Here is a 55,207-nt window from a genome sequence, read left to right on the forward strand (position 1 = left end):
ACCAGGAGGCCGGTTCGGATTTATAAAGCCAGTGCGCCATTCCTCATGCCTCCGGATTGTTGAAGACCCAGTTGAACGGCTTGATTTCGACGCTCTCGAACAGGCCGGCCTTGGTGTAGGGATCGGCATCGGCGATCGCGACCGCGGCTTCGACGCTTTCGGCCTTCACGACCACCAGGCTGCCGTTCGGCTTTCCTTCGGCGTCCAGGAAAGGACCGGCCATCTTCAGTGTGCCCTCGGCATTGAGCTTGTTCAGATATTCCACATGCGCCGGGCGCGTCTCCATGCGGACGTTCAGGTAACCGGGCTTGTCCTTGCAGACAAAGGCGAACAGCATGTTTGGGCTCCTTCAGATATCCAAAACTATTCCGTGGTGATCGGCCGCGTCATCAATTGCCCGATGGCTGTGGAAATGTCGAGCTTGCCGTCGATGATGGCCGAAACCGCGTCGGTGATCGGCATGTCGACGCCGAGTTCGCCGGCGAGTCGCGCAGCAATGGAAGCAGCATAGGCGCCTTCGACCAGCGTGCCGTGCGCGGGATCGACGGTGTCCCCCTCGCCAAGCGCGATACCGAATCTGAGATTGCGGGATTGATGGCTGGTCGCCGTCAGCACGAGATCGCCGAGACCGGACAGACCGCGTACAGTTTCCGCCTTGCCACCCTTGGCCGCGACGAAGCGCGACATCTCGGCAAGACCTCGGCTGATGAGCGCTGCACGCGCCGAATCGCCAATGCCGCGGCCCTCGACGATGCCGCAGGCAATGGCGAGGACATTCTTCAGCGCGCCGCCGAGCTGTACGCCGATACGGTCATCCGATGCGTAAAGGCGGAAGGTCGGACCGGAGATCGCCTGGGCGAGCCTTTCGGCGACGGTCATGTCGGCAGCGGCGATCGCCATGGCCGTCGGCAGGCCCTTGGCGATGTCGGCGGCAAAGCCCGGACCGGAAAGCACGGCGATGGCATGCTGCGGCAATTCCCGCTCGAGCATATCTGTCAGCAGATCGCCGGAAACCTTGTCGATGCCCTTGGCACATGTGACGACAATGGCATCCTTGGCAAGATAGGGTCCATAATGCCTGGCAGCATCGGCCTGCGCCTGCGAGGGCATGGCGAACAGAACGATGCCGGCGCTGGAAATAGAGTCCGCTTCGGCCGAGAACCGGAGCAAATCCGGAAGTTCGATGCCGGGAAGAACCGCATCGTGCATGCGATCTGCGGCGAGATCGCTCATCAGTCCGGCATTGCGTCCGACGAGCGTCACGTCGCTGCGGCCTGTGAGCGCGATGACGGCGGCAAGCGCCGTGCCGAAGGCCCCGGCGCCAATGACTGCGATCCGTTCGTTGCCGCTCATGCCTTCGCTCCTCGTTTACCGTGGCCCAGGAGGGTTTCCGCCTTCTGATCCAGCGGCCAGCGCGAACGCGGTTGCACATCGAGATCGTCCGGCGCTGCACCCGTTGCCATGCGCTCGAGCCCCGCCCAGGCGATCATGACGGCATTGTCAGTACACAATCTCAATGGCGGTGCGATGAAACGGAAACCGTTGGCATCACAAAGCTCCTGCAGCGTACGGCGCAGCTCCAGATTGGCGGCAACGCCGCCGGCGACGACAAGCGACGGCTTTTCCTCAGTCTTCGGAAACTCCGTCTTGAAGCGTTGCAGACCGCGGCCGATCCGGTCTTTCAAAGTCCGCGAAATGGCTTTCTGGAAGGAAGCGCAGATGTCGGCGATATCCTGCTCGGTGACGGGAGCAATCGCCGTCGCCGCCTGACGCACGGCTGTCTTCAGGCCGGAGAAGGAAAAATCGAGGCGTGCTTCGCCCACCAGCGGACGCGGGAGATCGAAGCGGTCCGGATTGCCATTTTTCGCAGCAGCCTCCACGGCCGGCCCGCCAGGATAGGGCAGTCCCAGCAGCTTGGCCGTCTTGTCGAAGGCTTCGCCCAGCGCATCGTCGATGGTCGTGCCCCAGCGTTCATAGTCTCCGACGCCGCGCACGAGGATAAGCTGCGTGTGGCCGCCGGAAACGAGCAGCATGAGATAGGGAAAGGCAAGTCCATCGGTCAGCCGCGCCGTAAGAGCATGGCCTTCCAGATGGTTGATGGCGTATAATGGTTTCCCTGTAGCGCGCGAAATCGCCTTGCCGGTCATCAACCCCACGAGCAAGCCGCCGATGAGGCCCGGGCCGGAGGTGGCGGCAATGGCATCGACGTCTGAGAGCGACACATTGGCGCGTTTCAATGCTTCGTCGATCAGCGTATCGAGCGCCTCGACGTGTGCCCGCGCGGCAATTTCCGGCACAACGCCGCCATAGGCGCTATGCTCGTCCAGCTGGCTGAGGACGACATCGGAACAAACCGTAGGTGTACCGTCATCCCGGCGCTCGACAATGGCTGCAGCGGTTTCGTCGCAGCTTGTTTCGATGCCGAGAATACGAAGAATGGACGCCATGGAGAAAGTTCGTTGCCTACAGGTCGATTGCGGTAAAGCGGAAATATGGTTACGGGAACTGTCGGTAACAACGGATCAAAGCGGATGCAAACAAAACCTTTCCGGATCGGCACGCGGGGCAGCCCGCTGGCGCTTGCCCAAGCGTACGAGGCGCGCGACCGTCTGATGGCGGCGCATGGCCTTCCGGAGGAGATGTTCGAAATCGTCGTTCTGACCACCAAGGGCGACCGCATCACCGATCGCGCGCTGGCGGCGATCGGCGGCAAGGGCCTGTTCACGGAAGAGCTGGAAGAGAGGCTGACGTCTGGCGAACTCGACTTCGCCGTCCACTCGGCCAAGGACATGGCGACGAAACTGCCCGAGGGCCTGGCGCTGAACGCCTACATGCCCCGCGAGGACATCCGTGATTCCGTCATTGGCCGCACAGCACCGAAATTGACGGAACTGCCGCATGGCGCCACCGTCGGCTCTGCCTCGCTGCGCCGTCAGGCACTGATCCGCCGCCTGCGTCCGGATATTAATGTCATCACTTTTCGCGGTTCGGTTCAGACCCGCCTCCGCAAGCTGGAAGAAGGACAGGCCGATGCGACGCTGCTCGCCGTTGCCGGCTTGAAGCGGCTCGGCAATGTCGAGGTCATCACCGACATCCTCGATCCCGACGAATTTCCGCCGGCTCCGGCGCAAGGCGCGATCGCCATCGAAAGCCGCATCGAAGACAAGAGGATGAACGACCTGCTCGCCGCCATCAATGACGGGCCGACCTTCGACGCCGTCTCCTGCGAGCGCGCCTTTCTGGCCGCACTCGACGGATCCTGTCGCACGCCGATCGCCGGCTACGCGATCTGCGAGGGCGATCACCTGCGTTTCTTCGGCATGATCCTTTCCCCGGACGGACAGAAGGTTCACACGACCACCATCGAAGGCCACCGCCGCGATGCCGAGGCGCTCGGCACCAATGCCGGTCAGGCTGTGCGTGCCGAGGCGGGCAGCACCTTCTTCGAAGACTGGGTCTGATATCCGATGCGCGTCGTCGTCACCCGCCCCAGGCATTCGGGTGAACGCACCATCAGCCGACTGACGCAGATGGGCCATGAGGCATGGTTGCTGCCGCTGGCCGAGCCGGTTCATCATGTCGACGAAGCAAGGCGCGCGCTTTTTGAAACCCACGGCGCCATCGCCGTTACCAGCGCCGAAGCGATTCGGGTTCTGGCTGCATTGGAGCGCGATCTCGCCCCACACCTCGCCCGCCCGATCTTTGCCGTCGGCAAGGCAACGGCCAAGGAGGCGGCCGGCCTTGGCTTCGCCGATATTATCGCATCGGAAGGCGGCGGGACGGAACTCGCCGCCTTGATCTCAAGCCGCGCAGCCAACAATCGCGACGCGCCTCTTCTCTATCTCGCAGGCTATCCTCGGGCCGCCGGTTTCGAAGCGGGATTGGCCGGCCTGCAACTGCCCTTTCGCACGGTCGAATGCTACCGGATGCAGGATATCATTCCCGATGACGCTACGCTTCGCCGGCTTTTCGCTGACCGGCCGGCAGAGGCGGTGCTGCTCTACTCCCAGCAAACGGCGCAGCGCTTTTTCGGACTTTCCTTCGTGCAAGAAAATCAAACCCTATTCGACGGGATACGCTTCCTCTGCCTGAGTGAAGCCATCGCTGAAGCGATTCCCGTGGCTCTTCACCCACATGTCGCCATCGCCGGCACGCCGGATGAAGACAGACTTCTGGCGCTGCTTGTCGCTGAGTAAGGCCGCAATTTTGATCTAAGGTCTTTCCATAATCGCCGTGTCTGTCTAACTTCGTTGCAGCGCATGAAAAGAGGACCTCATGGTACCGGGAAAACCGCCTAACCATTCGAAGCCCAAAAACGAGCCGGTCACGATCGACCTGGAAGCCGAAAAAACTGCGCAGGACGCAGCATCCGAGAGTTTAACGGAGCGCGGCCACAGCGAATCCGGTTCCTCCTCCGCCAATGAAGTGGAAATGCCACTGGAAGCAGACAAGGAACCGTTACGCGAGGACGACCGGGAACACATGTCCGGTCCGCCCCCTGAGGAGCCGAGAGCCGCTGCGGACCGGATACCTGATCCAATATCTCCCCATCCCGAGCAACCAAGACGGGAAGGCGCGACCTCCGGACTGATCGCCGCCGGCATCGTCGGCGGCTTGATTGCGCTCGTTTGCGCAGGCGCGGTCCAATATGCCGGCCTGCTGCCGGGCCGAGGTTCGGGCAAAGACAATTCCGCCGAGATCACCGCACTCAACGCAGAAATCGATGGGCTGAAGCAGAGCGTCGCCAATCTTGCCGCAGCCCCGGCGCCGGCTGCAAAACCGGACAGCGCACTTACGGCCCGTGTCGCAGCGCTCGAAACCACAGTAGCCAACGGTGCGTCATCAGGCGGCTCGACGGGTGCTGCAGGCGCCGATGCCGATCAGAAGATCGCCACCCTGACTGCCCAACTCAATCAGCTGAAAGCAGATCTCGGCAAGGCGACCCAGAGCCAGGCGACCTCGGACGCCGAGGTCAGCAAGCGCCTCGATGACGCCGAGAAGAAGCTGAGCGGCCCCAGCCAGGAAAGTGCGGTTGCCCGCGCCATTGCGGCCGCGGCGCTGAAGGCCGCGATCGATCGCGGCGGCCCCTTCCGCCCCGAACTTGAAACTTTCGCCAATGTCGCACCTGATGATCCGGCTGTCGCCGACCTCAAGAGCTTCGCCCAGACAGGCGTCCCCTCGCGCGCCGACCTGATCCGTCAGGTTACCGACGTCGCGACCGCCATCGTCGCCACGACGCAAAGCAGCGATCCGAACCAGAGCTGGACCGATCGATTGATGTCGGGTGCAAAATCCCTGGTGCAGGTGCGCCCTGTCGGTAACGTTCCGGGCGACAGCGTCGATGCGATCGCCGCGCGCTTCGAGGACAAGGTGAAGAATGGCGACCTGCCGGCCGCCGTCAACGAGTGGAACAGTCTGCCCGAGACGGCCAAATCCGCCTCCGCCGCCTTCAAGCAATCGCTGGAAGCCCGCATCCGCGTCGAGGATCTGGTGAGCGATGCGCTGTCGAAGGCAATCGCCAATACCGGGAAACAGAACTAAGGACGGAGCGCAGCAATGATCAGACTGCTTATCTTCGCCATTCTCGTCCTGGCTCTCGGCTATGGCTTCTCGTGGCTCGCGGATCGGCCCGGCGACCTCTCGCTGGTCTGGGAAGGCCAGCTCTATCAGACCAGATTGATCGTGGCCGCAGCGATCCTGATCGCCTTGATTGCTGCCGTGATGATCGTGTGGTGGTTCATCCGGCTGATCTGGACCTCGCCGCATTCCGTGACCCGCTACTTCCGCGCCCGCAAGCGCGACCGCGGTTACCAGGCGCTATCGACCGGATTGATTGCCGCCGGCGCCGGCAATGCCCTGCTCGCTCGCAAGATGGCGGCACGCACGCGCGGGCTCATCCGCGCCGACCAGGAGCCGCTCATCAATCTGCTGGAAGCACAGGCTGCCCTGATCGAGGGCAAGAACGACGAGGCGCGTCAGAAATTCGAGCTGATGGCCAACGATCCCGAAACGCGCGAGCTCGGCCTGCGCGGGCTCTATCTCGAAGCCAAGCGTCTTGGAGCGCACGAAGCCGCGCGGCAATATGCCGAGAAGGCTGCAGATCAGGCGCCATATCTGCCCTGGGCAGCGCAGGCGACGCTGGAATATCGCAGCCAGGCCGGCCGTTGGGATGATGCCATCAAGCTTCTCGACCAGCAGAAGGTCGCGCATGTCGTCGACAAGACCACGGCCAACCGTCAGCGCGCCGTGCTTTTGACGGCCCGCGCTAACGACCGGCTGGAAAGCGATCCGAACGGCGCCCGCGACGACGCGCTGGCTGCACTGAAGCTCGTGGCCGATTTCGTGCCTGCAGCCTTGATTGCCGCCAAGGCCCTGTTTCGCGAAGACAAGGTGCGCAAGGCGGCATCCATGCTCGAGCAGGTCTGGAAGACACATCCGCACCCCGAGATCGGCAAGGCTTATGTGCGTGCACGCAGCGGCGATTCCGTCACCGACCGCCTGAAGCGTGCCGAACGGCTGGAGGCCATTCGCCCCAACAATGTCGAAGCCCTGCTTTTGACGGCAAAGGCGGCGCTGGATGCCGGCGATTTCAGCAAGGCCCGGAACAAGGCCGAAGCAGCCGCAAGGATCGATGCCCGCGAAGGCGCTTTCCTGCTACTGGCCGACATCGAGGAAGCCGAAACCGGCGATCAGGGCCGTGTGCGGCACTGGATGGCGCAGGCGCTGCGTGCTCCGCGCGACCCTGCCTGGGTCGCTGATGGTTTCGTCTCCGAAAAATGGCTGCCGCTTTCGCCCGTGACCGGCCGCCTCGACGCCTTCGAATGGAAGGCGCCTTTCGGTCAGATCGAAGGACCTGTGGAAGAGGGAACAACCGTGTCCGTCGATGCCGCGCTGAAATCGCTGCCGCCCGTACGCGGGACCGTCTCCGCAACCGCGCCGGAGGCATCCGCTTCACCGAAAGTTGCATCGCCGCCATCCGATACCTATGTCATGGAATTGGAGCCGCCTGCGGCAAAGCCCTCGCCGAGCACGACCGCCGCGGCGCCGGGACCAACAAAGGAAGAGCCGGAACCGCGGCCCTTCTTTGGTGGCGCTCCGGATGATCCGGGCGTGAAAAAACCTAAACTTGAACCGGAACCCAAGACGCGGCTCAAGTTGTTCTAGAGCACGTCCAGCAAGAGCGCGCAGCGGTTTTGCTGGACGTGCGTGAAACGAAAAGATCGAGCATGGCGCCCCAAGAACCTTGCTCCGCTTGTATTGAGAACGGATACGGATGTTTGAACGCTTTCAGGAATTTCTTCACAACCTGACCCAGGACCACCCGAAATCCGGCTTTGCACCCGACGATCCGCGCGTCGCGGTCGCGGCGCTCTGTATCCAGGTCATGGAGGCGGACGGCAAGATCGAGAACAGCGAGAAGAAGAGGCTGCGCAAGCTTCTGAAGGAGCAATATGGTCTTGAAGGCCGCAAGCTCGATGCGCTGATCGCCGCCGGCGAGGAGGCCGAAAGCGAGGCAGTCGACTACTATAGGTTCACTTCGGATCTGAAGCGTCATCTCGACAGCGCCCAGCGGCTCGAGCTGCTCGGCATTCTCTGGGATATCGTCTATGCCGATGGCGAGCGCAGCGAGATGGAAGATCACGCGATCTGGCGCATCGCCGACCTGATGGGCATATCCGACCGCGAACGCATCATGAAACGCCAGGAGGCAGCTGCTCGCGCACCCGGCTTCAGGGTGGAGACAGGCAATGATGATTGAAGCGCCGAAGCGCGCCGGGCGACCCATACTGATCGTGCTTCATCAGGAGCGTTCGAGCCCCGGCCGCGTCGGCCAGATGTTGCTGGAAAAGGGCTACGACCTCGATATCCGCCGCCCTGTTCTCGGTGACCGGCTGCCCTCGACGCTTGCCGGGCATGCCGGCGCTGTCATCTTCGGCGGCCCGATGAGCGCCAACGATCCCGACGATTTCGTCAAGGCCGAGATCGACTGGCTGAAGGTGCCGCTCAAGGAAAACCGTCCTTACCTCGGGATCTGTCTTGGCGCACAGATGCTTGCCCGCCATCTCGGCGCCAAGGTGAAAGCGCGCGACGACGGCAAGACCGAGATCGGCTGGTATGCGCTGAACCCCACGGAAAAGGGCCGGCTGCTGATGCGCTGGCCGCAGATGGTCTACCATTTTCACCGGGAAGGCTTCGAGCTGCCCCATGGCGCCGACCTGCTGGCGACTGCGGAAACCTACCCCAATCAGGCCTATCGTTACGGCGCCAATGCCTGGGGCCTGCAGTTCCATGCCGAACTCACGCGCGCCATGATGCAGCGCTGGGTCGTGCATGGCGAACACCGCTTCTGCATGCCGAACGCACAGCAGGGCCGCGAGCATCTTGAGGGACGCATGATCTTCGACGGTGCGCTCAAGGCGTGGCTGTCGGAGTTCCTCGATCTGGTCTTCGAGGGCAAGCAGGCGATGGCGGCTTAAACATCCAGCCTGTCAATCTGCGCGAAGGGCTTCGTCGTAGCGCTCGATCGCGCTGCGCACCGATCGGGCATATCGTCCAAGCTTGCCTGCATCCGACATCAGCGTGTCCCTCATCCATCTTGGGATCTCGAGCTGAACCCCGGCCTTCCGCCGGCCGCGGTTGCATATGTTGGCGGCCGATGCCCCGGCCAAAGCCTCGCCCTTCTTCCTCGGTGCTGCCGCAAACCCACCCTGCCGCAACGCCTGAACGATCAGGTCACGAAGCGGCCCATCAAGGCCGCCGGCCCAGCTCGTTTCGGGATCATCTCTGTCCGTTCGGCCATGAATGGCGAGAACGATCCGCGATCTGGACACCAGACCGAGTGCTATCGGCTCGTCGAAATGCTCGGAGGTGATATGAAGCTCATGATGCAGCCTGTCGGCATCAAGCCCCTCGAAACTGTAGAGGGAAAAACTCTCCGCGGCGACCTGCTCCGCAATCTGCGACGTTGCAGGCTCGATGAAGCCGCCATGCGGCGCCAGAATAGCCACATGCGAGGATCGATCTTCAAAGCGGATGCTATAGTCGGCACCCGCAATCTCACATTCTCGCAAGGCTGAGAACGAACGGTACCGATCCGGTCGCCTCGCCATCTCTTGCACTCAAGCCGGCTGCGGGTCGCCGTCGCGATCCGGTGCGTTCAAACTGTCGATCCGGCGAAGCTGTGGGAAGCCGGTCGCCCAGAGAAAGGCAACAGCAAGCGTGCCGAGACCGCCGACGACCACGGCGGGGATAGCACCGAAATAATGCGCCATGATGCCGGCACGGAATTCGCCGAGTTCGTTCGATGCTCCAACGAAGACCATGTTGACCGCATTGACCCGTCCGCGGACATGATCCGGCGTCCAGAGCGTGATCAGCGTCTCGCGGACATAGACCGAAATCAGATCCGATGCGCCCATGATGGCAAGGGCGACGATCGATAGCCACGGCGAATGTGAGATGCCGAAGATCAGCGTTCCCACGCCAAACATGGCAACACCGATGAACATGCAGATGCCGGCGCGATTGCGAATGGGGTAGGTCGCCAGGAACACGCCCATGGCGATCGCGCCAAAGCTTGGCGCGGCGCGCAGCATACCAAGACCCCAGGGACCGAGCGTCAGGATATCCCGCGCATAGACGGGCATCAGCGCGACCGCGCCGCCGAGCAGCACCGCGAAAAGATCGAGAGAGACCGCGCCGAGCACCACCTTTTCCGACCAGATGAAGCGGAAGCCGGCGAGCATTTCGCTCAGGCTGCGCTTCTCATGCGCCACGCGTTGCTGCGGCTTCGGAATGAGGAAGGTCAACACCGAGCCGGACGCAAAGAAAAGCACGGCCACGGTGTAAGCAACGCTGGGGCCGACGCCGTAAAGCAAGCCGCCCGCCACCGGACCGAGAATGGCGGCGGCATCCCAAGACATCGAGTTCCAGGTAATGGCGTTCGTCAGGTCCGCAGGCGGGATAAGATTGGGCGCCAGCGATTGCATCGCCGGCGTCATGAAGGCGCGCTCGATGCCGAAGACCACGAGGATCATGAAGACCGGAAGCGGCGCAAACCCGCCCGAGACGGTGAGAAACAGCAGCGCCGCCGCGCAGAGAGTGCCGACGAAAATGCAGATCGCCGCAATCAGGCGCCTGTTGTAGCGATCGGCGACTGTGCCCGTCACCAGAATCAGCAGCAGCGATGGCAGGAACTGCACCAGACCGATCAGGCCGAGATAGAGTGGCTGGCCCGTGTGCTCGTACATCTGCCAACCGACGGAGACGCTGACGACCTGCGTTGCAAAGGCGGTGAGAAAGCGCGCGAAAAAGAAATAGGCATAGGCGATATGCCTGAAGGCAGCAAACCGGTCTCCGCTGGCAGCGAACGACATGGGGCAGAACTTTCCGGGCCGCGGCCAGCGCAAACACGCTCGCCATTAAAACATGATCCAGCACGCTCTTGAGCGCGGGACGTCCGTTAGTCGCCAATGCCCCCCATCCTGTCAACATGAAACTGGGGCTTGCGTGTTTATGCGGGAGCATTCCCAGGAAAACTGCGTAGCGATTTTCCGTTCGAAATGCGTAAAGAAACAAAAGGATAGAGCGTTTTTGCGCCTCAAGGAGAAGCGGAAACATTTGATGCGCTAACGGATTGCCAAGTTCGCGTCTCGCTGCCACCAACCACACGGCGCCACGGTCCGCAAACCGCTATGCTATATCTTGGTATAGGATAGTTGCTCTACTGTATAAAGAATAACCGACAATATAGCCTTTGTTTTACTATGAGATATTGCTATGTGCTGGATGTCGGCCTGCAAAAACCGACTCCCAAAGGAACTTGTTTATGTCGCCCGACAGTAGTCGAACAGTCGCGCCGAAGAGGCTGCATCATCAGGGCTAACTCCCCGTCTCGATGATGCGACCTTACGAGGCGCAATCGAGGTACGAGATGATCGATAAACTGCTTTCTTCACGCCCATCGCGCTCCGGACCAAGGTCTTCCTTATACGCCTCGACGCGACATCGAACGTAGCTTCACCCGCCTCAAATCGTCAGATCATGCGGTACGGAGCCAACCGGCTTCAAGCTTCCTTGGCATAGGGCTTTTCCCGATGCCCATCGGATCTTGATGGGTAGAACGCAAAGGCGATCCGAAGCCCAAAGCCCAAAGCCCAAAGCCCCGAATACCTCTGGATTGACGAGAGACAGTATCGTTAGCCGGCGCAACATCAATCGACTCCCGACCGGGTCGAACGGCCGGCAATTTATTCACCTGCGTGCCTCAGGCTGAACACAGCACAGAACGGCACAGGCCAGACTTGGAGTAATCCTCATGCGTCTTCTCATCAGCGGTGGCAGACACTTTGCCGACACGGCCATCATTCGCAAGGAACTCGACCACATACAGAACGCATCGCCGATATCCGTCCTGATCCACGGCGGCCTGCCCGCGCTCGGTGTGGAGGCCGAGCATTGGGCGCGCGAACACAACATACACGTGATCAGATATCCCGCGAATTGGTCCCTGCTCGGCAAGCATGCCGAGGCCAGGAGAAACGCATTCATGCTGGAGGATAGCCGCCCCGATATCATCCTGATGTTTCCGGGCGGGCGCCAAACCGCTTTCTTCGAGCGCACCGTTAGGGAATTGCGCATTCCGATGACGATTGTCGGTCAATCGAATGCAACAGCGATATCGGAAGAGGATGCCGAGCATCCCTGGGCGCCGTCGTCTCAGCCTCGGCAATCCATGCATATTTGAGGCGAAGCAATCTTCGAAGCGCGCCGCAGTCCTTCAGATTGAGCGGTGGTGCTTTGGGCCTCTGATCTCGCGCTCGATGCCGAAAAATGTGAGCGGCTTTCGGCATCAAGCTCTGTGTCTCTGACTTGTGAGCCGGACGATTTTTACCTCGACTCACACGCGCGCCACTTGAATTACTACGGCGTAATGCGATTCGATCCCACTATGTGCGAACGGGAACGCCGCATTCGCCGATGGTCCGCCGTGCCCGCGCTTTTCAAGCCGTGAAGTGACGACGGCTGGCACATTCGGTCCTCCTGCAGCTCCACATCCGCTCGATCGCGTTGTTTTCCCAGCCCGGCAATCGCCCTGTAGCCCGCGAGACGCCCCTGACGATTGAGCCTCACGACGATAACGGGGATGGCAAGCTGATCGGCAGCGCGGTGAAGAGCAATCTCCGACCCATCGCAGGGCAATTGAAGAATAATATCGGGTCTGGAATCGCGCAGCATCAGCGATATCCATCTTGTCTCGCTATCCGGTCCCTGCATTGACCAGTTTGCGGGATAGCGGAGCGCATCGACCGCGTTTTCTCGCGCCCATCTATCGACCGCAGCCCGCACTGTCGGCGCTTCGCCGTGAATGATGAGGGAAATGCCTCGGCGAGCATGGATACGGCCGAGTGCGGTTTGGATCGGGCTGAGGCGCGCAACGCCATTGCCGCCATGTATCAACAGACGCATGTTTGGTCTCCAGGTCGGATTGATTTCCAGATTTGTCGGAGCGATTTCGCGCTGCGGCGTCCGCAGCGCGGGGCAAAGCTATTCGGGCGAAACAGGAACGAGCCGGACTTCCGTGAAGGATCGAACGAGAATGCTCGCCCGCCGGGCACCGGCGGCAATACCGCCGGTGCCCGTTCGGTGCTCAATACCACTGCTTGAATGCTCGCATGTAGAGCATCTTCGCCGTCTGGGCGACGATGCAGTAGCTCAGCAAGGTGCCGGCGAGCCATGGGAAGTAGGACCACGGGAGCGGCTGCAGGCCGATGATCGTCCCAAAGGGAGAGAACGGGACATAGATACCGACTGCCATGACCAATGTGGTCATGAGCATGACCGGTAGCGCCGCAGTGCTCTGGATGAAGGGAATCTTCTGCGTCCGCAACATATGGACGACCAGTGTCTGCGACAGCAGGCCCTCGATAAACCATCCCGACTGGAAGAGCGTCTGATGCTCCACAGAGTTTGCACCGAAGACGAACCACATCAGCGCAAACGTGGTTATGTCGAAGATGGACGAGGTCGGCCCGATCCAGATCATGAAGCGGCTGATGTTCTTGGCATCCCATTTGCGTGGCTTGCGCAGGAATTCCTCATCCATCCGATCCCATGGCAGGGAAAGCTGGGAGATATCGTACATCAGGTTCTGCACGAGCAGCTGGATGGCGAGCATCGGCAGGAAGGGAATGAAGGCACTTGCAACCAGAACCGAGAACACGTTCCCGAAATTGGAGCTTGCCGTCATATTGAGGTATTTCATGATGTTGCCGAAGGTCTCGCGGCCCTGGATCACCCCCTCTTCGAGCACCATCAGGCTTTTCTCGAGCAGGATGATATCGGCGGACTCCTTGGCGATATCCGCACCGCTGTCGACGGAGATGCCAACGTCGGCATCTCTCAATGCCGGCGCGTCGTTGATGCCATCGCCGAGGAAGCCGACGGTATGGCCATTCTGCTGAAGCGCCTTCAGCACGCGGGATTTCTGCAGCGGCGTCAGCTTGGCAAACACCGTGCGTGATTCCACCAGCGTCGCCAGCTCCTCTTCGCCGATCTTTTCCAGATCACGGCCCAGGACCGGCACCCCCGGCTCGAGCCCAACCTCCCGGCATATCTTGGCCGTCACGACGGCATTGTCGCCGGTCAAGACCTTGACGGTAACGCCATGTTCCTTGAGGGCGTGGATGGCGGAAACGGCTGATTCCTTGGGCGGGTCGAGGAAGGTCAGGAAGCCGCGGATGGTCAGGTTCTTCTCCACGCTGCTATTGTAGCGCTTGGCCTCCTCTTCCAGCCCGATCTCCCTTGTCGCGACGATCAGCACGCGGAAACCGTCCTCATTATAGGTGCGCGAAAGATCCATCAGCTGCCGACGGCACTCGTCGTCGAGGGGCCTGATATCCAGCCCGTCGCGATAATGCGTCGAGATCGCAAGCATCTCTTCGACCGCGCCCTTGCAGACGAGAAGATGCTTCTGGTCTCGCCCCTCGACGATGATCGACAGACGACGACGCACAAAGTCGAACGGCAGTTCGTCGACTTTCGTGTAGTCAACCATCTTGGCGATGTCGGATTTCTCCGTTGCAAAGCGGACGACGGCCTGGTCCATCAGGTTGCGCATGCCGCTCTGATGATGGCTGTTCAGCCAGGCCAGCGAAAGAACCTCTTCATCTACGCGCCCGTTCACATCGACATGATGCTCGAGGATGATGCGATCCTGCGTCAGCGTGCCGGTCTTGTCGGTGCACAAGATGTCCATCGCTCCGAAATTCTGCACTGCGTTGAGACGCTTCACCACGACCTTGCGCCGGGCCATCGAAACGGCACCTTTGGCGAGGTTCGACGAGACGATCATCGGCAACATTTCCGGCGTCAGCCCCACCGCGACGGCCACGGCAAACAGGAAGGCATCCATCCAGTTGCCCTTTGTGAAACCGTTGATCAGGAAGACGATGGGAACCATGACCAGCATGAAGCGGATCAGAAGCAGGCTGACGCTATTCACGCCACGGTCGAACGAGGTCTGAGCCCTCGTGCCGACGATAGACTTGGCAAGAGACCCGAAATAGGTGCGAGGGCCGGTGGCAACTACAAGCGCCGTGGCAGTGCCGCTCACCACATTCGTGCCCATGAAGCAGATATTGGGAAGATCCAGCAGATCGACACGGTCTGAAACGACCGCGATCGCCGATTTCTCCGCAACGGCGCCGAGCGTATCGTATTTCTCGACCGGAAGCGCCTCGCCCGTCAGCACGGCCTGGCTGACGAAGAGATCGCGGGATTCGATCAGCCGCACGTCGGCCGGGATCATGTCGCCCGCCGAGAGCTGGACGACATCTCCCGCGACGAGTTCGCGCATGGGGATTTCAATGCGTTCCGGCTTGGTGTCATAGCGATGACGGCGCAGGACGGTGGCCGTGGTACGCACCATCGCCTTCAAGGCTTCCGCCGCCCTCGCGGACCTGTATTCCTGCCAGAAACGCAGCAGCGCGCTGATCGTCACCATTGTCACGATGATGGTAACGCCGGTAATATCCGGATCGTCACCCGATTGAAGCGGTAGCCAGTAATCGGTGAAGAATGAAATGCCGGCAAGCAACAGCAATACGCCGATGAACGGGTTCTTGAAGGCCAGAAGCAATTGGATGATCGCATGCGGCGGCTTGTCATGCGCCACCTCATTGGCGCCATCCCTGACGAGACGCTCCCCCGCTTCCTTATATGTGATGCCGTCGACCCGGCTTGCGACGTTTGCCAGCGTCGCATCGAGGCTGTTCTGCGCCTCGATGATCGCCCGCATCGACAGCCTTCTGCTGTCTTTCAACTCGGTCTTCTTGTCGATTATTTTCATGATTGTGCCTCCTGCCGCTTCAAGGCGGGGCACAATGCGTCACGCTCGATTGGAGGCGCGCGACAACGTGCCCAACCAGCGTGTCGCGGTCGGGTTCGATATTGGTATTTTCGCTGGGAAAGCTCGCCGCAGTCGGTTGAGATCAGCGATTGCGACGAGCCAGACTATGTCCGTGTCCAAGAGAGCCTCTTGAGGTTCGCTGCAGATAGGCCTGCAGCAAAAGGAATTGATGAGGGTGGCCGGCCGTTCAGATGGCGTCGACGGTCCGCAAACGCCGTGGCATCAGCATCCCCATCAGCCTGTCAAATGAGGCGACCACCCATCGCAATCCTATCTCGTCGTCCGTCAGGTGCCATCGCATCTCGAGGCGGCCTGTTCCGGAGTTGACGTGCCAGTGCGCGCAAAGATGCGGCCGGGGAGCCGGCAAGTTGCCGGCGGCCTCCCGCAGCTTGGTCGACGATGAGCCCGCACGCGGGCTTTCAGCCGATGCCGGCGCAAACCTGACGATATTCGAACGAGGGAATTTCTGAAATTCATATGTCACGGTTGATCTCCCGTTCGGCCACGGCCTGAAGGAGCTGTTTGATCACCGCATTTCAGCGATCAAGCATACCGGCAGACCGAGACCAACACTTCTCATTCGCATCCCTCCCGGCAAGCTCCTGTGCTTGATCCGCGAGAAGACGACGTTCGATGAATCGCATATTACGATTTTGAGAAAATGGCCTAGTCCAACCTAGACAGGTACGCGATACAGAGACCGCCTGCGGCTGTCAAGGCTCTTTTGCCTCAATCTACGCATGCCCTGGCAACCCTATCGGAACCAAGATTTTCGGGCAGATTAAGGATCGCGAGCGCTCCGCCTCGCGACTACAGGACCCGGCGCCTCGGCGCCCGCCTCAATTCCGCTGAGCTTTTGCAGGACGTAATTCTTGGTGCTGTGGTCAACACCACTTATCTATTGTCGCGTGGAATGATACTGCGGACAACAAGCGCCCGTTTTCTCACCCATGGATGGATGATGCCCGGCAATCGATGACCGAACCAGCCGGCAAAATTCATCAATGAAATCAAATAGAAAACGATATTGACAACGCGTAGCGCAAACAATAATTTGCGGAACCGCGAAATGGAGACGGACATGCTCGCCTTATTTCAAACCATTGATCTGGCTTTGAATCTTTATACTTGGGTGCTGATCGCCAGCGCCATCTTTTCCTGGCTCTATGCTTTCAACGTCATCAATTCGAGCAATCAGTTCGTCAACTCCGTCGGCAGCTTCCTCTATGCGGTCACCGAACCGGCATTGCGCCCGATCCGCCGCATCCTGCCCGATCTCGGCGGTATCGACATTTCGCCCGTCATCCTGCTTCTGCTGATTTTCTTCATCCGCTCGCTGATGTGGAATTCGCTGGTTCCGCTGTTCCTGCGGTGAGCAGGCCCTGGCAGGCCTCTTCGGATCACCTGCGGCTGTCCGTGCGTCTCACGCCCAATGGCGGGCGTGACGCGATCGACGGCGTGGAGATGGGCAGCGATGGCGAAAGCTATCTGAAGGCGCGCGTCTCCGTCGCGCCGGAAAAGGGCAAGGCCAACAAGGCGCTGATCGCGCTGCTTGCCAAGAGCCTCGGCATCCCAAAATCCTCGCTTGCATTCCTCAGCGGTGAAACTGCGCGTAAAAAAATCCTCCGGATCGAGGGCGAACCGGAGGATCTGATGGTGAAATTAACCGCTATCGCGAAGAGCTGATATCAGGCCTTCGCCTTCTTGGCACGCTCGATAGCTTCGACGATCAACTCGCCTGCTTCCTTGGAGCCACCCCAGCCATAGATCTTAACCCACTTGCCGGGCTCCAGATCCTTGTAGTGCTCGAAGAAGTGCTCGATCTGCTTCAGCGTGATTTCCGGCAGGTCGGTATGTTCCTTGACCTTCTCGTAGCGCAGCGTCAGCTTCGGCGAGGGAACGGCGATGATCTTCTCGTCCTTGCCGGAATTGTCTTCCATCTTCAGCACGCCGATCGGGCGAACATTGATGACGCAGCCGGGAACGAGCGGACGGGTGCTGGCGATCAGCACGTCAATCGGGTCGCCGTCTTCGGAGAGTGTGTGAGGAACGAAGCCGTAATTGCCCGGGTAGGTCATCGGCGTATAGAGGAAACGGTCGACGACCAGCGTACCGGCGTCCTTGTCCATTTCATACTTGATCGGATGACCGCCGACCGGCACTTCAACGATGACGTTGACGTCTTCGGGCGGGTTCTTGCCAATGGAAATCGCGTCGATGCGCATGCGTGTCCCCTAATAAGGATGGTTGCCGCCAGCCAAATAATAGGATTCATGCCGCAACGCAACAACACATCGGAAAACCGGCGGATTTAGTTGCCGCTCACGGCCAGACGAAACCAATCTTTTTCAGCTGTCTGTGATCGAAGGTCTCGATGCCTTCGCAGAAATCGGCGCCGCCCTGGCCGCGATAGAAGCGGTAGGCGTTCTCATTTTCCTCGAGGCACCAGACCACCAGCCCCTTGCAGCCGAGCGACTTAAGCAGCCGGCGAGCTTCGCCGAACAGCATGCGGCCCAAGCCCAGTCCCTGATATTGCGGGCGCAGGTAAAGCTCGTAGATCTCGCCCTCCTGCGGGAGAGCACGCGCACGGTTGAGGCCGAGCGTCGCATAGCCGGCGATCTCGCCAGCAACATCCAGAACGAGCAGCGTGGCAGGCCCGCTGGTCGCCTTGCGCCACCAGGCCTCGCCGCGACGTTCGATCATCTGGCCAAGCGCGCGATGCGGAATGATGCCGGCATAGGTGTACTGCCACGCCTGGCGGTGCACCTCCGAAATGGCCCGGGCATCATGGGGTTCTGCCCGCCGAACATCGATCGACAACGTCTTCATAACGTCTACTTTGGTCTCGCGAGCCCGAATTAACCATCCTCATTCATAAAGATGGCAAACTTGCCCACAGGCTTTATCCGTGGATCATTACCAAAAATTAACGACTTTTTAACCTCTAGGACAAGGGCTCAAAAACCGAACACACAAATAAAAACCCCGGCGCGATGGCCGGGGCTGGATGATTCTAGGCGATACAGTCTTTGCCGTTACGCGCTACGCGACTTTTCGAAGCGCTTGCGCTCGTTCGGGTCGAGATACATCTTGCGCAGGCGAATCGACTTCGGCGTGACTTCCATCAGCTCGTCGTCCTGGATCCAGGAAAGCGCGCGGTCGAGCGTCATGCGGATCGGCGGGGTCAGCTTCACGGCTTCATCCTTGCCGGCGGCGCGGATGTTGGTCAGCTGCTTACCCTTGAGCACGTTGACTTCAAGGTCGTTGTCGCGGGAGTGAATGCCGATGATCATGCCGGCATAGACCTTTTCGCCCGGTTCGATGATCATCGGACCGCGGTCTTCCAGGTTGAACATCGCGTAGGCGACGGCTTCGCCCGAAGCGTTGGAGAGCAGGACACCGTTGGTGCGGCCGCCGATCGCGCCCTTGAAGGGCTGATAGTCATGGAACAAGCGGTTCATGATGGCCGTGCCGCGGGTATCCGTCAGCAGTTCCGACTGATAGCCGATGAGACCGCGGGTCGGCGCGAAGAACTTCAGGCGTAGGCGATTGCCGCCGGACGGGCGAAGCTCGACCATTTCGGCCTTGCGCTCCGACATCTTCTGGACAACGACACCGGAATGCTCTTCGTCGACGTCGATGACGACTTCTTCGATCGGCTCCAGCATCAGGCCGGTGGCTTCATCCTTGTGCATGACGACGCGCGGACGCGATACGGCAAGCTCGAAGCCTTCGCGGCGCATGGTTTCGATCAGAACGGCGAGCTGCAATTCGCCGCGGCCGGAGACCAGAACGAATCCTTGCCTTCGGCTTCTTCGATCTTCAGCGCAACGTTGCCTTCGGCTTCCTTGAACAGGCGGTCGCGAATGACGCGCGAGGTAACCTTGTCGCCTTCGGTGCCGGCCAGCGGGCTGTCGTTAACGATGAACGACATGGTGACGGTCGGCGGATCGATCGGCTGGGCGTGCAGCGCCTCGGTGACGGACGGATCGCAGAATGTATCGGCGACGGTGCCCTTGGACAGGCCGGCGATGGCAACGATGTCGCCTGCATGGGCTTCTTCGATCGGCGTGCGCTCGATACCGCGGAAGGCGAGAATCTTGGAAATACGGCCGGATTCGATCAGCTTGCCATCCTGGCCCAGAACCTTGACGGCCTGGTTCGGCTTGATCGAGCCGGAATGAATGCGGCCAGTGATGACGCGACCAAGGAAGGGATTGGATTCGAGCAGCGTGCCGATCATGCGGAACGCGCCGTCTTCTTCGCCGACACTCGGCTCCGGCACATGCTTCAGCACGAGGTCGAGAAGCGGGCCAAGGCCATCCTCAACCGGGCCATCCGGCGAATAGTTCATCCAGCCGGCGCGGCCAGAGCCGTAGAGGATCGGGAAATCGAGCTGCTCGTCGGTGGCGTCGAGCGCTGCAAAGAGATCGAAGACTTCGTTGATGACTTCTTCGTGGCGAGCATCCGGACGGTCGATCTTGTTGATCGCGACGATCGGACGAAGGCCAACCTTCAGCGCCTTGCCGACCACGAACTTGGTCTGCGGCATCGGGCCTTCCGAGGAGTCGACCAGCACGATGGCGCCATCGACCATCGACAGGATGCGCTCGACTTCGCCGCCGAAGTCGGCGTGGCCGGGCGTGTCGACGATGTTGACGCGAACGCCCTTCCAGACGACCGAAGTCGCCTTGGCCAGAATGGTGATGCCACGCTCTTTTTCCAGATCGTTGGAATCCATCATGCGCTCAACGGTGCGCTGGTTCTCGCGGAAGGAGCCGGACTGCTTCAGGAGCTCGTCGACGAGGGTGGTTTTCCCATGGTCAACGTGCGCGATGATCGCGATGTTGCGAAGTGCCATATGTCTTTATCTCTGAGGCTGGGGCGCAGTGTGTAGTGAACACGCCAATTGCATTTGGCGCGCTCATACCCTTTTTTTCGCGAATGCGAAAGGGGGGAGGCAAGAAAGCAGCGGAAAGCCTGCATTTCCCGCCTCAAGAACGCATCAGCCTCACGCGCCCAGACAGCCAAACTCTCCCCGGTCGCATCGTCAATTCAGATGCATGCCATCGCCTCGATCGGGATTTGCGCTAATCCGTCAGGCGGCATGTTTCAGCAGGAACGCATCATGTTTCAGCAGAAAGGCTTTGAGGCGCTCGGGATAGTCGTACGTCACCGCGTCTCGCACGCTTTGCCGCGATGCCAACTCCGAGCGCCATGCTTTGACACGCGGCAGCCCATCGAAAACGCCGGTCGGCGTGATGGTGTCGAACACGTCGAAGTAACGGAAGATCGGCGCAAAGACCGCATCGACCAGGCTGAACGCCTCGCCCGCGAAAAACGGACCATGTTTCAATTCCGCCTCGACACGAGCAAACTTCTCGATCAGCGCCTTGCGCTTGGTTTCGTAGATTTCTTCGTCCTTGGCTGTTTCGAATCCCCACAGGTCCGAAAGAATGGAAGAGCCGAACTCGATCCAGCCGCGATGGCGAGCGCGTGCGAGCGGATCGGCCGGATGGAGCTTAGCGCCGGATTGGGTTTCCTCAAGATACTCGCAGATGACGGCGCTCTCGAACAAGACCGCTTCCACCCCATCATCCTGTCGCACGATCAGAAGAGGCACCTTGCCGAGCGGGGAAATGGCCAGAAACCAATCGGGCTTGGCCGACAGATCGACATAGCGGATCTCGAACGGCGTACCCTTTTCGACAAGCGTGATGGCTGCCCGCTGAACGTAGGGGCAGAGATGATGGCTGATAAGGATCAGTTTTGCGTCAGACATAATCGGATCTCCTGAAGCCTTCGCTCGATATAGATGTAATTGCATCTATATCGACACTTGCCATCTCGGTCAATATAAATGTAATTGCATCTATGTCCGATCATTCAGATGCCGAAACCCCGCAGCCTTCGCCCGCGATCACGCGAGCGTGGATACGCCTCATGCGCACTCAACAGATCGTCCTCGCGGCGATCGAGCAGGACCTGAAGACGGCGGGCCTGCCGCCACTGGGATGGTATGATGTGCTGCTGGAGCTGGAGCGGGCCGCAGGCGGCAAACTTCGCCCCTACGAGATCGAAGAACGCACGCTTCTCGCGCAACATAACCTCTCCCGCCTGCTTGACCGGATGGAGAAAGCCGCTTTTGTCCGCCGCGAGATGTTTTCGGAGGATGGCCGCGGCCGCTGGGTCGTCATCACGGAGGCAGGGGTTGGTATGCGAAAGCGCGCATGGACCGTCTATGCCTCGGCACTTCAGCGTCACCTCGGCAACAAGCTGGATGACGCACAGGCCGATCAACTAGCCGAGCTTTTAGCCGCGCTTTCGCGCAATTCCTGATCGTCACGGTCACACCGATTTAGGCAGAACGCGGCCACATCAAGCGGCGGCAAGCTGGCCTTCGGGCGACAGGTATGCCAACTTCACTCCGCTCGAAAGCAACCGCCACCTCTCAGAGGCGCACATGTCCAAGATCCTGTACCAGGGCGATCTCTTTGCCGATTACTTCCAAATATATCTGCGCGACGAAGCCCATCCGGACCTGCCTGACGACTATACGGAAGACGCGATAGCACGCCGCCTCGCTGTCGGCCCCAATGCGATCATTCTTCATACGGCGCGCAATACCACCGTGCCGGTACACGTTGAATGGCACGATCAACGCCCGACAACTGGCCTCGACGCCTACCAGCATGTGACTGAAGCCACGTTCGACTGCCCTTCCGGCCAGCTTGTTTTGGCTGGATTGACGGATTACGAACCGGACGCCCCGCGCCTTACTGTGAGGGCCGGACGGCTGGGTGTGCGCTTGTGCATATCCGGTATCGATACCCTCAGTGAAGACGGGCTCGATGGAGACGACCGCTACCTCGTGCAGCTTTGGCCAGAAGCCGAAACGAACGGCGGTCGCTAAAGCGCGTCGCGATCTCTAAGATTCGCTTCACGCGCTTTAGCTCTTTGATTTCACGCATGTCGTAGTCGCAAAACCGCTGCGCACTTTTGCGCGACAGCTCTAGTTAAAGCGTCCGCCATCCGGATTTCGTGTCTGGCAGCCCGATCAGGCCGCCAGCCCTTTCTTCTTCAGCATCGCATCCGGGCTCGGCAGTTTGCCGCGGAAGGCCTTGTAGGTCTCTTCCGGATCGATCGAACCACCGACGGAGTAGATGTTGCCTTTCAGTCTTGCTGCCATGTCGGGATTGAAAGCATCGCCGGTTTCCTCGAAAGCGGCGAATGCGTCGGCATCGAGCACTTCCGACCACATGTAGGAATAATAACCGGCCGAATAGCCGTCGCCGGAGAACACATGCTGGAAGTGCGGCGTCGCATGACGCATGACGATCGCCTTCGGCATGCCGATCTCATTAAGCACTTCCGCCTGCACCGCCATCGGATCCTCCACCGCGTCGCGGGTATGGAACGCCATATCGACCAGCGCCGAGGACGTAAACTCGACCGTGTTGAAGCCGGCATTGAAGGTTCGGGCCGCCAGCACCTTGTCCAGCAGCGCCTGCGGGATCGGCGCGCCGGTCTCGTAATGAACGGCATACTCCTTGAGAATGGCCGGCACCGTCAGCCAGTGCTCATAGAGCTGCGACGGCAGTTCGACGAAATCGCGGGAAACGCCGGTGCCGGATACCGAGGGATAGGTGACATTGGAAAGCATGCCGTGCAGGGCATGGCCGAACTCGTGGAACAGCGTGCGCGCATCGTCGAGCGACAGCAGCGCCGGCTTGCCCTCCGCCGGCTTGGCGAAATTGCAGACATTATAGATGATCGGCAGTTCGCCGACCTGATCGTTCTTGAGCGGCAGCTTGTGCTGCGACTGGAACGAGCTCATCCAGGCGCCGGAGCGCTTCGAGCTGCGGGCGAAGTAGTCACCGAGGAACAGCGCAACGAGCTTGTCGGAGCCGTCGCGGATTTCGAAGACGCGCACATCGGGATGATAGGCGGGGACGCCCTTCTGCTCGACAGCCTTGATGCCGAACAGGCGGGCGGCAACATCGAAGCAGGCAGCGATGATCTTTTCGAGCTGCAGATAGGGCTTCAGCTCCGTTTCGGAGAAATCGAACTTCCGCGTCCGGATTTTCTCGGCGTAGTGCCGCCAGTCCCAAGGCATGACCTCGTGATTGCGGCCCTCCTCTGTGATCAGTGCGGCAATATCCTTTTCCTCTTCGCCGGCGCGAGCCGCCGCCCTCGACCACACGGCCCTAAGCAGCTCGTTCACGGCCGTCGGCGTCTTCGCCATGGTGTTGTCGAGCTTCAGCTCCGCGAAGTTGCCGTAGCCGAGCAGCTTGGCTTTCTCGGCTCTCAAGGCCAGCGTCTCACGGATGATCTCGCGATTGTCCGTCTTGCCGCCATTGGCACCGCGCGCCACCCAGGCGTTGAAAGCCTGTTCGCGCAGATCGCGGCGCTCCGATGAGGTCAGAAACGGCTCGATGATCGAACGTGACAAGGTAACGGCATATTTGCCCTCTTCGCCGCGCTCGCGCGCTGCGGCGGCCATCGCGTCACGCAGATAGTCCGGAAGCCCGGCGAGATCAGCTTCTTCAGACAGCAGAAGCGCCCAGCTCTTTTCATCGGCAAGCACGTTCTGGCCGAACTGCGCACCGAGACCGGCGAGCTTCTCGTTGATTCCAGAAAGACGCTCCTGCTCCGCCTTCGGGAGCTTGGCACCGGCTTTCACGAAACCCTTCCAATGCCGCTCGAGCACACGGGTCTCTTCCAGCGTCAGGCCAAGCTTGTCACGACCTTCCCAAAGCGTATCGATGCGCGCAAACAGCGCGGCATTTGTGCCGATCTTCGAATAATGCCGCGCCATCTTCGGCGCGATCTCGCGCTCCAGCGCCTGGATGGTATCGTTGGTGTGGGCACCGGCCTTGTTCCAGAACAGCGCCGAAATGCGCGAGAGTTCATCGCCGGCAAGTTCGAGCGCGGTCACGGTATTGGCGAAGGTCGGAACCTCGCTCTGACCGGCAATCACATCGATTTCCGCCTCATGCGCCGCAAGCGCCGCGTCGAAAGCGACGGCAAAATCCGAATCTTTCACCGCGTCGAAGCGCGGCAAGCCCTGATGTCCGGTCCATTCGATAAGCGCGGGATTGACGGCGGTAAGGGAAGACATGCGAGGCATCCTTTCGACAGACATCTGATCGAAGCACGATATAAGGCCACCCCCGCCGAATTGGTATGGCGGGACGAAACAAATTCATTCGAGCGTCGTGCTTCCTTTCGGAAACGCAAAGACGCTCTATCTCTTTGAAACTACGCGTCGGTCCGAAAATCGATTCCGATTTTCGGACCGACGCTGTGGGAAGATCAGGCCTTGCGCCAGCCGAGCAGGCCGGGCGTCGCGTGCCAGAGCGCCTGCACCGCAAAGCCCATGAAGAGCACACCCGAACAGCGCACGATCAGCCGCTCATGCGCGCGATAGAAACGCCGCACGGCGCTCGCTCCGATGATGCTGACGAGAATGACATCGGCCGTTATGAAGCCGGCGAAGGAAACCGTCAGCAACAGCGGCAGCGCGCTGAACGTCAATGCGCCGGCAGAGCCTGCGACGAGCGCAGTGAACGTGGCCAGCGCAACGGGATATCCTTTCGGATTGGTGACGCCAAAGATGAGACCGCGGCGGAACGGACGATCAACATTGATGAGCGCTTGGCCGTCGCCCTTCGGCTTGGCGGTCACGGCATTCCAGCCGATCCAGGCGAGATAGAAACCGCATAGCAATCCGAGCAGGTCGAAGACGAATGTGCCGATGGTTTTGGCGCCGACGATGGCGACCAAGGCGAGCGTCGACCAGACGAGATCGCCCAACAGATGGCCGCTGACGAAGAAGGCGCCAGCCTTGCGTCCCTGCCCCGCTCCGATGCCGAGCAGCGCCAGAAAAGCAGGTCCGGGAATCAGCACATAGAACAGCGCCGCCAGAAAAGCGCCGACAACAAGCGATTGCGTCATGACCGGGGGAATCCCTACTGCTGATCGTAGAAGACTAGCGATATCCTGAACCGGGTCAAGTTGCCGTTCGCTTTATGACTGAAGAAGACGTTGTGTTCATGGGTGTAAACCAATATGAACGTCGTGGGGCCCCAGAAATGAAAAGCGTAGGTAGGGAAACGCTTATGAACAGCAGGATTAATACGGATTCGCTCGCTTTTCTTGTGAGCGATTGCGCCCGTTTGATCAGGACGGCCTTCGAGCGACGCATCCTCGTCGCTGGCCTCGGCCTGACGGCGGGCGAAGCAAGAACCTTGATGCAGGTCGCCGCCATCAACGGCAGTCGCCAACTCGACATCGCTTCCAGAATGGGGCTGGAGCCAATGACGGTCAGCGCCTTTCTGGACAAGTTGCAGGCACGAGGCCTGATCGAACGCCAGCCCGATCCGCTCGACCGTCGCGCCAAGAGGATTGTGCTTTCAGACTCGGCCGAAGCCAAGCTGAAGCAGATCGACAGAGAGGTCTGCGAGGTCGAGCGCAATGCGACGCAGGGGTTCGATCAAGGACTGCAAATGCAGTTGCATGATGCGCTCTGTGCATTCCGCAGCAACCTGCAGAAGGTCGAGTTGCCAGCGGAGATCGAACGCGAACTGAGGCCGGTGGATTAAACGCCAACAGCCTCCCTGGAGCATTTCCAGGAAAAGTGCACAGCGGTTTTCCGTCCGGAATGCGTAAACACAACAAGATTGAGCGTTTTCGCGATTCAATGAAAAGCAGAAACGCTCCAGCTTCGGCAAAGAAAAACCCGCCTCCGGTCGCCGGAGGCGGGTTTCTTCTTTTCAATGATGCTTACTTCGACAGGTTGCGCTTGCCGAGCGTGCGCAGACGCAGTGCATTCAGCTTGATGAAGCCGGCCGCATCCTTCTGATCGTAGGCGCCCTGGTCGTCTTCGAACGTCACCAGTTTGTCGGAATAGAGCGACTTCGGGCTTTCGCGGCCGATGGTCATGACATTGCCCTTGTAGAGCTTCAGCGTCACTTCGCCTTCGACATGCTCCTGGCTCTTGTCGATCAGCGCCTGCAGCATTTCGCGCTCCGGCGAGAACCAGAAGCCGTAATAGATGAGCTCTGCGTAACGCGGCATCAGCTCGTCCTTGAGGTGCGCGGCACCGCGATCGAGCGTGATGGATTCGATGGCGCGGTGTGCCGCGAGCAAGATCGTGCCGCCGGGGGTCTCGTAGACGCCGCGCGACTTCATGCCAACGAAGCGGTTCTCGACGAGGTCGAGACGGCCGATGCCATTGTCGCGTCCATATTCGTTCAGCTTCGCAAGCAGCGTTGCCGGGCTCAGGCGCTGACCGTTGATCGAAACGGCGTCGCCCTTTTCAAAGCCGACCTTGATGATCGTGGCCTTGTCGGGCGCAGCTTCCGGGGAAATGGTGCGCATATGCACATATTCCGGTGCTTCCTGGGCCGGATCTTCCAGAACCTTACCTTCGGAGGAGGAGTGCAGCAGATTGGCGTCGACGGAGAACGGCGCTTCGCCCTTCTTGTCCTTGGCAACCGGGATCTGATGTTTCTCGGCGAATTCGAGCAGATCGGTACGGCTCTTGAACGACCAGTCGCGCCACGGAGCGATGATCTTGATATCCGGGTTCAAGGCATAGGCCGAAAGCTCGAAGCGAACCTGGTCGTTGCCCTTGCCGGTCGCGCCGTGCGCGATGGCGTCGGCGCCGGTCTTCTTGGCGATCTCGATCAGGTGCTTGGAGATCAGCGGGCGAGCGATCGAGGTGCCGAGCAGATAGACGCCTTCGTAGACGGCGTTGGCACGGAACATCGGGAAGACGAAATCGCGCACGAATTCCTCGCGCACGTCCTCGATGTAGATTTCCTTGATGCCGAGCAATTCGGCCTTCTTGCGCGCCGGCTCCAGCTCTTCACCCTGGCCGAGATCGGCGGTGAAGGTCACGACTTCGGCGCCAAGCTCGGTCTGCAGCCACTTCAGGATAATCGAGGTGTCGAGACCGCCGGAATAGGCGAGAACGACTTTCTTCACGTCTTTATGTGATGCCATGATGAGTTCCGTTTCAAGGCGAGCCAGGGGAGAGGCCCGCAAACCTGTATCGCGGAACTTTTAGCGAGATTATCGTGAGGCGCAAGGGGAAGCAGGGTGGAGCGCTGCATGGGGATGCGGCATGTGTTTGACTCGCCTTCGGAAAGCCCCATATTCGACGGCGAGCAAGCTATGCCTCGGAGGGCACGTCTTTGACCGATATTCAAGCCATTTTCAGGAAATCCAATGTTGCCGTCATCACCGGCGCCGCGTCCGGCATCGGCTTTGCCGCCGCCAAATACTTCGCCTCGCTCGGCATGAGCGTCGCCATTGCCGACCTCGGAGGCGATCGGCTGGCGCAGGCCGCCGCCGAACTTAAGACGATCACAGGCGAAGAGCATGTGCTGGCCGTCGAGACCGATGTCGCCAGCAGGCAAGCGCTGGAAGCATTGGAGCGCACGGTTCTGCAGCGCTTCGGCCGCGTGCACGTGCTGATGAACAATGCCGGCATCGGCCCGGAAACCTCGATCTTCAGCGATCAGTCCGGCTGGGACGCCATTCTCGGCGTCAATCTGCTCGGCGTCATCAACGGTACGCGCGTCTTCGGGCCTGGCATGATTGCCCATGGCGAAGCAGGCGTCATCATCAACACCGGTTCGAAGCAGGGCATCACCACGCCTCCCGGCAACCCCGCCTACAATGTCTCCAAGGCCGGCGTGAAGGTCTTCACCGAAGCGCTAGAGCACGAGTTGCGCAACACTGAAGGTGCCAAGATTTCGGCCCACCTTCTCATTCCCGGCTTCGTCTTCACGGGCCTCACCAAGGGCGAGCGCACGGAAAAGCCCGCCGGCGCCTGGACGCCGGAACAGACGGTCGACTTCATGGTAGAAAGCCTGAAGCGCGGCGATTTCTATATCCTCTGCCCGGATAATGACGTCGCCCGCCCTGTCGACGAACGCCGTATGCTCTGGGCAGCCGGCGATATCGTCGAGAACCGGCCGCCGCTATCGCGCTGGCATCCGGATTATGCCGATCAATTCAAGGCATTCCTCGAAAAGAAGGATTGATTTGCAATCCACCGAAAGCCGGATAGAAAAAGCCACCCCCTTCCGGCTTTCGGAGCATTCTCGTGGACTTCATACCCAGCCTGCCGGCCCTTCTTGCCTTTTCCGCAGCGAGCCTGCTGTTGGCGATGACGCCTGGCCCCGACATGACGCTGTCGATCAGCCGCGCGCTGGTGCAAGGCAAAAAAGCAGCGCTTTTCGTCGTGCTCGGCACCACGCTCGGCGTTGTCGTCCACACCTGCCTGGTGGCTTTCGGTATCTCGGCGCTGATTACGGCCTCGCCCATTGCCTTCACGATCCTGAAGACCGGTGGCGCCGCCTATTTGCTGTGGCTGGCGATCCAGGCGATCCGCTTCGGCTCAAGCCTTTCGGTCAAGAAGGTCGATGCCGTCGCCGGAACGCCGCTCGCCAACATCTCCAACGGCTTCTGGGTCAATCTGCTGAACCCCAAGGTCATCATCTTCTTCATGACCTTCCTGCCGCAGTTCGTTACATCAGGCGATCCCGCCGTCACGCACAAGCTGCTGTTCCTCGGCTTCTTCTTCATCGTTATAGGCATGCCGGTGAACGCGCTCGTTGTTCTTGCCGCTGACGGCCTGTCGTCCTGGCTGCAGCGCAACCGTGGCGTGATGCGCGGCCTCGACTATGCCTTTGCCGGCGTGTTCTCGATCTTCGCGGTCAAAATCTTCTTCACTCAGTCTCGCTGAGAACGGCGCCACGTCCGGCGAACCGACCCGCGATCCACCAATAGACGGTGGCGCTTGCGGCTCCCAGGAAGGCGAAGCAGATCGCGATGGTGATGAGATTGAGAGGCTGCGGCCGCTCGATGCCGCCTGAAATCAGGACGGACGCCACAGCCGATAGGACGGCCCCATAGATCGCGTAGCCGTACCAGCGGCGCATTCCCAGCCATTCCAGAATCGGGATAACGACGATCGATGGAAGGACACTGACGATCATGGCAAGCTTGGTCAGCGCGATCGTCAGGGCGAAAACCTCAGGTGCGGCCGTCTCCGGCATCGTCCATGCGGCAACGCAGGCGAGCACGAAGCCCATCAGGACGCAAGCGGCGAGATAGCCCCAGAGGAGCCTGATCGGCCTGCGCAGTCTGACGAGCATCGATCTCAGTCCTCGCCGTGATTGGCGATCATCATCGCTTCGAACGCCAGGCGTTCGGTCTTGCGCATGCGCTCGGATTCGGACTTCAGCTGGCCGCAGGCGGCAAGAATGTCGCGGCCGCGCGGCGTGCGGATCGGCGAGGCGTAACCTGCCGAATTGATGAAATCGGCGAACTTTTCGATCTGCTCCCAGTCGGAACACTGGTAATTCGTGCCGGGCCAGGGATTGAAGGGGATGAGGTTGATCTTGGCCGGAACGCCCTTCAGGAGCTGGATCAGCCCCTTGGCATCCTCGAGGCTGTCGTTGACGCCCTTCAGCATCACATATTCGAAGGTAATGCGCCGCGCGTTCGAAAGGCCGGGATAGGCGCGGCAGGCGTCCATCAGCTCTTTCAGAGGATACTTCTTGTTGATCGGCACCAGCATGTCGCGCAGGTCGTCCCTGACGGCATGCAGCGAGATCGCCAGCATGACGCCGATCTCATCGCCGGTGCGATAGATTTCCGGCACGACGCCCGAGGTCGAAAGGGTGATGCGGCGCTTCGAAAGCGACAGGCCGTCACCATCGGATGCGATCAAGAGCGCCGTCTTGACGCTGTCGAAATTATAGAGCGGCTCGCCCATGCCCATCATGACGATATTGCTGACCTTGCGTCCCTCAGCCGGCATGATCGTGCCCTGCGGCGCTTCACGATCCGGAAAATCGCCGAGGCGGTCGCGCGCCAGAAGCAGCTGCGACAGGATCTCTTCGGCCGTCAGGTTGCGCACGAGCCGCTGCGTGCCGGTGTGACAGAAGGAACAGGTGAGTGAACAGCCGACCTGACTGGAAATGCAGAGCGTACCGCGGCCCTCTTCCGGAATGTAGACGGTCTCGACCTCGACGGGACGGCCGGCGCCGCGCGGCGGATAGCGCAGAAGCCATTTGCGGGTGCCGTCGTTGGAGACCTGTTCCTCGACGATCTCGGGACGCGCAATGGTGAAATGCGTCTTCAGCATCTCGCGCATGTCCTTCGAGACATTTGCCATGGCGTCGAAATCCGAGACGCCGCGCACATAGATCCAGTTCCAGAGCTGGCTGACGCGCATCTTGATCTGCTTGTCGGCAACGCCCTTTTCCTTGAGCGCAGCCGCCATTTCCTCACGCGTCAGGCCGATCAGCGACGGTTTTGGCGCAAGCTCGACCGGCTGCGACACGGGCATCGGCTTGAGCTTTGAGGGGGTTATGACATCAGTGGCGGACATAGGATCGTTCCAACGGTTCATATCGGCGATGCCGCAAAAGCTGACGAAAGCTGCGGATGCGGGCAAGGCACGGAAATCTGAAGATTCATGCGGCGGCCGGGCAAGCTATCTTCAAGCTGTCTGCCGGACACCTGCTGTTGGCGCGGCCTTTAGCATTATTTTCCGCTCGCGTCATCCCTTTCCCTCAAAAGCAAAGGTTGGCCTCAAAAGCGAAAGGCCGGTCGACATGACCGGCCTTATTCATTGCGGTCGCGGCCACAGGAAGATCACATTATCGTGATCCGCCGATACCCGATCTTACTTGCAGCCTTCGATCTTCTTGAGAGCAGCGCTCACACCCTTCAGCGAATAGGTGTAGGACGTCGCCGTACCCTTCTTCGAAGTCGCCGTTACCTTCAGGGAATGGCCCGATTTCAGCGCCGCTACCAGCGCTGGCTCCTGTGCCGCATTTTCGACCCAGGCGCCCTTGTCCTTGGTGAACATCACAAAGGTCTTGTTGTCGATGACGACGTTGACCTTGGAGTTCTCCTTCAGCGGATATCCCATCATCGCCTGTGGCTCATAGGAAATGTTCTGGCCCGGACGCTGCGAGACGATGAAGAAGTTATCGCCATGGTCGATGCCCGAAGGCGGCGACTTTACCGTCGGCACGGAGAGAACATAGCAGACCTTGCCGCCGGCAGACTGGTAGGAGTAGGCGCCCCAGGCGTCGAACTGCTGGATAGGCGTGGGAGCCGTGGGGGCTGCTGCAGCTGCCTGCGTCTGCTTCGGCTTCTTGGTCTGCGCGGACGCGATGCCGGTGCCGGCCAGAACGAGCGAGAGGGCGATTGCGAAGCTTTTTACAAACATGTTTTCCTGCCGATTTTGTGCGGTCCAGAGCTCATGGCGATTCGATTGACGCACGCCTATGCTCGTGAGCTGCCCTATTTTGACTTTATTCAGGTTACCAAACCGTCAACGGAGCGCTGACCTCTCTCGGCTCCGTTCCATTTCAATCCAGGTATTGAACGGAGTTTGAAACGCATCAGAAGGAGTTGGAAAACCCGGATGATGAAGTACCACCCTACAGGTCAGATTTAAGACAGAAAGATTCGGGCAAGAATTTGACCTCGCTAAAATCAGGGAGGCCTCATAAAGGTCTGGAAACCCGAGAGGAATCAGAACGCCCCCATAAAGCGGCCATCAAGCCGTCTTCATTGCCTCCGGCTCGCTCTCCAAAGCCCGGTCGGCGGCATCGTAATGCTCCTGGCGGATATGGCCCCTGATCATGCTGAAGGCGAGCGTCAGCACGGCCACATCGTCCGTGTAGCCGATGACGGCGAAAAAATCGGGGATGATGTCGACCGGCATGACGAAGTAGCCGAGCGCCGCCAGCAATATGCCGCGCACGCGGGTCGGCGTCTGCGGGTCGAGCGCGCAATAGAAAGCGGCCACGACATCGCGCGAAAAAGGGATGTGACGAGCCGCCTTTCGCAAGGTCGGCCAGAATTTGCTGCGCACCGATTTTTCCTGCTTCTTCTGGGTCTCTTCATCACCAGGCATCAGGATTTCACCGTACTTGATGTCATCCATTCCATTTACCTCTACTCGTGCCGGTCGCCCGGACCGTGTAAACATATGGTGATCGTAGATCCCGATTCAATCGAGCCGGCGCAGAGCCGCCCTCTCCATCGCCTTCGCCATCTTGATGTCGTGGTCGGTCAAGCCACCGACGTCATGCGTCGTCAGCTTCACTTCGACGCGGGAATAGACGTTGAACCATTCGGGGTGATGATTGAACTTCTCCGCCACGAGTGCAGCCTCGGTCATGAAACCGAAGGCCTCGACGAAGCTGCGGAACTTGAAGGTCTTCGAAATGGAAAGGCCATCGGCCGCAAGCGCCCAGCCTGAAAGCTCGGCAAGATTTTCTTCGATTGCTGCCGGGTTCAGCTTCTCGTATTTCATGATAGATCACTCCTCTCTGGAGCGGTTCACTCCTCTTGGAATATCCGAACCGCTCGGCTTTATCGTTTCACGCAATTCCGGACGAAAAATAGCATGGATCGCCATAGGGTACTTTTCGTCTGCGCCGGCAATATCTGCCGCTCGCCCCTTGCCGAAGGCATCTTCCGGCATCTGGTGGAGCAGGCCGGCCGCTCATCGGAATTTGAGATCGATTCTGCCGGCACCGGCGGCTGGCATCAGGGCGAGCCCCCCGACCGCCGCTCGATCGCCGTTGCGGCCGGACACGGCGTGGATATTTCCAACCAACGCGCCCGCCGCATCGCATCAGACGATTTCGGCAGATTCGATCTGATCCTGGCAATGGATCAAGACAATTTGAAGAACTTGCGCAAGGTAGCGCCCGCCGACGCACTCGGCAGGCTATACCTCTTCAATGCCTTAGCGCTCGGCAGCAACAGGGATATTCCCGATCCCTATTACGGCAGCCGCGAGGATTTCGAGGCCGTCTACACCATGCTCTTGGCTGGCTGCAGCGCACTGTTGCCCAAGGCCGGGAAAGCGCTGCGGGACTCGTGAAGCGGGAATATCTCTTCTGTGAGATACGGGCCGCCGCCAACCGATTCGCGAGAGGACAGAAGCACGAACCGTCCGACCGTGAATGGCTGGGTATAGAAATTGCCGCGGCCGGAGAGATAGTGCACGACATCGTCAACCCGCGAGGATTTCAGCCTGGCGAGCGTGACGTGCGGCGTGAACTTGCGAGGATCGGGCTGCAGGCCGATACGCTGGCAGATGCGCTCGATCTCGCCTTGCAGCGCGAACATATCCGGTGACTGCGAGACCCCGGCCCAAACCGAATGCGGCTTTTTGGAACCGAAGGAACCGATGCCCTCCAGCCGCAGCTGGAACTCAGGGCGATCTATCCGGTCCAGCCGGTCGACGATCTCATCCGCCGTGCGGCCATCGACATCGCCGATGAAGCGCAAAGTGATGTGATAATTTTCAACGTCGATCCACCTGGCTCCCGGGAGACCACCGCGCAACAATGACAAGCTCATGGCCGCGTTGCGCGGAATTTCGAGGGCGGTAAAAAGTCTCGGCATGACGAGCACTCCCCGAATCTCTTGCAGGTATAAGCAGGGAATCACGCATTTGCAGTCGGTGCAAGCATCTATTTCGCACCTGCGTCAATCATCCCTACAAACTTGATAACGGCCGGTAAGATACGCTCGACCATGACATCGACACCCCTGGGGTTCGGATGCATGCCGTCGGCGAGCTGTAGATCCGCCTGGGCGGCGACGCCGTCAAGGAAGAACGGATAGAGCGCAAGCTGGTATTTTTCAGCCAGACGCTTGTAGATCGGATTGAATTTCTCGGCATAGTCCGGCCCCATGTTCGGCGGCGCCAGCATGCCGGCGAGGAAGATCGGGATCTTCCGCTCCTTCAACCGCTCGATCATCGTTTCCAGGTTCTTCTCCGTCTGCTCAGGCGGAATGCCGCGAAGCGCGTCATTGGCGCCAAGCTCCAGGATCACGCCGTCCGTGCCGTCAGGCACCGACCAATCGATGCGCGAAAGCCCGCCGGATGTCGTATCTCCCGACACGCCGGCATCGGCCACGGTCATGTCCAACCCCTTCGCCTTCAGCGCAGCCTCCAGTTTGGCGGGAAAGCCATCGCCTGGCGGCAACTGATAGCCGGCCATCAGACTGTCGCCGAAGCCGACGAGCTGAATGGTTCGGGCCTCGGCGGCGCCCGCCGCGCCAAACAAAAGACTGAAAGTGATGACAGCGAAGTGAAACGCAGCAACTTTAAAACTCATGATCCATTCCCTAAATTCGCTGCTCGGGCCAAATCGCGCCCGCCATTATCTCTGATGCTCACTGATATATAGGGCGTTCGCATTGGCAAAAACCATCATCGAGCTGAAGAAGGCGGATTTGACGCTCGGCAATGCTGCCGCGTCAGTCCATGTGCTGAAGGATATCGACCTCACCATCATGGAGGGTGAGGCGGTCGGAATCGTCGGTCCCTCCGGCTCCGGCAAGTCGACGCTGCTGATGGTGCTGGCCGGCCTCGAGAAGCTCGATAGCGGCGAACTTCTGATCAGCGATACGCCGCTGCACAGCCTGAGCGAAGATCGCATCGCCGATTTCCGCGGCCGTAACATCGGCATTGTCTTCCAGTCTTTCCACCTCATCGCCAATATGACGGCGCTGGAAAACGTCGCGGTTCCACTGGAGCTTGCCAATACCAGGGACGCCTTCGATATCGCCCGGCGCGAGCTCGAAGCCGTGGGGCTGGGCGAGCGGCTCAATCACTATCCCGGCCAGTTGTCCGGCGGCGAGCAGCAGCGCGTGGCGATCGCCCGCGCCCTTGCGCCTTCGCCCGCCGTTCTCATCGCCGACGAACCGACAGGCAATCTCGACACCGATACCGGGCGCCAGATCGCCGACCTGCTGTTCGCCCAGCAGGCCGAGCGCGGCACGACCATGCTCCTTGTCACACACGATCCGGCACTTGCCGCACGCTGCTCGCGCCAGATTCGCGTCCGCTCCGGTGAAATCGAGAATGACAGCGCTCAGCCACGCGTCAATCAGGCGGCCATCGCATGACGAGTGCGGCACGAATGCGACTGTCACTCGCCTTCCGTCTTGCCTTGCGCGAACTGCGCGGTGGCCTTGGCGGCTTTTACATTTTCCTTGCCTGCATCGCGCTCGGCACCGGCGCCATTGCCGCCGTCAACTCCGTGTCGCGCTCGATCACCGATGCGATCTCGACGCAGGGACAATCGCTGCTGGCGGGTGACGTTCGTTTCGAATTGCGCAATCGCGAGGCAACGCCTGAGGAACTGGCCTTTCTGCAAGGCCTCGGCAAGCTCTCACGCTCAACCAATCTGCGCTCGATGTCCCGCCTGCCCGATGGCTCCGACCAGGCATTGGTCGAGGTCAAGGCGGTTGATGACGCCTATCCACTCTACGGCAGCTTTGAAGCCGACCCCAACCAGCCGATCTCGGCTCTGCTCGCCACCAAGGATGGCGGCTATGGCGCCGTCGTCGCCCCGTTGCTGCTCGAACGCCTGAACCTCAAGGTCGGCGACGACCTGCTGCTCGGCAATGCGAAGCTGCACATATCAGGCACCATCAAGAATGAACCGGACGCTGTCTCCGAAGGTTTCGGCTTCGCTCCGCGCCTGCTCACCAGCCGCGAGGCGCTGACGGCTTCCGGCCTGATTACAACGGGCAGCCTCGTCGAGCAGGCCTACAGGATCCGCATGGACGATCCTGCGAGCGGCCTGAACAACATCGGCGATCGCGCCAAAGCCGCCTTCCCGCAGGCCGGCTGGTCGATCCGCACCAGCGCCCGCGCCGCGCCCGAACTTGCCGACAACGTGACGCGCTTCTCGCAGTTCCTGACGTTGGTCGGGCTGGCTGCGCTCATCGTCGGCGGCGTGGGCGTCGCAAACGCCGTGCGCGCCTTCCTTGATTCGAAGCGCACCACCATCGCCACCTTCAAATGCCTCGGCGCTCCGGCCTTCGTCGTCGTGCTGATCTATCTCATCCAGATCGCCGTCATCGCGCTTGCCGGCGTCGTCATCGGCTTGGTTATCGGCGCTATCGCGCCCATCATCGCTTCCCAGTTCATGGCGGAATTCCTGCCGATATCGACGGCGCCGCGGCTCTATCCCGGCCCATTGGCGCTGGCAGCCGTGTTCGGGCTGCTGACGACGCTTGCCTTTGCCATTCCGCCGCTCGGCCATGCCCGAGAAGTACCGGCAACCGCGCTCTTCCGCGAACAGGGCTTCGAGACGCGCCGCCTGCCCGGCTGGCCCTATCTGCTTGCCGCTGGCCTGCTGATGGCAGCGCTTGCGGCTTTGGCGATCGTCACCGCCTATGACCGCTTCATCGCCATCGTCTTCGTCGTCTCGATCGCTGCCGCTTTCGTCGTGCTGCGCGTCGTCGCAGCCCTGCTCTCCTGGCTTGCGCGCCGCAGTCCGCGCGTGCGCTCGCCGGCCCTGCGGCTGGCGATCGGCAATATCCATCGCCCGGGCGCGCTCACCTCATCGGTCGTACTGTCGCTCGGCCTCGGCCTGGCGCTGCTGGTAACCCTGACATTGATCGACGGCAACATGCGCAGCGAACTCATGGGGCGCATGAGCGAGAAGGCGCCGAATTTCTTCTTCGTCGATATCCAGGGGCCGGAACTCGAGGGCTTCCGCAAGATCGTCCTCGACCTCGATCCCAAGGGCAAGCTCGTCGAAGCGCCGATGCTGCGCGGCCGGATCATCGCCTTCAACGGCGAGGATGTCACCAAGATGAAAGTGCCGGCCGCGGGGCAATGGGTGCTGCGCGGCGATCGCGGCATCACCTACGCCGAGACAGTGCCGGAAAACGCTTCGGTCACCGAAGGCAAATGGTGGGACAAGGATTATGGCGGCGAGCCGCTGGTGTCCTTTTCGGAAGAAGAAGGCAAGGCGCTTGGCCTGAAGCTTGGCGACAAAGTCACCGTCAACGTGCTCGGCCGCAATATTACCGCCAAGATCGCCAGCTTCCGCAAGGTGCAATGGCAGTCGCTGTCCATCAATTTCGTGATGATCTTCTCGCCAAACACCTTCAAGGGCGCGCCGCACGCTTGGCTTGCGACCCTGACGGATACCTCCGCGACCTCGGAGCAGGAAGCGGCAATTCTCAGGAAAGTCACCAACGCCTACCCGACCATAACAAGCGTCCGCGTCAAGGATGCCCTCGATGTCGTCAACACGCTGGTAGGACAACTCGCGACAGCGATCCGCGCCGCCGCCTCGGTCGCGCTCATCGCCTCGGTGCTGGTGCTGGCCGGCGCATTGGCAGCCGGAAACCGTGCCCGCACGCATGATGCCGTCATTCTCAAAACGCTCGGTGCAACCCGGGCGATGCTGATTCGCGCCTTCAGCTACGAATATCTGATCCTGGGTGCCGCGACCGCGATCTTCGCGCTGATCGCCGGCTCCGCCTCCGCCTGGTATATCGTCAGCCGCATCATGAAGCTGCCTTCCACCTTCATGCCCGATGTCGCGCTCTCCACCCTCGTCATCGCCCTGGTGCTGACGGTCGGGATCGGACTCATCGGCACATGGCGCATCCTGGGTCAGAAAGCGGCACCCGTTCTGCGGGAGCTATGAATTCTCCTCGCGGATTAACCGAACGCCGCGAAAACGGCACGATATTACATCGATTTAACATCGGTCAGGCCGCTTGACCCTTGTCTACAAGGCCTGAAAGCCTCATATTCTGTGCAGGCATGCTGGAGCTCCGCAGCGGCGCCTGGGCCTGAATGGCCCGACACCGTTCCCAAATCGGAGCTTGAAAGAGGAAAACATGGCTGACTTTCGCAATTACCAAAACCGGGCGCAGAGCGGTGCGCAATCGGGTGCGATGATAGACGAGGGCCTTCGAGCCTACATGCTCAAGGTCTATAACCTGATGGCGCTGGGTCTGGCGATCACGGGTGTTGCCGCTTATCTCGCTTTCTCTCTGGCTTTCGCAAACGGACAGATCACGGCTTTCGGCCAGGCGATCTATCTCAGCCCGCTGAAGTGGGTTGTCATCCTCGCTCCGCTGGCGATGGTCTTCTTCCTGAGCTTCAGGATCAACCGCATGAGCGTAGCCGCCGCGACGACGACCTTCTGGGTCTACGCCGCACTGGTGGGCCTGTCGCTGTCGTCGATCTTCATCATCTACACCGGCCAGAGCGTCGTGCAGACCTTCTTCGTGACCGCCGCCTCCTTCGGCGCGCTGTCGCTCTACGGTTACACGACCAAGCGTGATCTCTCGGCGATGGGCTCGTTCCTGATGATGGGTCTCTTCGGACTGATCATCGCATCGCTGGTCAACATTTTCCTGGCTTCGTCTGCCATGCAGTTCGCCATCTCGGTGATCGGCGTGCTGATCTTCGCAGGCCTCACCGCCTACGATACGCAGCGGATCAAGGAAATGTACTACGATGCCGATGACGCAACCGTGGCTGGCCGCAAGGCGATCATGGGCGCCCTGTCGCTCTACCTGGACTTCATCAACCTGTTCATGTTCCTGCTGCGCTTCATGGGCAACCGCAACTAAGCGCAACTTGAATAACGATCGAAAAGGCGGCCCCGGCCGCCTTTTTGTTTGCCTGATAAAGAGGCCTGCGATTTGATGGCAGCCATCGCCATCAGCACATCAGGCAGCAAGAAACACATGTCCGTCCGCCTCCGCAGCGCAACCTTAGACGACCTGCCCCACATAACCGCCATCTACCGCGATTCCGTGCTGAACGGCACGGCAAGCTACGAGATCACTCCTCCAAGCGAAGAGGAGATGGCAGGCCGCTTTCACGCGATCCAGGAAAAAGCCTATCCCTATATCGTCGCCGAGGATGCGGACGGCACGTTTCTTGGCTATGCCTATGCCTCGTCCTTCCGCACGCGTCCAGCCTATCGCTGGATGGTGGAGGATTCGATCTACCTTGCTCCGGAGGCCCGCGGACGCGGGATCGGCAAGCTGCTGCTGAATGCCTTGATTGATAGCTGCCAGACACTGGGCTTTCGCCAGATGGTCGCCGTTATCGGCGGCGCGCATCCAGCCTCCGTCGCCGTGCATCGAGCTGCGGGATTTACAGAAGTCGGGCTGCTGAAGGGCACGGGCTACAAGCATGGCCGGTGGCTGGATACGATGCTGATGCAGAAGGCGCTTGGCGACGGTGCGGAGAACGACCCCGACCCGAGCGTTTATCCTGGGACGCTGTTTGAGGGTTAGACACGCGCTCGCATTGAGCCTTCGATATCCCTAAGTCCCCCAATGCGGAGAAACTACTTCTCCACCAGCTTCAGCTGCTTGTCGAAAACCTTCAGGACTTGGCTGAGGTCATGCCCGCGCTTCAATGTCATCCCGTTGGTATTGATGACGGAGAAGGCACCCTGCTTGGCGGCCAGTTTCGGGTTCTTTTCGATGCGGAAGAGCGGCATCTCGCCAGAACGCTTGAAGACGGAGAAGACCGCCTTTTCCTTGAGGTGGTCGATCGCGTAATCCCGCCACTCGCCCTCGCCGACCATACGGCCGTAGATCCAGAGAATGGCATCCAGCTCGCGGCGATGAAACGTCACCGGCAAGGGATCCTTGCTCTGTTTATATTCTTTGAGATCGACGACGACGGAGGAGGTATTTTCCACGGAGCGGCTTTCGCTATGTCGCAAATCCGGCTGATCAGTCATCAATCCCCCAAGGGCTATCTCATGACAGGAGAATGACAGTTTGCCTCAGCCGCATCAAATTGCAAGACGTCTAGAGTCGGATGATTTCAGGTCTGTTCGACCTGAAATATGAATCCGCTCTAGAATCAAAGATGTAGAGCGTGATGTCATCCGAAAACCGCATACACTTTTCGGCATCACGCTCTGGCGGCTCACAATTTCTTTCCCATGCCCAAAAGCGTCTCCGCAGCGCCGCATTTCAGTCAAAACCACGCCAAATTTGCGGGAAGTATAGGCAGCCGCTTGGCGCCGCCGCGCCAAGCCGCCCGGCCGGGACGTATCGATAAACCCCAGCCCCGAATGCGTCCTTGCCGGGCACCTCCCCTTCTTGGCATCAGCCAAAATAGGGAAACTTTTGGCACATGCCAAAGCGGAAACCCTTTCGATCGTAGCCGAAATAGAAGGCTTGCAGCCAACGGATAGGCTCAGCCGTCCGAGCCCACCGTCAGAACGGTCGCGCCGATGATGGCCGAGGGATCGCCTGAAGGCGACGACGATTGCAGAAGCACCGCAAGTCCTCTGCGCCCCGCCTTGCTCAGCACATTGGCGGGCAGCACGATATTCATCGCCTTCCCATCCCACATGCCGACTGTCTCGACATCGGAAACCGCGTGCATGTAGGCAATCTGCTGGCCGTTGTTTTCACCGCCCTTGGGAGCGACCATCTGCTCCTTGTCGAAATAGACGACGACGACATTCGCCTTGCCTTGGCCGGCGCCGATCTTGATCGAAAGCTCATCGTCCTTCATTGCGGCATTCACCGGAATGGTCAGGCCCTCGCCATTGCGCTGAAAGGTATCGATCTTGACGTTGATCGCATTGAGGTCTGCACCGTTCATATGATCGCGGCCATTGACGATGGCCTGCGGCGTATAGACCCCGCTGCGCCCGAGCGTGCGTGCATAGGCATATTGGCGCGCCGTGTTGTCCTTGGACGCCATGGTGTCGCTCCAGCCTAGATAGTTCCAGTAGTCGACATGATAGGCGAGCGCCACGACGTCGCCCTGGCGAATCAGCTTGCGAAACGCGGCGTCAGCCGGCGGACAGGAAGCGCAGCCCTGTGCGGTGAAAAGCTCGACCACGCCCTTGATCTTCGCAGCCTCCTGCGCATGCAGCGAACTTGCGAGCGCTATGCCTGCCAGAAGTGGAACCGAAAATCGAAGGCGCATTCTATCTTACCTCTGCATCAAATTTCGCCGGCCGCCAGCGCAGCCTCCGAAACATTCACGCTCTTTGGGGCGGTAAGGCCATATCAAGCCCGAAAAACCTGAAACAAGAGATAATAGCTAAGCGTGATGACGCAAAGTCACGATGGGGTGAGGCCAGGGCCGCATGGCAGGTGCGCCGAACACATCCCCGTGAAAAAGAAGAGGCCGCCGGAAGAGTTTTCCGGCGGCCTCCTAAGATCAGCGTCGATAGCTATCAGGCAGCGAGATCGCGCAGAACGGTCTGCAAGATACCACCATTGTTGACGTAGACGACCTCATCCAGCGTATCGATACGGCAGATGATCGGAATATCGCGAACCGTACCGTCGCCATAGGTGACTTTGGCGATCTTGCGCTCGCGCGGCTTGATGTCTGCCAGACCTTCGATGGTGACGAGTTCGTCACCCTTCAGGCCGAGGCTTGCCCAGGTGGTGCCTTCCTCGAAGACGAAGGGGATAACGCCCATGCCAACCAGGTTCGAGCGGTGAATACGCTCGAAGGACTGGGCGATCACAGCGCGTACGCCAAGCAGGTTCGTGCCCTTGGCAGCCCAGTCGCGCGACGAGCCGTTGCCGTATTCGACACCGGCGAAGATGACGAGCGGAACGCCCTCGGCCTTGTACTGCATGGCCGCATCGTAGATCGACGTCTCTTCCTTGGACGGATAGTGGATGGTGTAGCCACCTTCCTTGCCGTTCGGGCCGAGCATGTGGTTGCGGATGCGGATGTTGGCGAAGGTGCCGCGCATCATGACTTCATGATTGCCGCGGCGCGTGCCGTACTGGTTGAAGTCGGCAACGCCGACGCCATGACCGATGAGGTAGGCACCCGCCGGCGAAGCAGCCTTGATCGAACCGGCCGGGGAAATGTGGTCGGTGGTGATCTTGTCGCCGAAGAGGCCAAGAACGCGAGCGCCCTTGATATCGGAAACGCCGGCACCCTTCTTGCCCATGCCCACGAAGTAAGGCGGGTTCTGGACGTAGGTCGAGTTGTCGTCCCAGGCATAGGTCTGGCCCGGAGGAACCTGCACGGCCTGCCAGTTGGCGTCGCCCTTGAAGACGTCGGCATACTTGCTCTCGTAGAGCTCGCGGGTGACGTACTTCTGGATGAACTCCTGAACCTCATGCGAGGTCGGCCAGATGTCCTTCAGGTAAACCGGCTTGCCGTTCTGGTCTTCGCCGATCGGCTCCTTCGTCAGGTCGAGCTGCACAGAACCTGCGAGTGCGTAGGCGACGACGAGCGGCGGCGAAGCGAGGTAGTTCGCCTGGACGTCGGGCGAAATACGGCCTTCGAAGTTGCGGTTGCCCGAGAGCACGCCCGAAACGATCAGGCCCTTGTCGTTGATCGTCTTGGAGATCGGCGCCGGCAGCGGGCCGGAGTTGCCGATGCAGGTGGTGCAGCCGAAGCCGACCAGGTTGAAACCGAGCTTGTCGAGATCGGCCTGGAGACCGGACTTGGCGAGATATTCGCCGACGACCTGCGATCCCGGTGCCAGCGAAGTCTTGACCCACGGCTTGGTCTTCAGGCCCTTGGCAACGGCGTTGCGGGCGAGCAGACCGGCAGCGATCAGCACCGACGGATTGGAAGTGTTGGTGCAGGAGGTGATGGCAGCAATGGCGACGTCGCCATGGCCGAGATCGAAATCCGTACCTTCGACCGCATAGCGGTTGGAGAGCTGGCCCGGCTTTTTGTATTCCGTCTCAAGCGAAGTGGCGAAGCCGGAAGCGATGTTTTCCAGCGCGATACGGCCTTCCGGACGCTTCGGGCCGGCCATCGACGGCACGACGTCGTTGAGGTCGAGTTCCAGCGTGTCGGTGAAGACGAGGTCGGAACCGTCATTGTCGCGCCACATGCCCTGAGCCTTGGAATAGGCTTCGACGAGCGCGATACGATCCTTGGCGCGGCCGGACATGTTGAGGTAGTTCAGCGTTTCCTTGTCGACCGGGAAGAAGCCGCAGGTCGCGCCGTATTCGGGACCCATGTTGCCGATGGTGGCACGGTCAGCGAGCGGCAGTGCGTCGAGGCCGGGGCCGAAGAATTCGACGAACTTGGAAACGACGCCCTTCTTGCGCAGCATCTGCACGACGGTCAGAACGAGGTCGGTCGCGGTGACGCCTTCCTTGAGCTTGCCGGTCAGCTTGAAGCCGATAACTTCCGGAAGCAGCATGGAGACAGGCTGGCCAAGCATGGCAGCTTCAGCTTCGATACCGCCCACACCCCAGCCAAGGACGCCAAGACCGTTGATCATCGTCGTGTGCGAATCAGTGCCGACGCAGGTGTCGGGATAAGCGATCGTTTCGCCGTCTTCTTCCTTCGTCCAGACAGTCTGGCCGAGATATTCGAGATTCACCTGGTGACAGATGCCGGTGCCGGGAGGAACGACGCGGAAGTTCTTGAATGCCTGCTGGCCCCACTTCAGGAAGCGGTAGCGCTCGCCGTTGCGCTGATATTCCAGCTCAACGTTCTTGGCGAAAGCCTGCGGCGTGCCGAATTCGTCGACGATGACCGAGTGGTCGATGACGAGGTCAACGGGGACGAGCGGGTTGATCTTTTCCGGATCGCCGCCGAGGGAAACCATCGCGTCGCGCATGGCGGCGAGGTCGACAACGGCGGGAACGCCGGTGAAGTCCTGCATCAGCACGCGTGCCGGGCGATAGGCGATTTCGTTCTCGACGGTGCCCTTGTTGGTCAGCCATTCGGCGACGGCAAGGATATGTTCCTTCGTGACCGACTGCCCGTCTTCAAAACGCAGCAGGTTTTCCAGAAGCACCTTCATGGAGTAAGGCAGCTTGGAAACGCCGGGCAGACCATTCGCCTCAGCCTTGGGCAGGCTGAAATAAACATAGTCTTTCCCGCCCACGGTCAACGTGGAACGACAATTGAAACTGTCAAGAGATTTAGACACGAGATACCCCGTTTCTGATAGCCAACACAGTCGTGCGAACGCCTATGCACTTTATGCACATCAGGATGCGGGTACGGCCATTTCCGCTGTCCGCACGTAAGGAGAATACCTTAAGTTCGGCGCAAGGATGAAATTCACGCCGACCGCTGGCGTGGTTGCAGGTCTTATAGATAATTTCGTAAAGACTTGCCAGAGTGACAAGATGCAAATTTGGACAATTTTTTGCGCATTGCGGTAAAGAAATAGGGAAAGCCTGAGCGAATGCATCTAAGCGCTGAAAATCTGGCGGCACGGCGGGGCGAGGACCTGATTTTCTCGAATGTTTCCCTCAACTTGACGGATGGCGAAGCCCTGGTTCTGACAGGCCGCAACGGGTCGGGAAAATCAACGCTTTTGCGCGTTGTCGCAGGCCTTCTCAGGCAAGAAAAAGGCCGCATCACATTCATCGGAAATGACGGCGAATCGGGCCGGCCGGCGGGCGAAGCCAGCCACTATCTCGGCCATCGCAATGCGATGAAATCCGAGCTGACCGTCGCGGAAAACCTGACCTTCTGGAAGACCTTCCTTCGCGACATGCCCGGCGGCTTCGGCTTGAGTGCGGATGAAGCGGCTGACGCCGTCGGCCTCGCCGACATCACGCATCTGCCCTTCGGCTACCTCTCTGCCGGTCAGCAGCGGCGAATCGCCTTCGCCAAACTCCTCGTCGCCTACCGCCCGATCTGGATCCTCGACGAACCGACGGCGGCGCTGGACAGCTCGGCGGACCAGCTCTTCGCGCAGCTGATCATGGCGCATCAGAAAAGTGGTGGCATCGTACTTGCTGCAACGCACCAACCGCTGGGGCTGGAGGTGGCGCAGGAGATGCACATGACCGGGTTTACCGGGGTGAATGAAGGGATATGGGGATGATGCCGATGGTGCTCAACTTGCCGAACCTGCGTCACCCCCCTCTGTCACTTCGTGACATCTCCCCCACAAGGGGAGAGATTGTTGGGAGTTCGCAGCATCCGCTTACAAAACCGTTGAGTTCCGTCTCTGCAGAGTCGATGTTGGATGCGGACTTGTGCGCGCTACAAATTACCAATCTCCCCCCTTGTGGGGGAGATGTCCCGAAAGGGACAGAGGAGGGTATCGTGCCTCATATTCGGTGCCATGCATGACCGCCCTTTTCCTCCGCGACCTCAAACTTTCGGTGCGCGCCGGTGGCGGGGCGTTGATCGGCATCCTCTTCTTCCTCACCGTTGTCGCCGTTATCCCTTTTGGTGTCGGCCCGGACCTAAAACTCCTCTCGCGCATCGGGCCGGCTATCGTCTGGATCGGCGCGCTGCTCGCAAGCCTTCTCGGCCTCGACCGGCTGTTCCAGGCCGAGCGTGACGACGGCTCGCTCGATCTGCTCGTCATGCAGGAAACGCCGCTGGTCCTCACGGTTTTCATCAAATGCGCAGCGCATTGGGTGGCGACCGGCCTGCCGCTCGTCATCGCCTCCCCCCTGCTCGGCCTCTTTATGAATATGAACGAGACGGCTATCGGCGCGACCGCACTGACGCTGCTCGTCGGCTCTCCGGCGATCACCTTCATCGGCGCGGTGGGTGCCGCCGTGGCTGTGGCGCTGCCGCGCGGCGGGCTGCTGGTCTCGATCCTCGTGCTGCCGCTCACCATTCCCGTACTGATCTTCGGCGTCAGCGCCACCTATGCGGCCGTCGAAGGGCCACAGCCCTTCCTGCCGCCGTTCCTCATACTGATCGCGCTCACATTGTTCTTCGCCGTCCTCGGTCCGGCCGCAGCCGCCCTCGCCTTGCGCAACACGACTGATTGATCCGCTCGGGAATCAAAGAGGTGAAGCGCGATATCCTCCGAAAATCACCTGCACTTTTCGGCGCCACGCTCTACGAGATACTGTTTCGTCGATCTGAGACAATGCGGTCGATTGCCGGAAAAGCCATATCGGGTTAAACAAGCCGCATGAGCGACATCAGCCCTGCGATCAGCCGTTTTTCCGACCTCGCCAACCCCACGCGGTTTCTGGCCTTCTCGGCGCGTCTCATACCCTGGCTGGCGGCCATCTCGGCCGTGCTTTTCGCAATCGGCCTCTATCTGTCCTTTACGACCTCGGGCGACTACCAGCAGGGCGATACCGTCCGCATCATGTATATTCACGTTCCCGCCGCGTGGTTGTCGATGATGTGCTACACGATCATGAGCATGTCGGCGATCGGCACGCTGGTCTGGCGCCATCCGCTGGCCGACGTCGCCGGCAAGACCGCCGCTCCGCTCGGCGCCGCCTTCACGCTGATCGCGCTGGTCACCGGCTCGCTCTGGGGCAAGCCGATGTGGGGCACCTACTGGGTCTGGGATGCGCGCCTGACCTCAGTCTTCATTCTTTTCCTGATGTATCTCGGCCTGATCGCGCTCAACCGCGCCATGGACGACCCGTCGAAAGCAGCCCGCGTCGCGTCGATCCTGACGCTGGTCGGGTTCATCAATATCCCGATCATCAAGTTTTCGGTCGACTGGTGGAACACCCTGCATCAGTCGGAAAGCATCATGCGCATGGATGGCCCTGCCATCGACGCTGAATTCCTCCGGCCGCTCTTCATCATGGCGCTGGCCTTCACGCTGCTGTTTTTCACGCTGCATCTGATGGCGATCCGCAACGAAATCTGGCGCCGGCGCATCGCCGCGCAACGCCGCATCGCCGCACGCATGGCAGCCCGGGAGGAGTAAGATGAGCCATCCCTTCTACGTCTTCGGCTCCTATGGCTTTGCCGCCTTCATGATCCTCGCCATCATCGCCTGGGTATGGATCGACGGACGCCTGCGCCGCCGCGAACTTGCCGCATTGGAAGCCTCCGGCATCCGCCGCCGCTCGCAGCGCGCGTCCGAAGGCGAAACGAAATGACTGCCGATACCGACAATAAGGATCAGCCGAAATCGGGTGGCACCGCGCGCTATTTGCTGGCGCTGATCCCGCTCATCGTCTTTGCCTGCATCGCGCTTGCCGTCGGCAAGGTCATGTATGACCAGGAAGTGCACGGCACCGACATCTCCGCCATCCCCTCGGCGCTTATCGGTACGAAAGCGCCAAAACTGGCTCTACCCCCACTCGAAGGTTCCAACCTGCCGGCGCTGACAGATGATGCCATCAAGGGCAAGCTGACCCTCGTCAATGTCTTTGCCTCCTGGTGCATTCCCTGCCGCGACGAACATCCGGTGCTGAAGGAACTCGCCAAGAGCGGTCAGCTCAACATCGTGGCCATCAATTATAAGGACACGAGCGAGAACGCGCTCCGCTTCCTCGGCGAACTCGGCAACCCCTACAAAGCCATCGGCATTGACCCGAATGGCACCGCCGCCATCGACTGGGGCGTCTACGGCATTCCGGAATCCTATCTCGTCTCCCCCGACGGCACGATCCTCTACAAGCAGGTCGGCCCCTTCACGCCCACCAGCCTGAAGGAAGGGCTCTATCCGGCGATTGAGAAGGCGATTGGGAAGGCGGGCGCCTAGAGCATGTCGCGCAAAAGTGTACAGCGGTTTTGCGACTACGACATGCGTGAAATCAAAGAGCTAAAGCGCGTGAAGCGAATCTTAGAGATCGCGACGCGCTTTAGCCACTTTCTCCATTTTGGGCGGACCACCCGCCCTCATGGTGAGGTGCCCAGTTGCCGAAGCGATAGTGCAGGCGATTGGGCCTCGAACCACGAGGTGGCCACGGAGCCAACCTCAAAATCCTCTCAAATCCCACCCTGCCAGGCCTTGATCGCCTCGAGCGGCCAGACGAGCATCAGCACGTTGAGCGTGAGATTGTCGCGGATCAGCCAGCCAGTGAGCAGCTCGAAGAAGATCGCGATGGCAATCGTCACCACCACCGGGGCGCGCCAGGCAAACAGGAAGCCCACCACCATGAAAACGGCATCCATCGCCGAATTGAGGATGCTGTCGCCGACATAGTCGAGCGAGATCGTCGCCGCGCGGTAGCGATTGATGATGATCGGGGAATTTTCCAGAAGCTCCCAGCCGGATTCGATCAACATGGCAACGAAGAGCCGCATCGATAGCGGCTTGCCGCGCATGATGAGATGCGTCAGCCCGAAGAAGAGGAAGCCGTGGATGATATGCGACGGCGTGTACCAATCGGCGATATGCTGCGAGTTGCCGCTGGATTTCACGACCGGCTCAAAGAGCTTTACATAGCCGCAGGTGCAGATCCAAACGCGGCCCATCATGTGTTCCGCGACGATCTGCACCAGCAGAATGACGGCACAGGCGATGAACCAGAAGCTTTGTTGCTGGTGGCGGCTGCGGTCAGCGACCGTTTCCGTCATTTACCGTTTTCCGATGGCTGCTCGATCGTATGCTTCATGATCAACGGCATCTGCGACAATGTGAAGAGGATGGTGATCGGCATCGTTCCCCAGACCTTGAAGTTGACCCAGAGATTGTCCGCAGCCTTGGCGTCGGGAAGGTAAAGCCAGTTTGAGCCACGCCAGACCACTTCGTTGAGCACGGCGAGGACGAAGAAGAAAATGCCCCAGCGCAGCGTCAACTTCCGCCAGCCTTCGGCATCCAGCTGAAAGGCCGCATTGAAGACGTAGCCCAGCAGCGACTTGCCGAACGCAAGACCGCCGAGCAACACCACGCCGAATAACGCATTGACGATGGTCGGCTTCATCTTGATGAAGGTTTCGTTCTGGAGATAGATGCCGAGCGCGCCGAAGATCAGGACGACAATGCCCGACACGAAGGGCATCAGCGGCAGATGGCCGAGCATGACCTTCGAGACGATGAGAGAAAGTACCGTTGCGGCCATGAACAGGCCGGTCGCAACGAAAAGCGGGCCGCCGAGGGTCGCCAATTGCGGGAAATGCTGTACCAGCCACTCGCCGCGCAGATTGCCGAAGAAGAATACCAGCAGCGGCCCGAGCTCCAGAACCAGCTTGAGCATCGGGTGATGCTTATCGGCGGCGCTTGGGGTGAGTTCGTTGTCGCTGGTCGTCATCGCGGCACTTTCGCTATCGTCGAATCTGTTCTTGTCGTTCATTGGTTGCTTCCGGCACCAGTGCCTGCGATGGCGTTGGCGAAATCTTCAGCCTCAAACGGCTCGAGATCGTCTACACCTTCGCCGACACCGATGAAATAGACAGGCAGCTTGTGCTTCGCCGAGATCGCCACGAGGATGCCGCCTCGCGCCGTGCCGTCGAGCTTGGTCATGATCAGCCCGTTGACCCCGGCGACGTTGCGGAAGATCTCCACCTGGTTCAAGGCGTTCTGGCCGGTGGTGGCATCGAGCGTCTGCAGTACGGTATGCGGTGCATCCGGATCGAGCTTGCCGAGCACGCGGACGATCTTTTCGAGCTCGGCCATCAGCTCCGCCTTGTTCTGCAGGCGGCCGGCGGTGTCGATAATCAGCACGTCGCTCTTGTTGGCCTTGGCCTGCTGGAAGGCATCAAAAGCGAGGCCGGCGGCATCCGCGCCGAGCTTCGTGCCGATGAATTCCGACTTGGTGCGGTCGGCCCAGATCTTCAGCTGTTCGATGGCGGCGGCGCGGAAGGTATCGCCCGCTGCGACCATGACCTTCAGTCCGGCGCCTGAAAGCTTGGCCGCCAGCTTGCCGATCGTCGTTGTCTTGCCGGTGCCATTGACGCCGACCACGAGGATGACATGCGGCTTGTGGCTGAGATCGAGCTGCAGGGGCTTGGCGACGGGCTTCAGCACCTTGGCGATTTCCTGCGCCATGATGCGGCCGACATCCTCGCTGGTCACATCCTTGCCATAGCGCTCGGAGGCCAGCGTATCGGTGACGCGCATCGCGGTTTCAACGCCGAGATCGGCCTGGATCAGCAGATCCTCCAGATCCTGCAGCGTCTGATCATCGAGCTTGCGCTTGGTGAAGAGCGCCGCGATCTGGCCGGTCAGCTGCGACGAGGTGCGCGCAAGCCCGGCGCGCAGGCGCTGGAACCAGGAAAGTTTCTGCTTTGGGGCTTCCGGAGCTGGTGCCGGAGCGGAGGCGGCGGTAGAGAAGCCTTTGGGGAGAATGGGGGCTGCGGCTGGGGTGTCGATATCTTCCGACGGAAGCTCCGCACTCGTCGGGGTTTCTGCGCGCTCCACCGATCGTTCCGAGCTCGTCGAAACCTCCTCACCCCCCTCTGTCCCGTCGGACTTTTCCCCCACAAGGGGAGAGATCGGTTCAGATGAGGTCTCTTCCGACACGACGTCGGCTTCAATGTCGGCAGTATGTTCCGCTTCAATGGCGTGGTTTTCAGGAGGCCGCTCGGGCGACTCCGGCTCACTGGAAACGGCTGTCTCTACGCGTTCTTCAGCCTGTCGCTCCTGCTTGGCCGGCGCCTCACCCTCTCGCCGATCTCCCCCCATGTCCGGGAGATGTTCCGTAGGCAGAGAGGGGGGTGACGAAGGTTCAGCGAACTCGGAAGCCGGCGAAACATCTGCAACAGGCAGCGCCTCCTGCTCGACAACAGGCGTTTCAACCTTCGGTGAAACCTCCGCGGGCGCCTGCTCCTCGGCCGGCTTTTCGCGGCCGAAGGTGAAGACTTTTTTGATGAAACCGAGCGCCATGAAGTATCCGTTGAAGCATTAGGCCGCGTCAGCGGCCAGAAGTTGCATGTCGAGGTGCTTGCCATTGTGGCCGGTGATTGCGACCTGCACAAGGTCGCGCGGGCAAAGGCCGGGGGCGGCGACAAGCGTGAAGTTTTCCGTATGCGCCAGCCCGTTATTCTCCACAAGCAGCCATTGCCGCGTGCCGACCATCTTGTCCAGATGGGTCTGATGCAATCTTTGTCCAGCCTCGCGCAGACGAGCGGCGCGATCCTTGATCAGGCCGCGATCGAGCTGCGGCATCCGGGCAGCCGGCGTGCCGGGACGCGGGCTATAGGGAAAGACGTGCAGATGCGCGATGCCGGCCTCTTCGGCCAGATCGACGGCATTGGCGAACATCTCTTCCGTCTCAGTCGGAAAGCCGGCGATCATATCGGCGCCGAAGCTTGTCTCGGGGCGCATGCGGCGCACATCCTCGATGAAGCGCAGAGCATCGGCGCGTGAGTGCCGGCGCTTCATGCGCTTGAGGATCATATCGTCGCCGTGCTGCAGCGAGAGATGCAGATGCGGCATGAAGCGCGGCTCGTCGGCGATGAGATCCATCAGATGCTGATCGGCCTCGATGCTGTCGATCGAGGACAGTCGCAACCGGCGGATTTCCGAAATCTGCTTCAGCAGCGTCTTGGCAAGCAGGCCGAGCGTCGGCGTTCCCGGCAGATCGGCGCCGTAGCTCGTGGCATCGACGCCGGTCAGCACGATTTCGCGATAACCGCTTTCGACGAGATTGCGGGCCTGATCGACGACGGCGCCCATCGGCACCGAGCGCGAATTGCCGCGGCCATAGGGAATGATGCAGAAGGTGCAGCGATGGTCGCAGCCGTTCTGTACCTGGATGAAGGCGCGCACATGGCCATCGATGTGGCGGATCATCTGCGGTGCCGTCGCCCGCACGCTCATGATGTCGTTGACGCGGAGCTTCTCTTCGGCCGAAACGCCGAAATCCGGTAGGGAACGATAGGAGGCGCTCTTCAGCTTCTCCTCGTTGCCGAGCACGGCATCCACTTCGGCCATCTCGGCAAAGGTCTGCTTCTCGGTCTGCGCCGCGCAGCCTGTGACGATGATGCGCGCATGCGGGTTGTCGCGGCGAGCGCGGCGGATCGCCTGCCGCGCCTGGCGCACGGCTTCGCCCGTCACGGCGCAGGTGTTGACCAGAATGGCATTGTTGAGTCCGGCTTTTTCAGCCTCGGCCCTCATCACTTCGGATTCATAGGTATTGAGGCGACAGCCGAAGGTAATGACCTCGACCCCGCTCACCGCGCCTGAGCCCCCTGCTCTTCATCGCGCGAGAAGCTGCCCGTGACCGGATCGACCATGCCGGACCATTCCCATTCGGCAGGCCCTGTCATGACCACATGGTCGTTGCTTTCAAGCCATTCGATGGTGAGCTTGCCCGGCGCCGGTGCGGAGGCAACATCGATCGTCACCTTGCGGCCGGTACGGCCGGTCCGGGCGGCGCTGACGGCAGTCGCACAAGCCGCCGAACCGCAGGCAAGCGTCAAGCCGGCGCCGCGCTCCCAAGTACGTGTGCGGACGAGCGTCGGCGAAAGCACCTGCGCCAGCGTGATATTGGCACGCTCGGGAAACATCGGATGGTTTTCGAGCAGCGGACCGAACCGATCGAGGTCGAAGGACATCGGGTCCTTGTCCACCCAGAAGATCGCATGCGGATTGCCCATCGAAGCCACCGAAGGCGAATGCAGGATCGGATTGTCGATCGGCCCGATCTGCAGCTCGATGCGGCTGGTATCGGCAAATTCCTCGGCAAGCGGGATCTTGTCCCAGGCAAAGACCGGCTTGCCCATATCGACCGATATCGTGCCGTCTTCGTGCTCTCTCGCATTGAGGATGCCGGCAACGGTCTGGAAGGTGAAGACATGTCTGCCGGTTTCGGACGCCAGCGCCTGCACGACGCAGCGCGTACCGTTGCCGCAGGCCTGCGCCTTCGTGCCATCGCAATTGAGGATATCGATCCAGGCATCGGTGCCTTGAGCCTTGGGATCGTGGACCGCCATGATCTGGTCGAACTGGGTGGCCGGATCGGCATTGAGCGCAATCGCCGCCGTCGCCGTCACCACATCCTTACGGCCGCGCATGTCGACAACCAGGATCTTGTTGCCAAGCCCGTTCATCCTCGCGAATTCGACCATATTGCTCATGGGATCATTCCTATTGTCGAGCTGTATATGGCGGAAACGTGGGGGAATTACCAGTGGGATGATGGTCTCTCGACATCGTGCAGCGAGAGACAGGAAGCGACGGCATCGTCGCCGGCGTGTCGGTGGAGGCGCGACCGTTGCTGTGTCGGCGTCGTCGGGCACTTGGGCACGACGACGCCGGGATCTCGGTTATTGGACCCAGCTATCGGGCAGCAGCCGCCATGGCGCGCTCATCTTCGGACGTTTCCTTGATCGGAAACGCCCAGTCATAGGCAATGTTGAAGACGAAGGCGTAGACCAGATAGAAGGTGACCACTGCAATATCCATCAGAAGCGCCGCAAAGAGCGTAATCTGAAGATACCAGGCAATGAACGGGATCAGGATAACCACGAGGCCTGCTTCGAAAAGCACGGTGTGGACAATCCGGATACCGATGGTCTTCTGGACCTTGCCGCGCAAACGCATCAGCGCGCGGTCGAAGCCGAGATTATAGATGAAGTTCCATAGTGTCGCCACGGTCGCCCCGACCACGCCGATGACACCCATGTGGGCGATGGGCTGATTGAAGACGATTGCCGCGAGCGGCGTGAAGGTGGCCAGGCCGATAAGTTCAAACAGGACGGCGTGCCGAACACGATCTCCGAAACTGCGCATTTTTCGAATTCCTACTCTGTGTTGTCGGCCTGCCTTCTATCAGATAGATTGAGGCAATAAAGTTAGAAACTATCTGGAATTCTGATAGATGGATGTTTCGCTGGAGCAATTGGAAGCTTTCGTCGCGGCTGCGGAAAACGGGTCCTTCTCGGCCGCCGCACGGCGCCTTCGCAAGGCCCAGTCCGCAGTCAGCCTCTTGATCTCCTCCTTGGAAGACGATCTCGGCATCAAGCTCTTCAGCCGCGCGACGAGAAACCCGACCCTCACCGAAGCAGGAACAAGACTGCTCCCGGAGGCCAAGCTGCTGCTGGACCGACGCGAGCACCTGATCGGCGTTGCCAGGAGCTTTGACGAGCACATCGAGACACGTCTGGTCGTCGCAATCGACGAATTCTATCCCGAGCCTGCGATCGGCAGCCTCTTTGCCGACTTCGCGGATCGATTTCCGCATGTCGAGCTGGAACTCCTGTCTCCCCACTCGCAGGCCATCACCGGAATGGTTCTCGAAGGCGAGGCCGATATCGGAGTGATGTGGCGGGAAGAACAGCTCCCGCCCGAGCTCGACTTCGTCACCATCGGTTGGGTTCCGCTGATCATGGTCTGCGGACGCGATCATCCGCTTGCGGAAAGCACCGTCAGCTGGGAGGACCTGAAGCGCCATCGCCAGATCATGGTCACCAAGCGCCGTGACGTCGCCAGAAGGCACCAGATCAGGGTTGCCGCCGAGGTCTGGTGGGTCGAGAGCCATTGGGTCATTCTTCAGATATTGCGGCAGGGCATCGGCTGGGCGCTCATCCCGGCCCATATTCTGGCGAATTCGCAGCTGGCGCCGGAACTGGCAACGCCCCGGCCACTCTTCGATAGCGGCGCCCATCCGGTCGCCCTCGAGCTTGTCTGGCACAAACAAAGGCCGGCAGGCCCGGCGGCAAAATGGCTGAGGGAGCATTTCGTCGCCAATGGCAACAAGCATGGAATCCTGGAGGCGAGCGCCGCGCGTCGATAAGTGCCGCAGGACCGAGGCATGCCTTGGCGATTGTTGCGCCTTCGGGCATGGCAACCGCCAGCTTCCGACATATCTCATACCTATCCGGTTTCATGCTGGTGAACATTTTTCGAAAAAAACATCGACACTGTGTCGGATCGCTGAAAGTTCGCCCGTCCTAGAGACGGATGACTTTGGGTCCATCAGGCCTAAAATCTGAATCCGCTCTAGAAACTCAAGAAGTAGAGCACGATGTCGCCCGAAAACCGCACACACTTTTCGGCATCGCGCTCCAGGCTCGTCCACTCCGTCCATTCAGAAGGAACATAGCCATGCCGAATACCATACGCCTGCACCGTGTCCTGGCCACCAGCCCGGAGAAGGTCTATCGCGCATTCATCGAAGCGGACGCGCTCGCCAAGTGGCTACCGCCGAACGGCTTTGCCTGCACCGTGCACCACATGGAACCGAGCGTCGGCGGCACGTTCAAAATGTCGTTCCGCAACTTCACGACAGGGCAAAGCCACTCCTTCGGCGGCGATTTCCGCGAGCTCATTCCCGGCGAACTCGTTCGCTACACCGACAAATTCGACGACCCGAACCTGCCTGGCGAAATGGAAGTGACCGTGACTTTGAAGAAGGTCTTGGTCGGCACCG

Annotated in this window: 57 protein-coding genes and 1 pseudogene (2 of these 58 cut by a window edge); 26 read left to right on the forward strand and 32 right to left on the reverse strand. The window is 60.3% G+C overall.

Features of this window, described 5'->3' with window-relative positions:
- The 4 genes in view from ACIQJ2_RS19115 to tsaD are tightly spaced (at most 26 nt apart) and all read right to left on the reverse strand, a layout consistent with a single transcriptional unit that may run on beyond the window.
- Positions 1-40 carry the beginning of an EVE domain-containing protein gene (locus ACIQJ2_RS19115; RefSeq protein ID WP_400677979.1) on the reverse strand. 392 nt of this gene lie to the left of the window's left edge, so 40 of the gene's 432 nt are visible here — the first part of the coding sequence; the start codon lies at positions 38-40; its stop codon lies off the left edge, out of view.
- A 3-nt stretch (positions 41-43) separates the two neighbouring features.
- The gene (locus tag ACIQJ2_RS19120; RefSeq protein WP_199143703.1) at positions 44-337 is read right to left on the reverse strand and encodes a YciI-like protein; all 294 of its coding nucleotides are present in this window, start codon (positions 335-337) and stop codon (positions 44-46) included.
- A gap of 26 nt (positions 338-363) precedes the next feature.
- On the reverse strand, positions 364-1,353 hold the full coding sequence (locus ACIQJ2_RS19125; protein WP_400677980.1) for an NAD(P)H-dependent glycerol-3-phosphate dehydrogenase: 990 nt from the start codon (positions 1,351-1,353) through the stop codon (positions 364-366).
- The gene (gene tsaD / locus ACIQJ2_RS19130; RefSeq protein ID WP_400677981.1) at positions 1,350-2,447 is read right to left on the reverse strand and encodes a tRNA (adenosine(37)-N6)-threonylcarbamoyltransferase complex transferase subunit TsaD; all 1,098 of its coding nucleotides are present in this window, start codon (positions 2,445-2,447) and stop codon (positions 1,350-1,352) included. Before tsaD ends, ACIQJ2_RS19125 begins: the two co-directional genes overlap by 4 nt.
- An 84-nt stretch (positions 2,448-2,531) precedes the next feature.
- On the opposite strand from tsaD, the gene hemC reads away from it, so the two are divergent.
- The 6 genes from hemC to ACIQJ2_RS19160 all read left to right on the forward strand — a co-directional run bounded on the left by hemC (position 2,532) and on the right by ACIQJ2_RS19160 (position 8,477).
- Entirely contained in the window at positions 2,532-3,461 is a 930-nt protein-coding gene (gene hemC / locus ACIQJ2_RS19135) for a hydroxymethylbilane synthase (protein ID WP_199143725.1), read from the forward strand.
- Between the two features lie 6 nt (positions 3,462-3,467).
- Positions 3,468-4,196, forward strand: coding sequence for a uroporphyrinogen-III synthase (locus ACIQJ2_RS19140; RefSeq protein ID WP_400677982.1), 729 nt, complete (start codon positions 3,468-3,470; stop codon positions 4,194-4,196).
- A 79-nt stretch (positions 4,197-4,275) separates the two neighbouring features.
- A complete protein-coding gene (locus ACIQJ2_RS19145) occupies positions 4,276-5,541 on the forward strand; it encodes a mitofilin family membrane protein (protein ID WP_400677983.1) in 1,266 nt (421 codons plus the stop codon).
- 15 nt (positions 5,542-5,556) lie between these two features.
- Positions 5,557-7,164, forward strand: coding sequence for a heme biosynthesis HemY N-terminal domain-containing protein (locus tag ACIQJ2_RS19150; protein ID WP_400677985.1), 1,608 nt, complete (start codon positions 5,557-5,559; stop codon positions 7,162-7,164).
- Positions 7,165-7,273: 109 nt separating this feature from the next.
- The gene (locus ACIQJ2_RS19155) at positions 7,274-7,759 is read left to right on the forward strand and encodes a TerB family tellurite resistance protein (RefSeq protein ID WP_199143733.1); all 486 of its coding nucleotides are present in this window, start codon (positions 7,274-7,276) and stop codon (positions 7,757-7,759) included.
- Positions 7,752-8,477, forward strand: coding sequence for a glutamine amidotransferase (locus tag ACIQJ2_RS19160; protein WP_400677995.1), 726 nt, complete (start codon positions 7,752-7,754; stop codon positions 8,475-8,477). The genes ACIQJ2_RS19155 and ACIQJ2_RS19160 overlap by 8 nt, the downstream gene beginning before the upstream one ends.
- A gap of 12 nt (positions 8,478-8,489) precedes the next feature.
- Here ACIQJ2_RS19160 and ACIQJ2_RS19165 read toward each other — a convergent pair whose 3' ends face one another.
- Entirely contained in the window at positions 8,490-9,110 is a 621-nt protein-coding gene (locus tag ACIQJ2_RS19165) for a poly-gamma-glutamate hydrolase family protein (RefSeq protein WP_400677986.1), read from the reverse strand.
- Positions 9,111-9,119: 9 nt separating this feature from the next.
- Positions 9,120-10,376, reverse strand: a complete 1,257-nt coding sequence (locus tag ACIQJ2_RS19170; RefSeq protein ID WP_199143739.1) for an MFS transporter — start codon at positions 10,374-10,376, stop codon at positions 9,120-9,122.
- A gap of 941 nt (positions 10,377-11,317) precedes the next feature.
- Here ACIQJ2_RS19170 and ACIQJ2_RS19175 point away from each other — a divergent pair.
- Positions 11,318-11,746, forward strand: coding sequence for a DUF2493 domain-containing protein (locus ACIQJ2_RS19175; protein ID WP_400677987.1), 429 nt, complete (start codon positions 11,318-11,320; stop codon positions 11,744-11,746).
- Between the two features lie 176 nt (positions 11,747-11,922).
- Here ACIQJ2_RS19175 and ACIQJ2_RS19180 read toward each other — a convergent pair whose 3' ends face one another.
- From ACIQJ2_RS19180 to ACIQJ2_RS19190, 3 genes are all read right to left on the reverse strand, one after another.
- A complete protein-coding gene (locus tag ACIQJ2_RS19180; RefSeq protein WP_400677989.1) occupies positions 11,923-12,468 on the reverse strand; it encodes an SLOG family protein in 546 nt (181 codons plus the stop codon).
- A 181-nt stretch (positions 12,469-12,649) separates the two neighbouring features.
- The gene (mgtA, locus tag ACIQJ2_RS19185) at positions 12,650-15,349 is read right to left on the reverse strand and encodes a magnesium-translocating P-type ATPase (protein WP_400677990.1); all 2,700 of its coding nucleotides are present in this window, start codon (positions 15,347-15,349) and stop codon (positions 12,650-12,652) included.
- A 247-nt stretch (positions 15,350-15,596) separates the two neighbouring features.
- Positions 15,597-15,893: a hypothetical protein gene (locus tag ACIQJ2_RS19190; protein ID WP_400677991.1), complete on the reverse strand. Its 297-nt coding sequence runs from the start codon at positions 15,891-15,893 to the stop codon at positions 15,597-15,599.
- 597 nt (positions 15,894-16,490) lie between these two features.
- On the opposite strand from ACIQJ2_RS19190, the gene ACIQJ2_RS19195 reads away from it, so the two are divergent.
- Positions 16,491-16,784, forward strand: coding sequence for a YggT family protein (locus ACIQJ2_RS19195; protein ID WP_199095037.1), 294 nt, complete (start codon positions 16,491-16,493; stop codon positions 16,782-16,784).
- Positions 16,781-17,095 (forward strand): DUF167 domain-containing protein, encoded by a 315-nt coding sequence (locus ACIQJ2_RS19200; protein ID WP_400677992.1) that lies wholly within the window; start codon positions 16,781-16,783, stop codon positions 17,093-17,095. Before ACIQJ2_RS19195 ends, ACIQJ2_RS19200 begins: the two co-directional genes overlap by 4 nt.
- 2 nt (positions 17,096-17,097) lie before the next feature.
- Here the strand turns inward: ACIQJ2_RS19200 and ppa are convergent, their stop codons facing one another.
- The 4 genes and pseudogenes from ppa to ACIQJ2_RS19220 all read right to left on the reverse strand — a co-directional run bounded on the left by ppa (position 17,098) and on the right by ACIQJ2_RS19220 (position 21,191).
- Positions 17,098-17,634: an inorganic diphosphatase gene (gene ppa, locus ACIQJ2_RS19205; protein ID WP_199095039.1), complete on the reverse strand. Its 537-nt coding sequence runs from the start codon at positions 17,632-17,634 to the stop codon at positions 17,098-17,100.
- Positions 17,635-17,731: 97 nt separating this feature from the next.
- On the reverse strand, positions 17,732-18,238 hold the full coding sequence (locus ACIQJ2_RS19210) for an N-acetyltransferase (protein ID WP_199095040.1): 507 nt from the start codon (positions 18,236-18,238) through the stop codon (positions 17,732-17,734).
- 206 nt (positions 18,239-18,444) lie between these two features.
- Positions 18,445-20,270 (reverse strand): annotated as a pseudogene (typA, locus tag ACIQJ2_RS19215) (translational GTPase TypA).
- 237 nt (positions 20,271-20,507) lie between these two features.
- Positions 20,508-21,191: a glutathione S-transferase family protein gene (locus ACIQJ2_RS19220; protein ID WP_400674700.1), complete on the reverse strand. Its 684-nt coding sequence runs from the start codon at positions 21,189-21,191 to the stop codon at positions 20,508-20,510.
- 92 nt (positions 21,192-21,283) lie between these two features.
- Here ACIQJ2_RS19220 and ACIQJ2_RS19225 point away from each other — a divergent pair, with 92 nt between their 5' ends.
- Both ACIQJ2_RS19225 and ACIQJ2_RS19230 read left to right on the forward strand, forming a co-directional pair.
- Positions 21,284-21,748 (forward strand): MarR family winged helix-turn-helix transcriptional regulator, encoded by a 465-nt coding sequence (locus tag ACIQJ2_RS19225; protein WP_400674698.1) that lies wholly within the window; start codon positions 21,284-21,286, stop codon positions 21,746-21,748.
- A 124-nt stretch (positions 21,749-21,872) separates the two neighbouring features.
- Positions 21,873-22,322 (forward strand): hypothetical protein, encoded by a 450-nt coding sequence (locus ACIQJ2_RS19230; protein ID WP_400674695.1) that lies wholly within the window; start codon positions 21,873-21,875, stop codon positions 22,320-22,322.
- A 144-nt stretch (positions 22,323-22,466) separates the two neighbouring features.
- Here ACIQJ2_RS19230 and ACIQJ2_RS19235 read toward each other — a convergent pair whose 3' ends face one another.
- Entirely contained in the window at positions 22,467-24,530 is a 2,064-nt protein-coding gene (locus tag ACIQJ2_RS19235; protein ID WP_400674693.1) for a M3 family metallopeptidase, read from the reverse strand.
- 194 nt (positions 24,531-24,724) lie between these two features.
- On the reverse strand, positions 24,725-25,366 hold the full coding sequence (locus ACIQJ2_RS19240; RefSeq protein ID WP_400674691.1) for a LysE family translocator: 642 nt from the start codon (positions 25,364-25,366) through the stop codon (positions 24,725-24,727).
- Positions 25,367-25,530: 164 nt separating this feature from the next.
- Here ACIQJ2_RS19240 and ACIQJ2_RS19245 point away from each other — a divergent pair, with 164 nt between their 5' ends.
- On the forward strand, positions 25,531-26,013 hold the full coding sequence (locus ACIQJ2_RS19245; protein ID WP_199143861.1) for a MarR family transcriptional regulator: 483 nt from the start codon (positions 25,531-25,533) through the stop codon (positions 26,011-26,013).
- A gap of 181 nt (positions 26,014-26,194) precedes the next feature.
- On the opposite strand, the gene ACIQJ2_RS19250 is transcribed toward ACIQJ2_RS19245, so the two are convergent.
- Positions 26,195-27,418 carry an argininosuccinate synthase gene (locus tag ACIQJ2_RS19250; RefSeq protein ID WP_199095047.1) on the reverse strand — a complete coding sequence of 408 codons (1,224 nt, stop codon included), beginning with the start codon at positions 27,416-27,418 and terminating at the stop codon, positions 26,195-26,197.
- A gap of 191 nt (positions 27,419-27,609) precedes the next feature.
- Here ACIQJ2_RS19250 and ACIQJ2_RS19255 point away from each other — a divergent pair, with 191 nt between their 5' ends.
- Positions 27,610-28,464: an SDR family NAD(P)-dependent oxidoreductase gene (locus ACIQJ2_RS19255; protein ID WP_400674688.1), complete on the forward strand. Its 855-nt coding sequence runs from the start codon at positions 27,610-27,612 to the stop codon at positions 28,462-28,464.
- Positions 28,465-28,526: 62 nt separating this feature from the next.
- A complete protein-coding gene (locus ACIQJ2_RS19260) occupies positions 28,527-29,168 on the forward strand; it encodes a LysE family translocator (protein WP_400674686.1) in 642 nt (213 codons plus the stop codon).
- Here ACIQJ2_RS19260 and ACIQJ2_RS19265 read toward each other — a convergent pair.
- From ACIQJ2_RS19265 to ACIQJ2_RS19285, 5 genes are all read right to left on the reverse strand, one after another.
- Complete coding sequence (locus ACIQJ2_RS19265) at positions 29,152-29,580, reverse strand: hypothetical protein (RefSeq protein ID WP_400674683.1); 429 nt, start codon at positions 29,578-29,580, stop codon at positions 29,152-29,154. The two genes, ACIQJ2_RS19260 and ACIQJ2_RS19265, sit on opposite strands and share 17 nt — an antisense overlap.
- Positions 29,581-29,585: 5 nt before the next feature.
- Complete coding sequence (rlmN, locus tag ACIQJ2_RS19270) at positions 29,586-30,821, reverse strand: 23S rRNA (adenine(2503)-C(2))-methyltransferase RlmN (protein ID WP_400674681.1); 1,236 nt, start codon at positions 30,819-30,821, stop codon at positions 29,586-29,588.
- A gap of 297 nt (positions 30,822-31,118) precedes the next feature.
- Positions 31,119-31,670 (reverse strand): invasion associated locus B family protein, encoded by a 552-nt coding sequence (locus ACIQJ2_RS19275; protein WP_199143791.1) that lies wholly within the window; start codon positions 31,668-31,670, stop codon positions 31,119-31,121.
- A 333-nt stretch (positions 31,671-32,003) separates the two neighbouring features.
- Positions 32,004-32,393 (reverse strand): YkvA family protein, encoded by a 390-nt coding sequence (locus ACIQJ2_RS19280; RefSeq protein WP_199143793.1) that lies wholly within the window; start codon positions 32,391-32,393, stop codon positions 32,004-32,006.
- A gap of 66 nt (positions 32,394-32,459) precedes the next feature.
- The gene (locus tag ACIQJ2_RS19285) at positions 32,460-32,765 is read right to left on the reverse strand and encodes a 4a-hydroxytetrahydrobiopterin dehydratase (RefSeq protein ID WP_400674679.1); all 306 of its coding nucleotides are present in this window, start codon (positions 32,763-32,765) and stop codon (positions 32,460-32,462) included.
- A gap of 93 nt (positions 32,766-32,858) precedes the next feature.
- Between ACIQJ2_RS19285 and ACIQJ2_RS19290 the strand changes: the two genes are divergently transcribed.
- Positions 32,859-33,341: a low molecular weight protein-tyrosine-phosphatase gene (locus tag ACIQJ2_RS19290; protein WP_400674677.1), complete on the forward strand. Its 483-nt coding sequence runs from the start codon at positions 32,859-32,861 to the stop codon at positions 33,339-33,341.
- Here ACIQJ2_RS19290 and thpR read toward each other — a convergent pair.
- A complete protein-coding gene (gene thpR, locus ACIQJ2_RS19295) occupies positions 33,272-33,868 on the reverse strand; it encodes an RNA 2',3'-cyclic phosphodiesterase (protein ID WP_199143799.1) in 597 nt (198 codons plus the stop codon). The two genes, ACIQJ2_RS19290 and thpR, sit on opposite strands and share 70 nt — an antisense overlap.
- A gap of 68 nt (positions 33,869-33,936) precedes the next feature.
- The gene (locus ACIQJ2_RS19300) at positions 33,937-34,587 is read right to left on the reverse strand and encodes an arylesterase (RefSeq protein WP_199143801.1); all 651 of its coding nucleotides are present in this window, start codon (positions 34,585-34,587) and stop codon (positions 33,937-33,939) included.
- Positions 34,588-34,669: 82 nt separating this feature from the next.
- On the opposite strand from ACIQJ2_RS19300, the gene ACIQJ2_RS19305 reads away from it, so the two are divergent.
- The 4 genes from ACIQJ2_RS19305 (at position 34,670) to ACIQJ2_RS19320 (ending at position 39,538) form a co-directional block, all read left to right on the forward strand.
- The gene (locus tag ACIQJ2_RS19305) at positions 34,670-35,380 is read left to right on the forward strand and encodes an ABC transporter ATP-binding protein (RefSeq protein ID WP_199143803.1); all 711 of its coding nucleotides are present in this window, start codon (positions 34,670-34,672) and stop codon (positions 35,378-35,380) included.
- A gap of 14 nt (positions 35,381-35,394) precedes the next feature.
- A complete protein-coding gene (locus ACIQJ2_RS19310; RefSeq protein ID WP_400674673.1) occupies positions 35,395-37,926 on the forward strand; it encodes an ABC transporter permease in 2,532 nt (843 codons plus the stop codon).
- A gap of 196 nt (positions 37,927-38,122) precedes the next feature.
- Positions 38,123-38,863, forward strand: coding sequence for a Bax inhibitor-1/YccA family protein (locus ACIQJ2_RS19315; RefSeq protein WP_199096969.1), 741 nt, complete (start codon positions 38,123-38,125; stop codon positions 38,861-38,863).
- A 117-nt stretch (positions 38,864-38,980) separates the two neighbouring features.
- Positions 38,981-39,538, forward strand: a complete 558-nt coding sequence (locus tag ACIQJ2_RS19320; protein WP_400674670.1) for a GNAT family N-acetyltransferase — start codon at positions 38,981-38,983, stop codon at positions 39,536-39,538.
- Positions 39,539-39,591: 53 nt separating this feature from the next.
- On the opposite strand, the gene ACIQJ2_RS19325 is transcribed toward ACIQJ2_RS19320, so the two are convergent.
- From ACIQJ2_RS19325 to acnA, 3 genes are all read right to left on the reverse strand, one after another.
- Positions 39,592-39,993 carry a DUF2794 domain-containing protein gene (locus tag ACIQJ2_RS19325; RefSeq protein ID WP_400674667.1) on the reverse strand — a complete coding sequence of 134 codons (402 nt, stop codon included), beginning with the start codon at positions 39,991-39,993 and terminating at the stop codon, positions 39,592-39,594.
- A 464-nt stretch (positions 39,994-40,457) separates the two neighbouring features.
- Positions 40,458-41,201 carry a thioredoxin family protein gene (locus ACIQJ2_RS19330; RefSeq protein ID WP_199143811.1) on the reverse strand — a complete coding sequence of 248 codons (744 nt, stop codon included), beginning with the start codon at positions 41,199-41,201 and terminating at the stop codon, positions 40,458-40,460.
- A 253-nt stretch (positions 41,202-41,454) separates the two neighbouring features.
- On the reverse strand, positions 41,455-44,145 hold the full coding sequence (acnA, locus tag ACIQJ2_RS19335; protein WP_400674664.1) for an aconitate hydratase AcnA: 2,691 nt from the start codon (positions 44,143-44,145) through the stop codon (positions 41,455-41,457).
- A 261-nt stretch (positions 44,146-44,406) separates the two neighbouring features.
- Here acnA and ccmA point away from each other — a divergent pair, with 261 nt between their 5' ends.
- The 5 genes from ccmA (at position 44,407) to ACIQJ2_RS19360 (ending at position 47,652) form a co-directional block, all read left to right on the forward strand.
- Complete coding sequence (ccmA, locus tag ACIQJ2_RS19340; RefSeq protein WP_199143815.1) at positions 44,407-45,054, forward strand: heme ABC exporter ATP-binding protein CcmA; 648 nt, start codon at positions 44,407-44,409, stop codon at positions 45,052-45,054.
- Between the two features lie 247 nt (positions 45,055-45,301).
- Positions 45,302-45,961, forward strand: a complete 660-nt coding sequence (gene ccmB, locus ACIQJ2_RS19345; RefSeq protein WP_199143817.1) for a heme exporter protein CcmB — start codon at positions 45,302-45,304, stop codon at positions 45,959-45,961.
- A 146-nt stretch (positions 45,962-46,107) separates the two neighbouring features.
- The gene (locus ACIQJ2_RS19350; protein WP_400674661.1) at positions 46,108-46,869 is read left to right on the forward strand and encodes a heme ABC transporter permease; all 762 of its coding nucleotides are present in this window, start codon (positions 46,108-46,110) and stop codon (positions 46,867-46,869) included.
- A 1-nt stretch (position 46,870) separates the two neighbouring features.
- Positions 46,871-47,044 (forward strand): heme exporter protein CcmD, encoded by a 174-nt coding sequence (gene ccmD, locus ACIQJ2_RS19355; RefSeq protein WP_199143821.1) that lies wholly within the window; start codon positions 46,871-46,873, stop codon positions 47,042-47,044.
- Positions 47,041-47,652, forward strand: coding sequence for a DsbE family thiol:disulfide interchange protein (locus ACIQJ2_RS19360; RefSeq protein WP_400674657.1), 612 nt, complete (start codon positions 47,041-47,043; stop codon positions 47,650-47,652). Before ccmD ends, ACIQJ2_RS19360 begins: the two co-directional genes overlap by 4 nt.
- A gap of 227 nt (positions 47,653-47,879) precedes the next feature.
- On the opposite strand, the gene ACIQJ2_RS19365 is transcribed toward ACIQJ2_RS19360, so the two are convergent.
- The 6 genes from ACIQJ2_RS19365 to ACIQJ2_RS19390 all read right to left on the reverse strand — a co-directional run bounded on the left by ACIQJ2_RS19365 (position 47,880) and on the right by ACIQJ2_RS19390 (position 53,568).
- Positions 47,880-48,470, reverse strand: a complete 591-nt coding sequence (locus ACIQJ2_RS19365) for a DUF2585 domain-containing protein (protein ID WP_400674655.1) — start codon at positions 48,468-48,470, stop codon at positions 47,880-47,882.
- Positions 48,467-49,186, reverse strand: a complete 720-nt coding sequence (locus ACIQJ2_RS19370; protein WP_400674652.1) for a septation protein A — start codon at positions 49,184-49,186, stop codon at positions 48,467-48,469. Before ACIQJ2_RS19370 ends, ACIQJ2_RS19365 begins: the two co-directional genes overlap by 4 nt.
- On the reverse strand, positions 49,183-50,718 hold the full coding sequence (gene ftsY, locus ACIQJ2_RS19375; RefSeq protein ID WP_400674649.1) for a signal recognition particle-docking protein FtsY: 1,536 nt from the start codon (positions 50,716-50,718) through the stop codon (positions 49,183-49,185). The genes ACIQJ2_RS19370 and ftsY overlap by 4 nt, the downstream gene beginning before the upstream one ends.
- Positions 50,719-50,736: 18 nt before the next feature.
- The gene (gene mtaB / locus ACIQJ2_RS19380; protein ID WP_400674647.1) at positions 50,737-52,011 is read right to left on the reverse strand and encodes a tRNA (N(6)-L-threonylcarbamoyladenosine(37)-C(2))-methylthiotransferase MtaB; all 1,275 of its coding nucleotides are present in this window, start codon (positions 52,009-52,011) and stop codon (positions 50,737-50,739) included.
- Positions 52,008-52,913 (reverse strand): diaminopimelate epimerase, encoded by a 906-nt coding sequence (dapF, locus tag ACIQJ2_RS19385; protein WP_400674645.1) that lies wholly within the window; start codon positions 52,911-52,913, stop codon positions 52,008-52,010. The genes mtaB and dapF overlap by 4 nt, the downstream gene beginning before the upstream one ends.
- 202 nt (positions 52,914-53,115) lie before the next feature.
- Positions 53,116-53,568, reverse strand: coding sequence for a PACE efflux transporter (locus ACIQJ2_RS19390; RefSeq protein ID WP_400674642.1), 453 nt, complete (start codon positions 53,566-53,568; stop codon positions 53,116-53,118).
- Positions 53,569-53,656: 88 nt separating this feature from the next.
- Here ACIQJ2_RS19390 and ACIQJ2_RS19395 point away from each other — a divergent pair, with 88 nt between their 5' ends.
- Positions 53,657-54,571, forward strand: coding sequence for a LysR family transcriptional regulator (locus ACIQJ2_RS19395; RefSeq protein ID WP_400674640.1), 915 nt, complete (start codon positions 53,657-53,659; stop codon positions 54,569-54,571).
- Positions 54,572-54,882: 311 nt separating this feature from the next.
- Positions 54,883-55,207 carry the 5' portion of an SRPBCC family protein gene (locus tag ACIQJ2_RS19400; protein ID WP_199143839.1) on the forward strand. 119 nt of this gene lie beyond the right edge of the window, so the window shows 325 of its 444 coding nt (coding positions 1-325); its start codon is at positions 54,883-54,885; its stop codon lies beyond the right edge, outside the window.

The organism is Rhizobium sp. NPDC092011, from assembly GCF_044756305.1.
Lineage (GTDB): Bacteria > Pseudomonadota > Alphaproteobacteria > Rhizobiales > Rhizobiaceae > Rhizobium.

Coding starts and splice junctions, on each gene's coding strand:
- ACIQJ2_RS19120 (WP_199143703.1), bottom strand. CDS start 337: ATGCTGTTCGCCTTTGTCTGCAAGGACAAGCCCGGTTACCTGAACGTC.
- ACIQJ2_RS19125 (WP_400677980.1), bottom strand. CDS start 1,353: ATGAGCGGCAACGAACGGATCGCAGTCATTGGCGCCGGGGCCTTCGGC.
- tsaD (WP_400677981.1), bottom strand. CDS start 2,447: ATGGCGTCCATTCTTCGTATTCTCGGCATCGAAACAAGCTGCGACGAA.
- hemC (WP_199143725.1), top strand. CDS start 2,532: ATGCAAACAAAACCTTTCCGGATCGGCACGCGGGGCAGCCCGCTGGCG.
- ACIQJ2_RS19140 (WP_400677982.1), top strand. CDS start 3,468: ATGCGCGTCGTCGTCACCCGCCCCAGGCATTCGGGTGAACGCACCATC.
- ACIQJ2_RS19145 (WP_400677983.1), top strand. CDS start 4,276: ATGGTACCGGGAAAACCGCCTAACCATTCGAAGCCCAAAAACGAGCCG.
- ACIQJ2_RS19150 (WP_400677985.1), top strand. CDS start 5,557: ATGATCAGACTGCTTATCTTCGCCATTCTCGTCCTGGCTCTCGGCTAT.
- ACIQJ2_RS19155 (WP_199143733.1), top strand. CDS start 7,274: ATGTTTGAACGCTTTCAGGAATTTCTTCACAACCTGACCCAGGACCAC.
- ACIQJ2_RS19160 (WP_400677995.1), top strand. CDS start 7,752: ATGATTGAAGCGCCGAAGCGCGCCGGGCGACCCATACTGATCGTGCTT.
- ACIQJ2_RS19165 (WP_400677986.1), bottom strand. CDS start 9,110: ATGGCGAGGCGACCGGATCGGTACCGTTCGTTCTCAGCCTTGCGAGAA.
- ACIQJ2_RS19170 (WP_199143739.1), bottom strand. CDS start 10,376: ATGTCGTTCGCTGCCAGCGGAGACCGGTTTGCTGCCTTCAGGCATATC.
- ACIQJ2_RS19175 (WP_400677987.1), top strand. CDS start 11,318: ATGCGTCTTCTCATCAGCGGTGGCAGACACTTTGCCGACACGGCCATC.
- ACIQJ2_RS19180 (WP_400677989.1), bottom strand. CDS start 12,468: ATGCGTCTGTTGATACATGGCGGCAATGGCGTTGCGCGCCTCAGCCCG.
- mgtA (WP_400677990.1), bottom strand. CDS start 15,349: ATGAAAATAATCGACAAGAAGACCGAGTTGAAAGACAGCAGAAGGCTG.
- ACIQJ2_RS19195 (WP_199095037.1), top strand. CDS start 16,491: ATGCTCGCCTTATTTCAAACCATTGATCTGGCTTTGAATCTTTATACT.
- ppa (WP_199095039.1), bottom strand. CDS start 17,634: ATGCGCATCGACGCGATTTCCATTGGCAAGAACCCGCCCGAAGACGTC.
- ACIQJ2_RS19210 (WP_199095040.1), bottom strand. CDS start 18,238: ATGAAGACGTTGTCGATCGATGTTCGGCGGGCAGAACCCCATGATGCC.
- ACIQJ2_RS19220 (WP_400674700.1), bottom strand. CDS start 21,191: ATGTCTGACGCAAAACTGATCCTTATCAGCCATCATCTCTGCCCCTAC.
- ACIQJ2_RS19225 (WP_400674698.1), top strand. CDS start 21,284: ATGTCCGATCATTCAGATGCCGAAACCCCGCAGCCTTCGCCCGCGATC.
- ACIQJ2_RS19230 (WP_400674695.1), top strand. CDS start 21,873: ATGTCCAAGATCCTGTACCAGGGCGATCTCTTTGCCGATTACTTCCAA.
- ACIQJ2_RS19235 (WP_400674693.1), bottom strand. CDS start 24,530: ATGTCTTCCCTTACCGCCGTCAATCCCGCGCTTATCGAATGGACCGGA.
- ACIQJ2_RS19240 (WP_400674691.1), bottom strand. CDS start 25,366: ATGACGCAATCGCTTGTTGTCGGCGCTTTTCTGGCGGCGCTGTTCTAT.
- ACIQJ2_RS19245 (WP_199143861.1), top strand. CDS start 25,531: ATGAACAGCAGGATTAATACGGATTCGCTCGCTTTTCTTGTGAGCGAT.
- ACIQJ2_RS19250 (WP_199095047.1), bottom strand. CDS start 27,418: ATGGCATCACATAAAGACGTGAAGAAAGTCGTTCTCGCCTATTCCGGC.
- ACIQJ2_RS19265 (WP_400674683.1), bottom strand. CDS start 29,580: ATGCTCGTCAGACTGCGCAGGCCGATCAGGCTCCTCTGGGGCTATCTC.
- rlmN (WP_400674681.1), bottom strand. CDS start 30,821: ATGTCCGCCACTGATGTCATAACCCCCTCAAAGCTCAAGCCGATGCCC.
- ACIQJ2_RS19275 (WP_199143791.1), bottom strand. CDS start 31,670: ATGTTTGTAAAAAGCTTCGCAATCGCCCTCTCGCTCGTTCTGGCCGGC.
- ACIQJ2_RS19280 (WP_199143793.1), bottom strand. CDS start 32,393: ATGGATGACATCAAGTACGGTGAAATCCTGATGCCTGGTGATGAAGAG.
- ACIQJ2_RS19285 (WP_400674679.1), bottom strand. CDS start 32,765: ATGAAATACGAGAAGCTGAACCCGGCAGCAATCGAAGAAAATCTTGCC.
- ACIQJ2_RS19290 (WP_400674677.1), top strand. CDS start 32,859: ATGGATCGCCATAGGGTACTTTTCGTCTGCGCCGGCAATATCTGCCGC.
- thpR (WP_199143799.1), bottom strand. CDS start 33,868: ATGCCGAGACTTTTTACCGCCCTCGAAATTCCGCGCAACGCGGCCATG.
- ACIQJ2_RS19300 (WP_199143801.1), bottom strand. CDS start 34,587: ATGAGTTTTAAAGTTGCTGCGTTTCACTTCGCTGTCATCACTTTCAGT.
- ACIQJ2_RS19310 (WP_400674673.1), top strand. CDS start 35,395: ATGCGACTGTCACTCGCCTTCCGTCTTGCCTTGCGCGAACTGCGCGGT.
- ACIQJ2_RS19315 (WP_199096969.1), top strand. CDS start 38,123: ATGGCTGACTTTCGCAATTACCAAAACCGGGCGCAGAGCGGTGCGCAA.
- ACIQJ2_RS19320 (WP_400674670.1), top strand. CDS start 38,981: ATGTCCGTCCGCCTCCGCAGCGCAACCTTAGACGACCTGCCCCACATA.
- ACIQJ2_RS19325 (WP_400674667.1), bottom strand. CDS start 39,993: ATGACTGATCAGCCGGATTTGCGACATAGCGAAAGCCGCTCCGTGGAA.
- ACIQJ2_RS19330 (WP_199143811.1), bottom strand. CDS start 41,201: ATGCGCCTTCGATTTTCGGTTCCACTTCTGGCAGGCATAGCGCTCGCA.
- ccmA (WP_199143815.1), top strand. CDS start 44,407: ATGCATCTAAGCGCTGAAAATCTGGCGGCACGGCGGGGCGAGGACCTG.
- ccmB (WP_199143817.1), top strand. CDS start 45,302: ATGACCGCCCTTTTCCTCCGCGACCTCAAACTTTCGGTGCGCGCCGGT.
- ACIQJ2_RS19350 (WP_400674661.1), top strand. CDS start 46,108: ATGAGCGACATCAGCCCTGCGATCAGCCGTTTTTCCGACCTCGCCAAC.
- ccmD (WP_199143821.1), top strand. CDS start 46,871: ATGAGCCATCCCTTCTACGTCTTCGGCTCCTATGGCTTTGCCGCCTTC.
- ACIQJ2_RS19360 (WP_400674657.1), top strand. CDS start 47,041: ATGACTGCCGATACCGACAATAAGGATCAGCCGAAATCGGGTGGCACC.
- ACIQJ2_RS19365 (WP_400674655.1), bottom strand. CDS start 48,470: ATGACGGAAACGGTCGCTGACCGCAGCCGCCACCAGCAACAAAGCTTC.
- ACIQJ2_RS19370 (WP_400674652.1), bottom strand. CDS start 49,186: ATGAACGACAAGAACAGATTCGACGATAGCGAAAGTGCCGCGATGACG.
- ftsY (WP_400674649.1), bottom strand. CDS start 50,718: ATGGCGCTCGGTTTCATCAAAAAAGTCTTCACCTTCGGCCGCGAAAAG.
- dapF (WP_400674645.1), bottom strand. CDS start 52,913: ATGAGCAATATGGTCGAATTCGCGAGGATGAACGGGCTTGGCAACAAG.
- ACIQJ2_RS19390 (WP_400674642.1), bottom strand. CDS start 53,568: ATGCGCAGTTTCGGAGATCGTGTTCGGCACGCCGTCCTGTTTGAACTT.
- ACIQJ2_RS19395 (WP_400674640.1), top strand. CDS start 53,657: ATGGATGTTTCGCTGGAGCAATTGGAAGCTTTCGTCGCGGCTGCGGAA.